This is a genomic window from Amycolatopsis sp. NPDC059235, from assembly GCF_042754125.1.
GTDB classification, from domain to species: domain Bacteria; phylum Actinomycetota; class Actinomycetes; order Mycobacteriales; family Pseudonocardiaceae; genus Amycolatopsis; species Amycolatopsis albidoflava.
Genome location: NZ_JBHZAG010000005.1, coordinates 171,920 through 227,374, shown reverse-complemented (window position 1 = coordinate 227,374; position 55,455 = coordinate 171,920). Strand labels below are relative to the sequence as shown.

General features: G+C 68.7%; 58 protein-coding genes and 1 pseudogene (2 of these 59 only partly in view). 27 read left to right on the top strand and 32 right to left on the bottom strand.

Going from position 1 to position 55,455, the window contains the following annotated elements:
• Both ACFXI3_RS05780 and meaB read left to right on the top strand, forming a co-directional pair.
• Window positions 1-535 carry the 3' portion of an acetyl-CoA C-acetyltransferase gene (locus ACFXI3_RS05780; RefSeq protein WP_378398257.1) on the top strand. It extends 653 nt beyond the left edge of the window, so the window shows 535 of its 1,188 coding nt (coding positions 654-1,188); its start codon lies beyond the left edge, outside the window; its stop codon occupies window positions 533-535.
• 1 nt (window position 536) lies between these two features.
• A complete protein-coding gene (gene meaB, locus ACFXI3_RS05775) occupies window positions 537-1,502 on the top strand; it encodes a methylmalonyl Co-A mutase-associated GTPase MeaB (protein ID WP_344269711.1) in 966 nt (321 codons plus the stop codon).
• A 32-nt stretch (window positions 1,503-1,534) separates the two neighbouring features.
• Here the strand turns inward: meaB and ACFXI3_RS05770 are convergent, their stop codons facing one another.
• Complete coding sequence (locus tag ACFXI3_RS05770; protein ID WP_378398256.1) at window positions 1,535-2,506, bottom strand: trypsin-like serine peptidase; 972 nt, start codon at window positions 2,504-2,506, stop codon at window positions 1,535-1,537.
• A 117-nt stretch (window positions 2,507-2,623) separates the two neighbouring features.
• On the opposite strand from ACFXI3_RS05770, the gene ACFXI3_RS05765 reads away from it, so the two are divergent.
• The 4 genes from ACFXI3_RS05765 to ACFXI3_RS05750 all read left to right on the top strand — a co-directional run bounded on the left by ACFXI3_RS05765 (window position 2,624) and on the right by ACFXI3_RS05750 (window position 5,186).
• A complete protein-coding gene (locus ACFXI3_RS05765) occupies window positions 2,624-3,364 on the top strand; it encodes a peptidylprolyl isomerase (RefSeq protein ID WP_378398254.1) in 741 nt (246 codons plus the stop codon).
• 29 nt (window positions 3,365-3,393) lie between these two features.
• Complete coding sequence (locus ACFXI3_RS05760; protein ID WP_378398253.1) at window positions 3,394-3,924, top strand: DUF6886 family protein; 531 nt, start codon at window positions 3,394-3,396, stop codon at window positions 3,922-3,924.
• Window positions 3,925-3,990: 66 nt separating this feature from the next.
• Window positions 3,991-4,449 carry a carboxymuconolactone decarboxylase family protein gene (locus ACFXI3_RS05755; protein WP_344269723.1) on the top strand — a complete coding sequence of 153 codons (459 nt, stop codon included), beginning with the start codon at window positions 3,991-3,993 and terminating at the stop codon, window positions 4,447-4,449.
• On the top strand, window positions 4,446-5,186 hold the full coding sequence (locus ACFXI3_RS05750; protein ID WP_378398251.1) for an isocitrate lyase/phosphoenolpyruvate mutase family protein: 741 nt from the start codon (window positions 4,446-4,448) through the stop codon (window positions 5,184-5,186). Before ACFXI3_RS05755 ends, ACFXI3_RS05750 begins: the two co-directional genes overlap by 4 nt.
• 56 nt (window positions 5,187-5,242) lie before the next feature.
• Here the strand turns inward: ACFXI3_RS05750 and ACFXI3_RS05745 are convergent, their stop codons facing one another.
• The 11 genes from ACFXI3_RS05745 to ACFXI3_RS05695 form a co-directional block, all read right to left on the bottom strand.
• Window positions 5,243-6,874, bottom strand: a complete 1,632-nt coding sequence (locus ACFXI3_RS05745) for a cation acetate symporter (RefSeq protein ID WP_378398250.1) — start codon at window positions 6,872-6,874, stop codon at window positions 5,243-5,245.
• A complete protein-coding gene (locus ACFXI3_RS05740) occupies window positions 6,871-7,221 on the bottom strand; it encodes a DUF485 domain-containing protein (protein ID WP_344269732.1) in 351 nt (116 codons plus the stop codon). The genes ACFXI3_RS05745 and ACFXI3_RS05740 overlap by 4 nt, the downstream gene beginning before the upstream one ends.
• Before the next feature lie 72 nt (window positions 7,222-7,293).
• The gene (locus ACFXI3_RS05735; RefSeq protein ID WP_344269735.1) at window positions 7,294-9,006 is read right to left on the bottom strand and encodes a cation acetate symporter; all 1,713 of its coding nucleotides are present in this window, start codon (window positions 9,004-9,006) and stop codon (window positions 7,294-7,296) included.
• A gap of 1 nt (window position 9,007) precedes the next feature.
• The gene (locus ACFXI3_RS05730) at window positions 9,008-9,358 is read right to left on the bottom strand and encodes a hypothetical protein (RefSeq protein ID WP_067583425.1); all 351 of its coding nucleotides are present in this window, start codon (window positions 9,356-9,358) and stop codon (window positions 9,008-9,010) included.
• A 79-nt stretch (window positions 9,359-9,437) separates the two neighbouring features.
• Entirely contained in the window at window positions 9,438-10,193 is a 756-nt protein-coding gene (locus ACFXI3_RS05725; RefSeq protein ID WP_344269743.1) for a LytTR family DNA-binding domain-containing protein, read from the bottom strand.
• Complete coding sequence (locus ACFXI3_RS05720) at window positions 10,190-11,239, bottom strand: histidine kinase (protein ID WP_344269747.1); 1,050 nt, start codon at window positions 11,237-11,239, stop codon at window positions 10,190-10,192. Before ACFXI3_RS05720 ends, ACFXI3_RS05725 begins: the two co-directional genes overlap by 4 nt.
• Before the next feature lie 99 nt (window positions 11,240-11,338).
• Complete coding sequence (locus ACFXI3_RS05715) at window positions 11,339-12,334, bottom strand: ABC transporter substrate-binding protein (protein ID WP_344269749.1); 996 nt, start codon at window positions 12,332-12,334, stop codon at window positions 11,339-11,341.
• Between the two features lie 31 nt (window positions 12,335-12,365).
• Window positions 12,366-13,409 (bottom strand): ABC transporter permease, encoded by a 1,044-nt coding sequence (locus ACFXI3_RS05710; RefSeq protein ID WP_344269750.1) that lies wholly within the window; start codon window positions 13,407-13,409, stop codon window positions 12,366-12,368.
• Window positions 13,406-14,170, bottom strand: a complete 765-nt coding sequence (locus tag ACFXI3_RS05705; protein ID WP_344269753.1) for an ATP-binding cassette domain-containing protein — start codon at window positions 14,168-14,170, stop codon at window positions 13,406-13,408. The genes ACFXI3_RS05710 and ACFXI3_RS05705 overlap by 4 nt, the downstream gene beginning before the upstream one ends.
• Before the next feature lie 5 nt (window positions 14,171-14,175).
• Window positions 14,176-15,213 carry a class I mannose-6-phosphate isomerase gene (locus ACFXI3_RS05700; RefSeq protein WP_378398248.1) on the bottom strand — a complete coding sequence of 346 codons (1,038 nt, stop codon included), beginning with the start codon at window positions 15,211-15,213 and terminating at the stop codon, window positions 14,176-14,178.
• Window positions 15,210-16,193 carry a LacI family DNA-binding transcriptional regulator gene (locus ACFXI3_RS05695; protein WP_344269759.1) on the bottom strand — a complete coding sequence of 328 codons (984 nt, stop codon included), beginning with the start codon at window positions 16,191-16,193 and terminating at the stop codon, window positions 15,210-15,212. Before ACFXI3_RS05695 ends, ACFXI3_RS05700 begins: the two co-directional genes overlap by 4 nt.
• Before the next feature lie 321 nt (window positions 16,194-16,514).
• On the opposite strand from ACFXI3_RS05695, the pseudogene ACFXI3_RS05690 reads away from it, so the two are divergent.
• The 3 genes and pseudogenes from ACFXI3_RS05690 (at window position 16,515) to ACFXI3_RS05680 (ending at window position 22,904) form a co-directional block, all read left to right on the top strand.
• A pseudogene (locus ACFXI3_RS05690) lies at window positions 16,515-19,753 on the top strand (GH92 family glycosyl hydrolase).
• 80 nt (window positions 19,754-19,833) lie between these two features.
• Window positions 19,834-22,221: a GH92 family glycosyl hydrolase gene (locus tag ACFXI3_RS05685; RefSeq protein ID WP_378398246.1), complete on the top strand. Its 2,388-nt coding sequence runs from the start codon at window positions 19,834-19,836 to the stop codon at window positions 22,219-22,221.
• A gap of 314 nt (window positions 22,222-22,535) precedes the next feature.
• A complete protein-coding gene (locus ACFXI3_RS05680) occupies window positions 22,536-22,904 on the top strand; it encodes a DUF3817 domain-containing protein (RefSeq protein WP_344269768.1) in 369 nt (122 codons plus the stop codon).
• Window positions 22,905-22,955: 51 nt separating this feature from the next.
• On the opposite strand, the gene ACFXI3_RS05675 is transcribed toward ACFXI3_RS05680, so the two are convergent.
• The gene (locus ACFXI3_RS05675; RefSeq protein WP_344269771.1) at window positions 22,956-23,456 is read right to left on the bottom strand and encodes a MarR family transcriptional regulator; all 501 of its coding nucleotides are present in this window, start codon (window positions 23,454-23,456) and stop codon (window positions 22,956-22,958) included.
• A 70-nt stretch (window positions 23,457-23,526) separates the two neighbouring features.
• Here ACFXI3_RS05675 and ACFXI3_RS05670 point away from each other — a divergent pair, with 70 nt between their 5' ends.
• On the top strand, window positions 23,527-23,829 hold the full coding sequence (locus ACFXI3_RS05670) for a thiamine-binding protein (protein ID WP_344269774.1): 303 nt from the start codon (window positions 23,527-23,529) through the stop codon (window positions 23,827-23,829).
• Window positions 23,830-23,863: 34 nt separating this feature from the next.
• On the opposite strand, the gene ACFXI3_RS05665 is transcribed toward ACFXI3_RS05670, so the two are convergent.
• Entirely contained in the window at window positions 23,864-24,271 is a 408-nt protein-coding gene (locus tag ACFXI3_RS05665; protein WP_344269777.1) for a hypothetical protein, read from the bottom strand.
• 154 nt (window positions 24,272-24,425) lie between these two features.
• Between ACFXI3_RS05665 and ACFXI3_RS05660 the strand changes: the two genes are divergently transcribed.
• Window positions 24,426-25,346 carry a tetratricopeptide repeat protein gene (locus ACFXI3_RS05660; protein WP_344269780.1) on the top strand — a complete coding sequence of 307 codons (921 nt, stop codon included), beginning with the start codon at window positions 24,426-24,428 and terminating at the stop codon, window positions 25,344-25,346.
• Window positions 25,347-25,545: 199 nt separating this feature from the next.
• Here ACFXI3_RS05660 and ACFXI3_RS05655 read toward each other — a convergent pair whose 3' ends face one another.
• Entirely contained in the window at window positions 25,546-26,988 is a 1,443-nt protein-coding gene (locus ACFXI3_RS05655; protein ID WP_378398244.1) for a neutral zinc metallopeptidase, read from the bottom strand.
• A gap of 128 nt (window positions 26,989-27,116) precedes the next feature.
• Here ACFXI3_RS05655 and glgP point away from each other — a divergent pair, with 128 nt between their 5' ends.
• Window positions 27,117-29,660, top strand: a complete 2,544-nt coding sequence (glgP, locus tag ACFXI3_RS05650) for an alpha-glucan family phosphorylase (RefSeq protein ID WP_344269785.1) — start codon at window positions 27,117-27,119, stop codon at window positions 29,658-29,660.
• 97 nt (window positions 29,661-29,757) lie between these two features.
• Here the strand turns inward: glgP and ACFXI3_RS05645 are convergent, their stop codons facing one another.
• Together ACFXI3_RS05645 and ACFXI3_RS05640 are read right to left on the bottom strand one after the other, a co-directional pair.
• Entirely contained in the window at window positions 29,758-30,153 is a 396-nt protein-coding gene (locus tag ACFXI3_RS05645) for a rhodanese-like domain-containing protein (protein WP_378398243.1), read from the bottom strand.
• A complete protein-coding gene (locus ACFXI3_RS05640) occupies window positions 30,150-30,695 on the bottom strand; it encodes a cysteine dioxygenase family protein (RefSeq protein WP_344285394.1) in 546 nt (181 codons plus the stop codon). The genes ACFXI3_RS05645 and ACFXI3_RS05640 overlap by 4 nt, the downstream gene beginning before the upstream one ends.
• A 390-nt stretch (window positions 30,696-31,085) precedes the next feature.
• Between ACFXI3_RS05640 and ACFXI3_RS05635 the strand changes: the two genes are divergently transcribed.
• The 5 genes from ACFXI3_RS05635 (at window position 31,086) to ACFXI3_RS05615 (ending at window position 35,699) form a co-directional block, all read left to right on the top strand.
• A complete protein-coding gene (locus ACFXI3_RS05635) occupies window positions 31,086-31,898 on the top strand; it encodes an ABC transporter ATP-binding protein (RefSeq protein ID WP_101435363.1) in 813 nt (270 codons plus the stop codon).
• Between the two features lie 64 nt (window positions 31,899-31,962).
• Window positions 31,963-32,742, top strand: a complete 780-nt coding sequence (locus ACFXI3_RS05630; RefSeq protein WP_344285400.1) for an enoyl-CoA hydratase-related protein — start codon at window positions 31,963-31,965, stop codon at window positions 32,740-32,742.
• The gene (locus ACFXI3_RS05625) at window positions 32,739-33,704 is read left to right on the top strand and encodes a class I SAM-dependent methyltransferase (RefSeq protein WP_378398240.1); all 966 of its coding nucleotides are present in this window, start codon (window positions 32,739-32,741) and stop codon (window positions 33,702-33,704) included. The genes ACFXI3_RS05630 and ACFXI3_RS05625 overlap by 4 nt, the downstream gene beginning before the upstream one ends.
• Before the next feature lies 1 nt (window position 33,705).
• Window positions 33,706-34,890 carry a class I SAM-dependent methyltransferase gene (locus ACFXI3_RS05620; RefSeq protein WP_378398239.1) on the top strand — a complete coding sequence of 395 codons (1,185 nt, stop codon included), beginning with the start codon at window positions 33,706-33,708 and terminating at the stop codon, window positions 34,888-34,890.
• Window positions 34,891-34,937: 47 nt separating this feature from the next.
• On the top strand, window positions 34,938-35,699 hold the full coding sequence (locus tag ACFXI3_RS05615) for an HAD family acid phosphatase (protein ID WP_378398238.1): 762 nt from the start codon (window positions 34,938-34,940) through the stop codon (window positions 35,697-35,699).
• 57 nt (window positions 35,700-35,756) lie between these two features.
• Here ACFXI3_RS05615 and ACFXI3_RS05610 read toward each other — a convergent pair whose 3' ends face one another.
• From ACFXI3_RS05610 to ACFXI3_RS05595, 4 genes are all read right to left on the bottom strand, one after another.
• Window positions 35,757-36,737 (bottom strand): chitinase, encoded by a 981-nt coding sequence (locus ACFXI3_RS05610; protein ID WP_378398237.1) that lies wholly within the window; start codon window positions 36,735-36,737, stop codon window positions 35,757-35,759.
• A 118-nt stretch (window positions 36,738-36,855) separates the two neighbouring features.
• Window positions 36,856-37,410 carry a dihydrofolate reductase family protein gene (locus ACFXI3_RS05605; protein WP_378398236.1) on the bottom strand — a complete coding sequence of 185 codons (555 nt, stop codon included), beginning with the start codon at window positions 37,408-37,410 and terminating at the stop codon, window positions 36,856-36,858.
• Between the two features lie 51 nt (window positions 37,411-37,461).
• Window positions 37,462-37,902, bottom strand: a complete 441-nt coding sequence (locus ACFXI3_RS05600) for a MarR family winged helix-turn-helix transcriptional regulator (RefSeq protein ID WP_378398235.1) — start codon at window positions 37,900-37,902, stop codon at window positions 37,462-37,464.
• 253 nt (window positions 37,903-38,155) lie between these two features.
• On the bottom strand, window positions 38,156-39,739 hold the full coding sequence (locus ACFXI3_RS05595) for an FAD-dependent oxidoreductase (RefSeq protein WP_378398234.1): 1,584 nt from the start codon (window positions 39,737-39,739) through the stop codon (window positions 38,156-38,158).
• An 89-nt stretch (window positions 39,740-39,828) separates the two neighbouring features.
• Between ACFXI3_RS05595 and ACFXI3_RS05590 the strand changes: the two genes are divergently transcribed.
• From ACFXI3_RS05590 to ACFXI3_RS05580, 3 genes are read left to right on the top strand one after another with little or no spacing between them, the layout of a single operon-like run.
• Complete coding sequence (locus ACFXI3_RS05590; RefSeq protein ID WP_344285418.1) at window positions 39,829-40,419, top strand: XRE family transcriptional regulator; 591 nt, start codon at window positions 39,829-39,831, stop codon at window positions 40,417-40,419.
• A gap of 30 nt (window positions 40,420-40,449) precedes the next feature.
• A complete protein-coding gene (locus ACFXI3_RS05585) occupies window positions 40,450-40,836 on the top strand; it encodes a metalloregulator ArsR/SmtB family transcription factor (RefSeq protein ID WP_344285421.1) in 387 nt (128 codons plus the stop codon).
• The gene (locus tag ACFXI3_RS05580) at window positions 40,790-41,284 is read left to right on the top strand and encodes an SRPBCC family protein (protein WP_378398232.1); all 495 of its coding nucleotides are present in this window, start codon (window positions 40,790-40,792) and stop codon (window positions 41,282-41,284) included. The genes ACFXI3_RS05585 and ACFXI3_RS05580 overlap by 47 nt, the downstream gene beginning before the upstream one ends.
• A gap of 43 nt (window positions 41,285-41,327) precedes the next feature.
• Here the strand turns inward: ACFXI3_RS05580 and ACFXI3_RS05575 are convergent, their stop codons facing one another.
• On the bottom strand, window positions 41,328-42,191 hold the full coding sequence (locus ACFXI3_RS05575) for a 3-hydroxyacyl-CoA dehydrogenase family protein (RefSeq protein ID WP_378398231.1): 864 nt from the start codon (window positions 42,189-42,191) through the stop codon (window positions 41,328-41,330).
• Between the two features lie 100 nt (window positions 42,192-42,291).
• Here ACFXI3_RS05575 and ACFXI3_RS05570 point away from each other — a divergent pair, with 100 nt between their 5' ends.
• Window positions 42,292-42,702 (top strand): hypothetical protein, encoded by a 411-nt coding sequence (locus ACFXI3_RS05570; protein WP_378398229.1) that lies wholly within the window; start codon window positions 42,292-42,294, stop codon window positions 42,700-42,702.
• On the opposite strand, the gene ACFXI3_RS05565 is transcribed toward ACFXI3_RS05570, so the two are convergent.
• The 3 genes from ACFXI3_RS05565 to ACFXI3_RS05555 all read right to left on the bottom strand — a co-directional run bounded on the left by ACFXI3_RS05565 (window position 42,686) and on the right by ACFXI3_RS05555 (window position 45,082).
• Window positions 42,686-43,591, bottom strand: coding sequence for a carboxymuconolactone decarboxylase family protein (locus ACFXI3_RS05565; RefSeq protein WP_378398227.1), 906 nt, complete (start codon window positions 43,589-43,591; stop codon window positions 42,686-42,688). The two genes, ACFXI3_RS05570 and ACFXI3_RS05565, sit on opposite strands and share 17 nt — an antisense overlap.
• A gap of 1 nt (window position 43,592) precedes the next feature.
• A complete protein-coding gene (locus ACFXI3_RS05560; RefSeq protein WP_378398225.1) occupies window positions 43,593-44,237 on the bottom strand; it encodes a TetR/AcrR family transcriptional regulator in 645 nt (214 codons plus the stop codon).
• A gap of 101 nt (window positions 44,238-44,338) precedes the next feature.
• A complete protein-coding gene (locus ACFXI3_RS05555; RefSeq protein ID WP_378398224.1) occupies window positions 44,339-45,082 on the bottom strand; it encodes an SDR family oxidoreductase in 744 nt (247 codons plus the stop codon).
• Window positions 45,083-45,173: 91 nt separating this feature from the next.
• Here ACFXI3_RS05555 and ACFXI3_RS05550 point away from each other — a divergent pair, with 91 nt between their 5' ends.
• Entirely contained in the window at window positions 45,174-45,794 is a 621-nt protein-coding gene (locus ACFXI3_RS05550; RefSeq protein WP_378398223.1) for a TetR/AcrR family transcriptional regulator, read from the top strand.
• Here ACFXI3_RS05550 and ACFXI3_RS05545 read toward each other — a convergent pair.
• Window positions 45,779-46,303: a TetR/AcrR family transcriptional regulator gene (locus ACFXI3_RS05545; RefSeq protein ID WP_378398221.1), complete on the bottom strand. Its 525-nt coding sequence runs from the start codon at window positions 46,301-46,303 to the stop codon at window positions 45,779-45,781. The genes ACFXI3_RS05550 and ACFXI3_RS05545 overlap by 16 nt on opposite strands.
• A 43-nt stretch (window positions 46,304-46,346) precedes the next feature.
• Between ACFXI3_RS05545 and ACFXI3_RS05540 the strand changes: the two genes are divergently transcribed.
• Window positions 46,347-47,873: an SDR family NAD(P)-dependent oxidoreductase gene (locus tag ACFXI3_RS05540; RefSeq protein ID WP_378398220.1), complete on the top strand. Its 1,527-nt coding sequence runs from the start codon at window positions 46,347-46,349 to the stop codon at window positions 47,871-47,873.
• Between the two features lie 42 nt (window positions 47,874-47,915).
• The gene (locus ACFXI3_RS05535) at window positions 47,916-48,059 is read left to right on the top strand and encodes a hypothetical protein (protein WP_344285449.1); all 144 of its coding nucleotides are present in this window, start codon (window positions 47,916-47,918) and stop codon (window positions 48,057-48,059) included.
• Window positions 48,060-48,321: 262 nt separating this feature from the next.
• On the opposite strand, the gene ACFXI3_RS05530 is transcribed toward ACFXI3_RS05535, so the two are convergent.
• Window positions 48,322-49,476, bottom strand: coding sequence for an NlpC/P60 family protein (locus ACFXI3_RS05530; RefSeq protein WP_378398264.1), 1,155 nt, complete (start codon window positions 49,474-49,476; stop codon window positions 48,322-48,324).
• A gap of 593 nt (window positions 49,477-50,069) precedes the next feature.
• The gene (locus tag ACFXI3_RS05525; protein ID WP_378398217.1) at window positions 50,070-51,017 is read right to left on the bottom strand and encodes a nucleoside hydrolase; all 948 of its coding nucleotides are present in this window, start codon (window positions 51,015-51,017) and stop codon (window positions 50,070-50,072) included.
• A 52-nt stretch (window positions 51,018-51,069) separates the two neighbouring features.
• On the opposite strand from ACFXI3_RS05525, the gene ACFXI3_RS05520 reads away from it, so the two are divergent.
• Together ACFXI3_RS05520 and ACFXI3_RS05515 are read left to right on the top strand one after the other, a co-directional pair.
• Entirely contained in the window at window positions 51,070-51,825 is a 756-nt protein-coding gene (locus ACFXI3_RS05520; RefSeq protein ID WP_378398216.1) for an acyltransferase, read from the top strand.
• 66 nt (window positions 51,826-51,891) lie between these two features.
• Window positions 51,892-52,236, top strand: coding sequence for a nuclear transport factor 2 family protein (locus ACFXI3_RS05515; RefSeq protein WP_344285459.1), 345 nt, complete (start codon window positions 51,892-51,894; stop codon window positions 52,234-52,236).
• 95 nt (window positions 52,237-52,331) lie between these two features.
• Here ACFXI3_RS05515 and ACFXI3_RS05510 read toward each other — a convergent pair whose 3' ends face one another.
• On the bottom strand, window positions 52,332-52,634 hold the full coding sequence (locus tag ACFXI3_RS05510; RefSeq protein WP_378398215.1) for a GrpB family protein: 303 nt from the start codon (window positions 52,632-52,634) through the stop codon (window positions 52,332-52,334).
• On the opposite strand from ACFXI3_RS05510, the gene ACFXI3_RS05505 reads away from it, so the two are divergent.
• On the top strand, window positions 52,555-52,782 hold the full coding sequence (locus ACFXI3_RS05505) for a hypothetical protein (protein WP_378398267.1): 228 nt from the start codon (window positions 52,555-52,557) through the stop codon (window positions 52,780-52,782). The two genes, ACFXI3_RS05510 and ACFXI3_RS05505, sit on opposite strands and share 80 nt — an antisense overlap.
• Here ACFXI3_RS05505 and ACFXI3_RS05500 read toward each other — a convergent pair.
• The 3 genes from ACFXI3_RS05500 to ACFXI3_RS05490 form a co-directional block, all read right to left on the bottom strand.
• The gene (locus ACFXI3_RS05500) at window positions 52,680-52,904 is read right to left on the bottom strand and encodes a GrpB family protein (RefSeq protein WP_378398214.1); all 225 of its coding nucleotides are present in this window, start codon (window positions 52,902-52,904) and stop codon (window positions 52,680-52,682) included. The two genes, ACFXI3_RS05505 and ACFXI3_RS05500, sit on opposite strands and share 103 nt — an antisense overlap.
• A 77-nt stretch (window positions 52,905-52,981) precedes the next feature.
• On the bottom strand, window positions 52,982-54,238 hold the full coding sequence (gene ilvA / locus ACFXI3_RS05495) for a threonine ammonia-lyase IlvA (RefSeq protein ID WP_378398213.1): 1,257 nt from the start codon (window positions 54,236-54,238) through the stop codon (window positions 52,982-52,984).
• Between the two features lie 61 nt (window positions 54,239-54,299).
• Window positions 54,300-55,455: the 3' portion of a short-chain fatty acyl-CoA regulator family protein gene (locus tag ACFXI3_RS05490; protein WP_344285467.1), read on the bottom strand. It continues 269 nt past the right edge of the window; only the last 1,156 of its 1,425 coding nucleotides appear in the window; its start codon lies beyond the right edge, outside the window — the gene reads right to left on this strand; the stop codon is at window positions 54,300-54,302.

Genomic DNA, 55,455 nt, shown 5'->3' with positions numbered 1-55,455 from the left:
GGGCGTGCGCGCGGACACCACCGGCGAGAGCCTCGCGAAGCTGCGTCCGGCGTTCGCCTCGGACGGCACCATCACCGCCGGTTCGGCGTCGCAGATTTCCGACGGTGCCGCCGCGGTGATCGTGGCCAGCCCGGAGAAGGCGGCCGAGCTGGGCATCACGCCGCTGGCCGAGATCGGCGCGCACGGCGTGGTCGCCGGTCCGGACGCGAGCCTGCACGAGCAGCCGTCGAACGCGATCCTCGCCGCGCTGAAGAAGGCGAAGCTGGAGGTCGGCGACCTGGACCTGGTGGAGATCAACGAGGCGTTCGCCGCGGTCGGCCTGGTGTCGAGCGAGAAGCTCGGCCTGGACGAGTCGAAGGTGAACGTCAACGGCGGCGCGATCGCGCTCGGCCACCCGATCGGCGCTTCCGGCGCGCGGCTGGCCGTGCACCTGGTGCACGAGCTGCGCCGTCGCGGCGGCGGTCTCGGCGCGGCCGCCCTGTGCGGTGGCGGCGGCCAGGGCGACGCGCTGCTGATCCGCGTCCCGTCGGCGTAAATTGGCCGGCCCGGACCTCGATGAGCTGGTCGGCCGCGCGCGGGAAGGACAACCGCGCGCGGTCGCCCGGCTCATTTCTCTTGTAGAGGATTCCTCGCCGCGCGTGGCGGATATCGCCCGCGCTTTGACGCCTTACACCGGTCGCGCTCGCGTCGTCGGGCTCACCGGCCCGCCCGGGGTCGGGAAGTCGACCTCGACCTCCGCGCTGCTGACTGCGTTGCGCGGCGAGGGTTTACGGGTCGGGGTGCTGGCGATCGACCCGTCGTCGCCGTTCTCCGGCGGTGCGCTGCTCGGCGACCGGATCCGGATGACTGAGCACGCCACCGATCCCGGCGTGTTCATCCGCTCGATGGCCACCCGGGGCCATCTCGGCGGGTTGTCCTGGGCGACCCCGCAAGCGGTGCGGGTGCTGGACGCCGCCGGGTTCGACGTGGTGCTGATCGAGACTGTCGGGGTTGGACAGTCCGAAGTGGACGTTGTGAAACTGGCTGATACCACGGTGGTTTTGCTGGCCCCGGGAATGGGCGACGGCATCCAGGCGGCGAAAGCGGGAGTGCTGGAGATCGCGGATGTGTTCGTGGTCAACAAAGCCGACCGCGACGGCGCCGACGCGACGGTGCACGACCTGAAGCAGATGATCACCTTGGCCCGCCGCGAATTGCGCGGGCCGAGCTGGCGGCAGCCGATCGTCCGCACGGTCGCGGCGAAGGGCGAGGGCGTCGACGAGGTGGTGTCGGCGTTGCGCACGCATCATGAATGGCTTGTCGCGCATGGGGAATTGGACCGCCGCCGCGCCGCTCGCGCCCGCGAGGAAGTAGCCGCGATCGCGTTGCGGAGGTTGCACGCGGAGCTGGCGGATCTTCGGCACGGCGATCGGCTGGGCGAGTTGGCGGCGCGAGTGGTGGCCCGGGAACTGGACCCGTTCGCGGCGGCGGACCGGTTGATCGGGGAACTAAAGGACTCGTGAGCGGCAATCCCGGCTAGAACCGGATTTGCCGCTCACGACGACTGTGCCGCCTCATACAGCGGCTTCGTCACCTTGCCGCTGAACTGCGGTCCCACCAGGTATCGCGTGCAGCCCGCATCCCGCTCGCACGGTTTCCCGTCCGCGGCGAAGAATCCCGCGTGCGTGTTGTCTCCGACGACCGTGCCCAATCCGGTCGCCGGGTTGAAGTCGCGCAACCGGGGGCCGCCGCTGGAACCGCCGCCCATGACGCACGCCGTGCCCCACTGATCGGGAGAGTCCGGGTCGGTGGCGGTGCCGGTCCACTGCCGCGCGGTGCCAGTGCAATACGCCAACTGCGCCCCGGTGTACTCCGGCAGGCCCTCGCGAGCCGGGTCCGAGGCCGCCCGCGGGTAGCCGAACTGGGTCACCTTCGCCGCGCCCGGCCGGTCGAAGCCGATCTGCTGCGCGCCGACCACGTCCTGCACCAGTTGTCCTGATTCGTTCGGCCCGAGAACCGCGAACGCCTGGTCGTAGGTGTCGAATTTCCGCGCGTTCTGCTGATCGTTGGCGAGCCAGGTGCGGTCGGCGACGCCGAGGCGGGCGGCGAACTTCCCGTACGGGGCCTGGCCGTCGTGGTAGCCGGGGACGAACATGATGTGCGCGTTCCAAGCGTTGTGCTCGCCAATGAGATCGGTGTCGTTGACGCAATGCCCGGCGGTGACGACCGTGCTGCGGTTCTTGCTGCGAACGACGGTCGCTGTGCAGCTCGCGTCCTCGCCGTGGTCGGTGTAGAAGAGCCGGCCGACCGTCTTCGGGAGCGGATCCGGCCACGGGGCACCGTCGGGACCGCTCTTCGGCGGATTCTGCGACGACGGTTCGGTCAGCGCGGCGAGCCGTTGCGGGGTCCAGTAGGCGAACACCGCGTGCTGTTCGGCGGCGGAGGACGCGAGCGGCTGCTGCACGGGACCGGCGGGGACGGCCAGGAGCCCGGCGACGGCCAGTCCTGCGACGAGGGGAGTGATCATGAAACCGCACCGTAGGAGGCGGGTGTCAGGAACCGGTCAGGATGCGACTTTCGCCGGAAGCGCGGGCAGTTTCCCGTCCCTATACTGCGATCCTCCGTGCACTGGGAGGGAACCGGAATGAAGAAACTGCTCGTGTCCGTGCTGACCGCGTTGTCGCTGGTCGCCGTTGCGGCACCGGCTTCGGCCGCGGATTCGGCGCCGCCGAAGGTCACGTCGGGGCCGTGCCAGTACACCTCGACGCCGGACGACCCCGCGGTGCGCCCGGTTTCGCTCCCGCGCGATCCGAAGCACACGCCGAACCGCGGCAGCGTCGACGTCGCGGTGTTTTCCAACCAGGGCCTGCTTCCGCTGAAGCTCAACCGCGCGCAGGCGCCGTGCACCGTGCAGAGCTTCCTGCACCTGGCGGCCAACGGCTTCTACAACCAGACGACCTGCCACCGGCTCACCGCGTACCCGACGCTGAAGGTCCTGCAGTGCGGCGACCCGTCCGGCACCGGCGAGGGCGGCCCGGGCTACAAGTTCCGCGACGAACTGCCGACGACGCTCCCGCCCGCGCCGTCCGACCCGACCGGCAAGCGCCGGACGTACGCGCGCGGCCTGCTGGCCATGGCGAACGCCGGACCGGACACGAACGGCTCGCAGTTCTTCGTGGTGTACGGGGATTCCAGCCTGCTGCCGAACTACACGGTCTTCGGCACGGTCGGCTCGGCCGGACTCCGCACCCTGGACCGCGTCGCGGCGGGCGGCATCCAGCCGGACGCGGACACCCCGCCGGGGAAGACGCCGGTGGACGGGAAACCGGTGCGGAAGACGGATCTTGAGCTGGTTTTGCCGCTCTGCCTGTTCTGCGGGCGCTGAGGTCGCGCCTGGCCCGGTAGAACGGAGGCATGCGACCCGAGCCCGGCCAGGTGCTGCATTTCTCCGAAGACCCGGGGATCACGCGCTTCGTACCGCACGTCGCGGCAACCGCGCGGCAGCCGCAGCCGTACGTCTGGGCGGTCGATGCCGCCCGCTGTCCGGACTACTGGTTCCCGCGCGGATGTCCTCGGGCGATGGCTTGGGCCACGCCGTCGACCACTGACGTCGATCGGGAACGGATCCTCGGCGGCGACGAACGGGTTCATGCCGTCGAATACCGCTGGCTGGAGGCGCTCCGGACGGTGAAACTGTTCGCCTACCGGCTTCCCTCGGCCAGTTTCCGGCCGGTCGGCGAGCCTGTCCCGCATGCCCACGTCGCCGCCGAACCGGTCGAGCCGCTGGGCCCAGCAGAACCGGTCGGCGACCTGCTGCGCCTGCACGAGGAGGCCGGAATTCAGCTGCGAGTGCTCGCGAACCTCTGGCCCTTCTGGGACGCGGCGGCCGCCAGTACGGCGGGGTTCAGCGGAATCCGGCTCCGCAACGCTCGTCCGCGGGCCTGACTGGCCCACGCCACCCACCGCGAACTGGACCACCCCGCTAGGCCAATCCCGATTAGCGTGGACGGCATGACGAAGCGAATCCCGCTCGCCACGGGCGGGTTGTATCAAGCGATGTCCCACCTGCAGGGCGAGGTGAAGAAGGCCAGCGCGAACGCCGGGCTCGACGGGAAGCTCATCGAGCTGGTCAAGATGCGCGCGTCGCAGATCAACGGGTGCGCCTACTGTCTCGACATGCACGCGGCGGAGGCCGTCGCGGCTGGGGAAGCGCCGCGGCGGCTTTACGTGCTCGAGGGGTGGCGCGAGACGGAGCTGTTCACCGAGCAGGAACGCGCCGCGCTCGCCTACACCGAGGCGATGACCCTGATCTCGGACCACAAGGACGTCCCCGAAGACGTCTACGCCGAGGCGGTCCGCGTGTTCACCGAGGACCAGTACCGCGCGCTGGCGTGGTGCGTGGTCGCCATCAATACCTGGAACCGGCTCATGGTCGCGAGCCACGCCCCGCTGCCGGAGCGTGCGGAGTGAGCGCCGGGAAGCTGCGGGCGCTGCACGTCCCTGGCAAGCCGTTGATTCTGCCGAACGCTTGGGACGCGGACACTGCGCAGGCGGTGGAAGCGGCCGGATTTCCCATCGTGGCAACGAGTTCCGCGGCGGTCGCGGCGGCGCTCGGGCAGGCGGACCACGAGGGAGCGTCCGCGGATGAGATGCTCGCGGCGGCCAGGCGGATCGTGGACGCGGTGTCGGTGCCGGTGACCGTCGATGCCGAGGCTGGGTATGGCTTGGCACCAGCGGATCTTGCTGCCCGGCTGAAGGAAATCGGTGCGGTCGGCTGCAATATCGAGGACACCGACCACGGCAAGGGCAGTCAGCGACCGGCGGCGGAACAGGCGGAGTGGCTCGCCGGGTTGCGTCGGGCGGCTGGCGACGGGCTCGTGGTCAACGCGCGGGTGGATTCGTTCCTCGGGGCACCGGACGAGCAGGCTGTGCTCGACGACGCGGTGGCTCGCGGGCGCGCGTACCTCGAGGCCGGCGCCGATTGTGTGTACCCGATTCTCGTGCGTTCGCCGGAAGTGCTGGCCGAATTCGTCCGTCAGGTGGGCGGTCCGGTCAACGCTTCGGCGCTTCCCGGCGGTCCGGGTCTGGCCGGGCTTGCCGAACTGGGGGTAGCCCGGATTTCCCTGGGGGCCGGGTTGTGGCGGTATCTGCGCCGCGTTCTGGAAGGCACTCTCGACGGGATCGCGCAGGGGAAGCTGCCGTATTGAAAAACCGCTGGGTGCCGCGGCGAGAGCGGCACCCAGCGGTTTCATCGGGGCAAAAATCAGTGCTGTACGGCCTTTTCCGCACCGGCACCGGTGAGCGCCCGTACTTCCATTTCGGCGTATTTCGCCTTGTCGTGTTCCTTGGACAGGATCGTGCCGAGCCAGCCGAGCACGAACGCGATCGGAATGGACACCAGGCCCGGGTTGTCGAGCGGGAACCAGTGGAAGTCGACGCCCTGCAGCATCGACGCGCTCTTGCCCGTCTTCGGGTCGACCGGCTTCCCGGAAACGGCGGGCGAGAACACGATGAGCACGATCGTCACGATCAGCCCGCCGTAAATGCTCCACAGCGCGCCCTGGGTGTTGAACCGTTTCCAGAACAGCGAGTACAGGATCGTCGGCAGGTTCGCCGAAGCCGCCACCGCGAAGGCCAGCGCCACCAGGAACGCGACGTTCTGCCCATTCGCCAGAATGCCGCCGAGAATCGCGACAATGCCGATCACCACGGCGGTGATCCGGGCGACCCGGACCTCCGAACCGGTGTTGGCCTTGCCCTTCTTCAGCACGTTCGCGTACACGTCGTGCGCGAACGAAGCGGACGCGGTGATCGTCAATCCCGCGACCACGGCGAGGATCGTGGCGAACGCGATCGCCGAGATCAACCCGAGCAGCACCGGACCGCCGAGGTTCAGCGCCAGCAACGGCGCCGCGGAGTTCACGCCGCCCGGAGCCTTCTTGATCGCGTCCGGTCCGACCAGCGCGCCCGCGCCGTAGCCGAGCACCAGCGTGAACAGGTAGAACACGCCGATCAGCACGATCGCCCACACCACCGAACGACGCGCCTCGCGCGCGGTCGGCACGGTGTAGAAGCGCATCAGCACGTGCGGCAGGCCCGCGGTGCCCAGCACCAGCGCGATGCCGAGGGAGAAGAAGTCCAGCTTCGTCGTGCCGTTGGTGCCGTACTGCTTGCCCGGCCCGAGCAGCGCTTCACCGGCGTGGCCGGCCTTGTCGACCGCGCCCTGCAGCAGCGCGGAGAAGTTGAAGCCGTACTTGCCGAGCACCCACAGCGTCATCGCCAGCGCGCCGATGATCAGCAGCGCCGCCTTGATGATCTGGACCCAGGTGGTGCCCTTCATGCCGCCGATGAGGACGTAGGCGATCATGATCACGCCGACCACCGCGATCACCAGCGACTGCGCGGCCTTGCCCTCGATGCCCAGCAGCAGCGCGACCAGTCCGCCCGCGCCGGCCATCTGCGCCAGCAGGTAGAAGAACGACACCACGAGCGTCGAAACCGCCGCCGCGGCGCGCACCGGACGTTGCCGCATCCGGAACGCCAGCACGTCGCCCATCGTGAACTTGCCGGTGTTGCGCAGCAGTTCCGCCACCAGCAGCAGCGCGACCAGCCACGCCACCAGGAAGCCGATCGAGTACAGGAATCCGTCGTAGCCGTACACCGCGATGGCGCCGGCGATGCCGAGGAACGACGCCGCCGACAGGTAGTCGCCGGAGATCGCGATGCCGTTCTGCGGGCCGGTGAACGCGCGGCCGGCCGCGTAGTAGTCGGACGCGGTCTTCGTGTTGCGGCTCGCGCGGAACACGATCACCAAGGTGATGACCACGAACAGCGCGAAAATCGTGATGTTGAGCGTCGGGTTGCTGCCCTCGACGCTCGCGGCGAGCGTGCTCACGCGCCCTCCTTCGCCGGGTTTTCGATGTCGTCCTTGATCCGCTCAGCAAGCGGGTCGAGCTTCTTGTTGGCGTAGCGCACGTACAGCCACGTGATGAGGAACGTGGAGACGAACTGCAGCAGCCCGAAGAGCAGGCCGACGGTGAAGTTGCCGGTGATCTTCGTGCTCATGAAGCCGTGCGCGTAGTCCGCGAGCAGGACGTAGAGCAGGTACCAGGCGAGGAACAGTCCGGCCATCGGGAACACGAACCGGCGCAGCCGGCCGCGGAGTTCGCGGAACTCGGCGCTGTCGTGCGCCTGCTCCCAGATCGTGTCCGGCGGCGCGCCGGACGGGTCGCCTGCGCTCATGGGATCTCCCTTGTGCGACGCTGCGGATGTGGTGCGCGACACAGTAGGGAGGACTCCGAGCCAGCGGAACCGTCAGCGGCTCAAACGCCTCGCCGCACGACGAACGGTTGACGAACGGTCACCGGGCGTGGACGAAGGGCGTTCGTCGAGGTGCAGCCGCAGCATCGCGGCCCCGGCCCAGGACGGTGGGCGCCCGCGCAGTGACACCGTGATCATCACGCCGAACGCGAGCGGTACCGACCAGGGTGCCGGTTGCGAGACCAAGATCGCCACCCAACCATGCATCGTCGGCCCGGCCAGCGCAAACAGGATCGACCCTGACGAGGCGGCCAGGCCGGTCAGCACTCCGGCGATCGCGCCCGACGCGGTGAGCCGCTGCCACCAGATGCCGAGCACGAGCAGCGGGCAGAACGTGGACGCGGCGACGGTGAACCCCCACGTCACGAGCACTCCGGCGTCGAGCCGCGCGGACGGCAGCGCGAACAGCACCATCGCGATCGCGGCGAACACGACCGTGACCCGCAGACGACGCAGGCCGCCGGGCATCAGGTCGTAGGCGAGCGCTCCGGACATCACCAGCAGCAATCCCAGTGACGTCGCCAGAAACGCCGCGAACGCGCCTGCGGTGAGCAACGCGGTGAACAACTGCCCGGCCCAGCTGTGATCGACTTGCGAGGGCAGCGCGACAACGACGGTGTCGGTGTTGCCGGACAGGTACAGCTGCGGCACGAGCACCCGGCCGAGCACGCCGTAGATCCCCGGGAAGAGGTAGAAGACCCCGAGCAGCGCCACGGTGATCGCGGCGGTGCGGCGTGCGGCGCGGCCGTCTGGGCTGGTGTGGAAGCGCATCAGGACGTGCGGGAGGCCCATGGTGCCGAGGACGGTCGCGATGAGGACCGCCCACGTGCCGAGCAGCGGGTACCCCTTGTCGATCTCCAGCAGCGGACGCTGCCACTCCGGCCCGCCGAGCGCGACCTCTCCGCTGACGCCGGGAACCTGCGCACCGGCGGCGAAGGTGAGCTGTTCTCCCTTGTGCACCACCAGTTGTCCCGGTGGGACGGTGCCGCGGTCCTCGATCGCGGTGGGTTCGCGGAAGGTGAGCGTGACGTCGTGGTCGAACTGCACCGGGGTGGCGTGCGAGAAGCGGGTGAACTCGACCGGCGTGAGGCTGGCGTCGCGGGTTTCGGAACCGATGTGGAGCACCAGCCACAGCGCGGGGACGAGGAACAGCACGAGTTTCAGGAAGAACTGGAACGCCTGGACGTACGTCGCCGCGCGCATCCCGCCGAGGGCGAGCGTGACGCTGACCGCGGTGCCCGCGATGACCACGCCGACCCAATACGGCGTTCCGCCGACCGCGGTGAGCACGAGCCCGGCTGTGCGGAATTGCGGGACTACGTAGATGGTCCCGATCACCAGCACGACCACGGCGGCGAGGCGGCGTAAAGCGGGGGAGGCGAGGCGGGCTTCGGCGAAGTCGGGGACGGTGAGTGCGCCGGATCTCCGCATGGGCGCGGCGACGAGGACCAGCATCGCGACGTATCCCGCGGTGAAGCCGACCGGATACCAGAGCGCGCCGACGCCGTCCTTCACCATCAGCCCGGCGACGCCGAGGAACGACGCCGCGGACAGGTATTCGCCGGAGACCGCGGCGGAGTTGACGAAGGGCGAGATCCGCCGGGATGCCACGAGGAAGTCGGACGTGGTGCGCATGGCGGCGACCCCGCGAACGCCGATGAGCAGCGTGACGAGGACGACCGGGGCTACCGCGAGCGCGATGTCCATTTCACCGATCGTCCTCGATCTTCTCCGCGCGGCGCAGCTGCCACCACGAGAGTCCGGCGAGCACCGGGTACGGCAGGACCGCGATCAGCAGCCAGGACAGCGGAATTCCCCACAACCGCACGCTGTCGAGCGACGGGGCGAGCGAAAACAGCACCGGCAAACCCAGCACCAGCACGAACATCGCCACCAGCGCGGGGATTCCGCGACGGCGCTGGATCCGGTACAGGACGGCCGCGCGTTCCGCTTCCGGCGCGCGCAGGCGGGGCATTCGCCAGCGGCCGCGTTCGAGGCGTCGCGAGCGGGCGAGCCTGGTCTGCGGGCTGGTGACGGCGACGCGTTTGGTGCGGCTCATCGGAGGGCCTGCGCAACCGTCGTGAGTGCTGGTGCCGGTTCTAACCGGCGTAAACACTCACGAGCCCTAACCGCGCCCCTCACCGGGTGCTCCCGAGCTGCCCGCGCTGCGCCGCTTCCAGCAGCCGGTCCCGAAGATCCCGCGCATGTCGTCGGCTGACCGGCACATCGCCAGCCTCAGTGTGCGCCAGCAGCCCGCCCGTCGTGTCGCTCCGCAGCTCCAACACCGCACTCACCGCGAGCAGAAATCCCCGATGCACCCGGGTAAACCCAGTTCCTTCCCAATACTCTTCGAGCCGCGAGATCGGCATCCGCACCGGATGCACGCCGCCGCGCGTGTGGAGTCGGACGTAATCGCCGTTGGCTTCGGCGAACAGCACGTCGTCGCGGCGGACGTAACGAGTGCGGCCGCCGGAATCGACTGGCAGCGCGGCCATCGCGTCCGGCGAGGACTTCCGACGGCCACTCGGGACCAAACGGGTCACCTTCGCCAGCGCGGCGGAAAGACGTTCCGTACGCACCGGTTTGAGCAGATAGTCCACCGCGCCAATGCCGTACGCGGCCACCGCGTGTCCGTCGTGTGCGGTGACGAAAACGATCACCGGCGGCTCGGACAGTTTCGCCAGCAGCGTCGCGAGTTCCAGCCCGTCCAAACCCGGCATGGAAATGTCGAGGAAGACCGCGTCGAAATGGTCTGCCTGCAACAGTTTCAGTGCCTTCAACGCATCGCTGGCACCGACGACCTCGCCGACTTCCGGTGCTTCGCGCAGCATCCGGCACAGTTCGTCCAACGCCGGCGCGAGATCGTCGACCGCCAGCACCCGCAGCCCGCTCACGGCAGCACCCCCGGCTGGAACCGCGGTACTCGCAGGACGACCCGGGTGCCTTCGCCGACCGCCGTCTCCACCGTCAGCCCGTACCAGGCCCCGTAGACCGTGCGCAGTCGTCTGTCCACATTGGCCATTCCGAGCCCGGTGCCGTCGCCGCTGCCCGCGAGGATGGCGGCGGCGCGCTCGGGCTCCATGCCGACCCCGTCGTCCTCGACGCTGATCACGCAGTCGTTCCCTTCCGCCTGTCCGTGCACCTGGACGAGCCCGGTGCCCGACCGCGGCTCGATGCCGTGCCGGATCGCGTTTTCCACGAGGGGTTCGAGTACCAGGTAAGGCACCGCCACCGCAAGTACCTCCGGTGCGACCCGCACCTGCACCTTCAGTCGTTCGCCCAGCACCGCCCGCTGCAGCGCGAGATACGTTTCCACCGCGCGGAACTCCTCGGCGACGACGGTGTACTCGCCGTGCCGCGACAGGCTGTAGCGGGTGTAGTCGGCGAAATCCAGCATCAGATCACGCGCGCGGTCCGGTTCCGAGCGGACGAACGAGGCGATGACGGTGAGCGCGTTGTAGACGAAATGCGGCGACATCTCCGCCCGCAGCGCCCGGAGTTCGGCTTGCGCGGCCTGATCCGCCGAAGCTTCGAGCCGACCCCGTTCCAAAGCCTGTACCACGAGGTCGGAAGCCTGCCGGGTCACCGCGCCGGGAACCTCGCCGACCAGCAGCAACGCACCCGCCAGTTCGTCGTGCACGTGGAGGGGAACCGCCGTCACGCCGCCCGCGGTGATCGGTTCTTCCTGGTGCAGCACGTCGTCCAGAATTCGGGACACCGCGTCGTCGGCACCGGGCCGGCCGGACCACATCAAGGTGCCGGACAGATCGGAGAGCCCCAGCCCGGCGACGCCGAACAGCCGCCGCAACCCGTGCGCGGCGCGTCGGGCGCGGACTCCGGACAGACCGTCCTTCAGGTCGTCGGCGACCTTCCGCGCCGCGCCGAGCACGCCGACGGCGTCCGGGCGGGAGCGCCACGGCAGCCGGGCACTCTCGGTCATCGACGGCCTCCCCTCGGGTACCTGGGGGAGTAGATACTAGCCGGGAAGACGGCGAAGGGGACTTTCCGTGCGGAAAGTCCCCTTCGGTCGGACCTTAAGCTAGCACTTCTGCTTGTAGAAGTACTGGGAATTCGCGTCCAGGTCGTCCTTGGTGATCGAGTGCAGCTGCGCGGTCAGGTCTCGCTCGGTCGGCTTGCCCTCCAGCGCGGCCACCGCCTGGTCGACGCCCTTGGTGCCGATCTGCGCCGGGTCCTGCGCGATGAGCGCCTGGTACTCGCCCTTCTTCAGACCGTCCACTTCGGACGGGCTGGCGTCGAAGCCGACCAGGTTGACCTTGCCGATCTTGCCCGCGTTGCGCAGACCGGTCGCCGCGCCCTCGCCGGTGTTGAGGTTGGTGGCGAAGATGCCGACGAGGTCCGGAGTGGAGACCAGCGCCGCGGTCACCTTCGACGCTGCTTGCTCCGGCTCGTTCTGAGTGAACTGAATGCCCGTCGACTTGAGGTTCGGGTGGTTCTTCAGTTCGTCCTCGAAGCCCTTCGCACGGGCGGCAGTGGTGGACGTGCCCGCGATGGTGTCGAGGATCAGCACTGAACCCGGCTTGTCGCCAACGAGCTTCGCCATGGTCTGCGCGGCGAGCTTGCCGCCCTCGGCGTTGTCCGAGGAGACCGACGACACCGCGACGCTCTTGTCCTTGAGCGAAGTGTCGACCTCGACGATCTTCGCGCCGCGATTCTTCACCTGTTGGATCGGTGCGAGCATCGCCTGGTCGTCGGTCGGGGCGACCAGCAGCGCGGCGGGCGGGTTGGAGCCCAGCGAGTTGACGATGGACGTCTGCATGGTGGCGTCGAACTTCTGCGGTGCCTGCACGGTCAGTTCGTAGCCGAGCTTCTTCGCTTCTTCCTGCGCGCCGCACTGCATCGAGATGTAGAACGGCTCCGCCTGCACCCCTGGTACCAGCGCCAGCTTCTTGCTGTTCGCGGAGTTGCCGCCGGACTCGGACCCGCTCTGCCCGATCTGCCCGGCGCCGCACGCGGCCACCAGCATCGCCGCGGACGCGAGTGTCCCCGCGGCGAGGACGGTTTTGCTGAACTTCATCGTAAGCACCTCTTTGTACTCGGGGACCGATTCAGCGGGAGTTGCGCTTGCGGCGCTGGCGCTGGTCGAACCACACCGCCGCGATGAGGACCGCGCCGACCGCGATCTGCTGCCAGTAGTCCTGCACGTGCGTGATGTTGAAGCCCTTCTTCAGCACGGCAGGGATGAACACCCCGATCACCGTGCCGAGCATCGAGCCGACGCCGCCGAAGAGGCTCGTGCCGCCCATCACCGTCGCGGAGATGGAGTTGAGGTTGTCGGTGGCGTGCGCTGAGATCGTGGTCGACGTGTAAAACGCCAGCGACAGGAACCCCGCGAGCCCCGCGAGGAAACCGGTGAGCAGGTACACCTTCAGCAGGTGCGCGGTCACGCCGATGCCTGACCGCCGCGCAGCCTCAGCGTTCGAGCCGACGGCGAACGTGTAGCGGCCGAACCTCGTGGTGTGCAGCAGCCACGCGCCGATCAGCGTGATCACCACGGCCACCAGTACGAGGTTCGGGATCCCGCCGAACGACGTGCCGTATCCGAGCACCTTGTTCAGCTCGGTGGGCACGCTGTGCACGTCCGACCCGTTGTTGAGCAGGTATGCCACGCCGAGCGCCGCGCCCATCGTGCCGAGCGTGACGATCAGCGGCGGGATGCCCGCCACCGCGATGAGGAATCCGTTGATCAAGCCCCAGAGCGTGCCCGCGAGCACCGCCGCGACGAGCCCGGCGGTGATGACGCCCCACCCGGCGTGCGAGGCGTCGCCGCCGCTGAGCGCTTCCATCGTTTTGCCCGCGACCATGCCCGCGAAGATCAGCACCGACCCGACGGACAGGTCGATGCCGGAGGTGATGATCACGAACGTCATGCCGACCGAAAGCACCAGCAGCACGGACGTTTCGTTCAGCAGCATCTGGAAGGTGAACACCGTCGCGAACTGGCCCGGGGCGAGTACGGTGAACACCGCGATCAACGCGACCAGCACCAGCGAGATCCAGAAGGTGTTCGCCCCGACGAGCCGTTTTCCCAGCGGCGGCTTGACGAACTCGCCGTCCACAGTGGTCTGAATGTCCTTCGCCGGAGCGCTCATGCCACCTCCTCCCGCACGAGGGCCCCGGTCATCGCCGCGACCAGATCCTCGAGTTTCGTGTCCGCCCCGGCGAACCGGGCGACGCGCCTGCCCTGCAGCAGCACCTCGACCCGGTCCGACACCGACAGCACCTCGGGCATGTTGTGGCTGATCAGCACCACCGCGATGCCTTTGTCCCGGACCTTCTTGATCACGTCCAGCACGCGCCCACGCTGCCGAACGCCCAGCGCCGCGGTCGGTTCGTCCATGAACACGACCTTCGACGCCCACGCCACCGACCGGGCCACCGCGACGCTTTGCCGCTGCCCGCCGGACAACGAGCCGATCGACACGTCGGTGCTCTGCAGCGTGACGCCGAGCTTTTCGAACTCGACCACCGCCTGGCGGCGCATCTCCGCCTTGTCCAGCATGCCGAGCTTGCCCAGGATGCCCTTGCGCGGGATTTCCCGGCCGAGGAACAGATTCGCCGCCGGATCGAGGTCCGGCGCGACCGCGAGATCCTGGTACACCGTCTCGATGCCTGCCCGGCGCGCGGCCACCGGAGAATCGAGGTGGACCTCTTTCCCGTCGAGCAAGATCCGGCCCGACGTCGGCTGTTCAGCCCCGGACAGGCACTTCACGAGCGTGGATTTGCCCGCGCCGTTGTCGCCGATCAAAGCGGTCACCTCGCCCGCGCGCGCCTGGAAAGACGCGCCGCGCAAGGCTTCCACCGATCCGTAGTGCTTGGTCAGGTCCACCGCGTCGAGCAGGATCTCGCTCATCGGCGCTAACTCCTTTCCGGGGCGGGCGGACGGCAGCGGATGACGGTGAGCGAACCGGACAGCTCGGTCTGGCCCGCGGAGAACGGCACCGCGTAGGTGTCGCCCTTGGCCACCGGGAACTCGCCGCCGTGCTCGGTGCGCAGGGTGCCCTCGCCGTCGAGCGCGACGAGCACGCTGAACGACGGGTCGAGGGAGAACGCGTTGCCGGACAACTGGATCCGGTCGGCGCGGAAGAACTCCGCCGAGTCCGGTGCGAGCAAGTCCACCGCGGTCGCTTCGTCGCCGGAGGTGTGCTTCACGATCGTCTTGAGCCGGTCGTCGTCCCAGCCTGAGGTGTCGAGCGTTTCGATCGCGGTGTCGAAGCCGATCCCGAGGTGGCCCTTTTCCGGCGAGGCGAGGAAATCACGCCATTCCAGGGTCAGCGAGAAGTCTGTCGGCTGCTGCAACTCGACCACGAACACGCCCTCGCCGATCGCGTGCGGCAGCCCGGCCGGGATGTAGACCGTGTCGCCCGCCTGCACCGGGATGCTGTTGAGCGCGCCCAGCATGCTCGGCGCGTCCTGCTCGCGGGTCCATTCGGCGACGGTGTCCTTGCTCAGCGTCGCCCGGAAACCCGGGTACACGCGCGGGTCGTCGCCGTAGGTGCCGACCACGATCCACGCCTCGGTCTTGCCGAAGTGCGAGTCGAAGTGCTTGCGGGCGAAGGAATCCGACGGATGGAAGTGCACCGGCAGCCGCTGTCCGGCGTCGAGCAGCTTGACCAGCAGGCCGGTCGAGTCGCCGAGTTTGGCGACGTGCGCCGCGCCCAGCCACGCGTCCGGGTCGCCGCCGACCGCGTCGCGCAGCCAGATCCCGCTGGGCAGCTTGGTGAGACCGTTGGTCTCCTGGCCGAACATGGTCGTGACGGAACCGACCCAGTCCTCCGGCCCGAATTTCGAGTCGGTGCCGGTCGCGCCGCGCAGCGCGGCGATGGCGTCGCCGCCCCGGTAGAACTGCGGCGGCTGGTTGGCCGGGAGCGCGACCGGCTCGAGGTGCTTGGTCACAGGGCGGCCTCACCGGAACCGCGGGCGACTAGGTGCACGGGCAGAACTACCTTTCTCGGGGCGGACTGGTCTCCCTGGATCCGGGCGAACAGCAGCTCGGCCGCTGCGTGCCCGAGGGCGCTGACGTCGTGGGCGATCACGGTGACCGGCGGGTCGAGCAGGTCCGCCAGCTCGAAATCGTCGAAGCTCACCAGCGCGGGCCTGCGCTCGGAATGCGCGAGCGCGCGCAGCAGGTGCACCGCGACCCGGTTGTTGCCCGCGATCACGGCGGTGGCCGGATTCGGCCCGCCGATCAGCTTGCGCACGGCGTGGCCGACGGTTTCCGGCGTCGGCGTCTGCATCGCCACGAGGCTCTCGTCGTAGGAGATCCCGTTGCGCACACAGCCTTCCCGGAATCCGCGGAGCCGCTCGGCGGCGGTGAAGATGTCCGGGCTGTCGCCGAGGAACGCGATCCGGCGGTGGCCGTGGCGCACGAGGTGGCCGACCGCCTCGATGGTGCCGCCGAGGTTGTCGACGAGCACGGTGTCGGCCACGATGTCGCCCGCCGGGCGGTCGAGGAACACCACCGGCGTGCCCGCGCGCATTTCCGGCACGAGATACCCGTGCTGGAGGCCGGCGGGCACGATCAGCAGCCCGTCCACGCGCCGCGCGCAGAACTCCAGCGACAGCTCGCGCTCGCGGTCGGAGTTCTCGCCGGACGACCCGGTCAGCACGTGTCTGCCGAACGACGTCGCGATCCGTTCCACCGCGCGGTTCAGCTCGGAGTAGAAGGGGTTGCCGACGTCCTCGACGACCAGGCCGATGGTGCCGGTGGTCGAGCCGCGGCGCAGGTTGCGGGCGCCGAGGTTCCGGCGGAACCCCAGCTGTTCGATCGCGGCCACCACGCGCTCGGCGGTGTCCGGATGCACCGCGGGCTCGTCGTTGACGACCCGCGACACCGTTTTGATGCTGACGCCGGCCAGCCGGGCCACATCGCTCATCGTGGCCCGCCTGCTGGCGGGGCGGGGAAGTCCGTCCGCGTCCCGGCCCGAGTGAGACAACGTTGTCATAATGCGGGGGATTGGACACCATCCGGCTTGTCGCTGTCAATGCTTGCCGGTTCGTCTTGCCCGCTTCGACGAATCCGCTGGTGCGGATGGTGGACATCGTTGTCTCGAATCGGACAGGCTCTCACCGCGGTCTTGACGATCCGGTGAGCCATTGCCGAAGGTAGCCCGCATCGACGGTGCGCGACAAGGTTGTCATCGATGCCTCGAGGTCGGTGACGCGGCTCGCGCCGGACAACTGGAGAGGCGATGGCGATGGCGCGAGCGCGCTGGAGAGCCGGACTGATCTTTCTGACATCCGCGGTCGTGGCGACAGGGGCCTCGGTGGTCCCTGCGGCCCCCGCACTGGCCGATCCCGCGAAGACCGCTGACCTGGCGAAGTGGGTGAACCCGTTCGTCGGCACCCGGCCCGGCGGCGCGGACCACGGGACCGGCGGCGGCGCGGGCAACACCTTCCCCGGCGCGGTGGCGCCGTTCGGGATGGTGCAGTGGAGCCCGGACACGAAGAAATCCCAGCCGGGCGGCTATTTCTACGACGACAACACGATCACCGGGTTCAGCCTCACGCACCTTTCCGGCGCGGGCTGCACCACGTATCAGGACCTGCCGTTCATGCCGTACGTCGGCGAGATCAGCACGTCGCCCGCGACCGATCCGGGCCACTACACCTCGACGTTCTCGCATCAGAACGAACACGCGACCGCCGGCGCGTACGACGTCGCCCTCGACAACGGCGCGAAGGTCGAGCTGAGCGCGACGCAGCGCACCGGTTCCGGACGGTTCACCTACCCTGCGGGCGCGGCGTCTACGTTGCTGGTCAACACTTCCGGCTCGGTCAACGGCACGGACGACGCGTCGATCAGCATCGGCAAGGACACTATCAGCGGCTGGGCGACCAGCGGCCGGTTCTGCGGTGCGAAGGACTCGTACCGGGTCTACTTCTCGGCGAAGTTCGACACCCCGTTCGAGTCGGTCGGGACGTGGAAGAACGGCGCGGTGACGCCGGGCAAGACCGCGGAGACCGGCGGTGCCAAGGCGAAAGTCGCGCAGCCCAACGGCATCGGCTCCTCGATGGCGCGTCCGGCGGCGGCGAAACCGCAGGACACGACGGTGAGCGGCCCGGGCAGCGGCGGCTACGTGACGTTCCCGAACCTCAACGGCGCGCAGGTCAACGTCCAGGTAGGACTGTCCTTTGTATCCATCGACGGTGCGAAGGCGAACCTGAAGGCGGAGAACAACGGCAAGAAGTCGTTCGACGCCGTGGCCGCGTCCGCGCGGAAGGCGTGGAACGACCAGCTCGGCAAGATCCAGGTCAGTGGTGGCAGTGACGCCGACACCACGACGTTCTACACCTCGCTGTACCACTCGCTGATCCAGCCGAACGTCTTCTCCGATGTGGACGTCGCTACCCGGGCTTCGACGGCCGGATCCACCAGGCCGAACGCGGGCACGCGACGTACACGAACATCTCCGGCTGGGACATCTACCGCTCCGAGGTCCCGCTGCTGGCCACCATTGCGCCGAAGGAGACTTCGGACCTCGTGCGCTCGATGATGGCGTTCGCCGAACAAGGCGGTTCGTGGGACCGCTGGACGGTGGCGAACGACTACACCGGCGTGATGAACGGGGATCCGTACCACATCATCGTTTCCAGCGCCTACGCGTTCGGCGCGCGTGACTTCGACGCGCAGAAAGCGTTGCTGCTCATGATCAAGGGCGCGACGCAGCCGACGCAGGGCTACACCGAACGCCCCGGTCTCCAGGATTACCAACGACTTGGCTACGTTCCCGGCGCGGCGGCGGACACCCTGGAGTACACGAGCGCGGACTTCGCCATCGCCCAGTTCGCGAAGCGGCTTGGCGACAGCGCCACGTACACCACGTTTATGAAGCGCGCGCAGAACTGGCAGAACCTCTACAACCCGGGCAGCGGACACCTGCAGCCGCGCAACTCGGACGGCTCGTTCTCCGCGAACTACGACCCGGCCAGCTCGCAGGGCTGGGTCGAGGGCAACGGCGCGCAGTACGACTGGATGGTTCCGTACGACCTCGGCGGTCTCGTGACCGCGTTCGGCGGCAGCACCGCCACGCAGTCTCGTTTGGACACTTTCTTCACGAAGCTGAACGCGGGAACCCATGAGCCGTATGCGTTCCTGGGCAACGAGCCGAATTCGAACGCGCCCTACGTGTACTCGTTCGCCGGTGCTCCGGCGAAAACGCAGAACATCGTGCGCCGGGCGATGGACGAGCTGTACAACCCGCGTCCCGAGGGCCTGATCGGCAACGACGACCTCGGGCAGATGTCGTCCTGGTACGTCTGGTCCGCGCTCGGCGTCTACCCGGAGATCCCGGGCCGCGCCGAAACCGTGCTGACCACGCCGCGCTTCGCGCACGCCGAGGTGACCACCGGGGCGGGCAAGAAGATCACCGTCAACGCTCCCGGCACCGGCGAGTACACCAGCAGCCTGAAGGTGAACGGCGGCGCGGCCAACAAGGCATGGCTGTCGGAGGGGCTCATCTCGCAGGGCGGCAAGCTGGACTTCACCCGGTCGGCGACCGCGACCGCGTGGGGTTCCGCTCCGGCTGACGCGCCGCCGTCGTTCCGCGAGCAGGAGAAGCCGAGCCTGTCCTTTGTGGACCCGGCACGCGCGGTGGTGCCCGCTGGCACGACCTCGACCGCTTCGGTGGGCGTGCAGGATCTTTCCGGCACCGCAAAGACCTGGACCTACTCCGCGGGTAGCGCCGACGGCATCACGCTGTCGCCCGCGACCGGTTCCGTTCAGGTCCCGGCGGCCGGCAAGGGCCACGCGCAGGTGACGGTGAGCGTTCCGGCAGGCACTTCCGACGGTCCGCGCCGGATCCCGGTCACCTTCTCCTCGCCGGGCCTCGCGGACGTACAGGCGGTGCTGACCGTCCTGGTGGCGAAGCCGAACAGCTGGCTGGCCACAGTGGACAACACCGGTCTCTCGCCGGACGCGAACTCGGCCGCCGCGAACTTCGACGGCGGCGGCTGGAGCTACTCGGCGGACGCGCTGGCCAAGGCCGGGGCCAAACCGGGCAGCACGGTGTCGAGCGACGGGCTGAACTTCACCTGGCCGTCGTACCCGGTCGGCGACCCGGACAACGTCGTCGCCGCAGGGCAGACGATCACCGTGTCCGGTTCGGGACGGCTCGCGCTGCTCGGCTCCGCCAGCAACGGCAACGCACAGGGCACGCTCACCGTCACCTACACCGACGGCAGCAAGTCCACCGCCGCCGTCGGATTCTCCGACTGGACCCTGGGCGGCGGCGGAGCGCAGCCGGCGTTCGGCAACCGGATCGTCCTGTCCACCCCGTACCGCAACTCCGCGGGCGGCGACCCGCAGCCGATCCGCACGATGGTGTTCGCCACCGCGCCGATCACGCTGGACGCGGGCAAGACCGTCGCGAGCGTAACGCTGCCGAGCGGCGTCAGCGGCGGCTCCATGCACGTGTTCGCCATCGCCGCGGGCTGATCCAGTCGTTCCGTGAAGGGCTCCTTGAAGGAATCTGATTCCCTCAAGGAGCCCTTCACGGACTTTCCCAGAGGAGTCCCATGAGGAGCAGGGTTTTGGCGAGTGCGATGGCGCTCGCTGTCACCGCGGCTGCGCTCACGCCGGTCGCGGCGCAAGCGCGCCCGGCCGACCCGCTGGACGCGGTGAACACGTTCATCGGCACACAGGACGAGGGCAACACTTTCCCCGGTGCGTCCGCGCCGTTCGGCATGGTGCAATCCAGCCCGATCACCACGCATTACGCGGGCTATCTCTACACCGACACCGCGATCCGCGGCTTCGGCCATTTCTTCCTGTCCGGCGCGGGATGCTGGGAACAGGGCGGCCTGGTGTCGATGCTGCCGACCACCGGTGACATCGGCCCGGGCGCGGCGTTCGACACCAGCAAGCCCGCGACCTTCGACCAAGCCAAATACGCCGCGCCGTATACGCACGAAGGAGAAGTCGGGAAGCCCGGCTACTACAAGGTGCACCTCACCGGCTACGGCGGCATCGATGTAGAAACCACCGCCAGCACGCGCAGCGGCGTCGAGCGATACTCTTTCGACAAATCCGGCCCAGCCAACGTTTTCGTGAACGTCGGGCAGGCCAATGCAAAGGAACCGGTCAGCGGCAGCAGCGTCCGGATCGTCGACGACCACACCATCGCAGGCACTGTCGAATCGCAAGCCTTCTGCGGCGGCAAGCCGTACACCACTTACTTCACCACGAAATTCGACCAGCCCTTCTCCTCCTACGGCACCTGGTCACCAGACGGTGGCACGCCCGGAAGCCGCTCGGCACAAGGCGGTGCGGGCCTGCGCGGCGCGTGGCTGACCTTCCCGAAGGGCGGCCAAGTCACTGCCACCACGTCAATTTCCCAAGTGGACGCTCGTGGCGCGGACACCAACCTCGCCGACTCGCGCGTCCGTCCCTTCGACGCGGTGAAGAACGACGTCCATCGCGCCTGGCGCCGTGAGCTGTCCAGTGTGGACATCACCGGCGGCACTCCGGACGACCGCTCGGTCTTCTATACCTCGCTCTACCACGCCTTCCTGCAACCGCTGACCGCGAACGACGCCGACGGCCGGTACTACGGCTTCGACAAGAAGATCCACCGTGCCATCGGCTGGACGTACTACGACTTCTTCTCCCTCTGGGACACCTACCGCTCGCAAAACCAGCTGCTGGCTTTGCTGAAACCGGACCGGGCCAGGGACGTCGCGAAGAGCATCCTCGCGATCCACGATCAAGGCGGCTGGCTCCCGCGCTGGGCGTACGCGAGCCAGGAAACGAACACCATGACTGGAGATCCGGTCACGCCATTCCTGGTCGACCTGTGGCGTTTCGGCGCGTTGAGCGGCGACGAAATGCACGCCTACCAAGCGTTGCTGCAGAACTCCCGCGAAATCCCGCCCGCGTCGTCACCGTTCCAAGGACGCTCCGGCAACGCGAGCTACCAGGCCGACGGATTCGTCCAATACGACCCGAACTTCCCGAAGAAAGGCCAAGACACCGACCCGGCACACGGTGCGTCGGCGACTCTCGAGTACGCCCTCGGCGACTGCTCCCTCTCGGTGATGGCCTCCGCGCTCGGCCGCAAACAGGACGCGAAACAGCTGGCAGCCAAGGGCCGGACATACGCGACGCTGTGGGATCCGTCGGTGACCGACCGCGGCTTCACCGGCTACTTCCGCCCGAAGGTGACCGGCGGCAGCTGGTACACCCCGGCCGACGGCCCGTACAGCCCGCAAGGCCAGGACGGCTTCCACGAGGGCACGGCGTGGCAGTACCAGTGGCTGGTGCAGCAGGACGTACCCGGCCTGGTGGCGAAGATGGGCGGCGCGGCCAACGCGGGCAAGCGGCTCGACGACTTCTTCGCCTACGACGACCTGGTGAAGGACCCGGCGAAGACCGCGCACGAGAAGTGGGTCGTCGGCCCGTACGACTACTACAAGCAGTTCCGCTACAACCCCAACAACGAGCCCGATCTGCATTCGCCGTGGATGTACACGCTCACCGGACAGCCGTGGAAGACCTCCGCGGTGGTGCGGGCCGCGCACACGCTGTTCACGAACGCCCCCAACGGCGTCACCGGAAACGACGACCTCGGCACCATGTCCGCCTGGTACGTCTTCAGCGCGCTCGGCCTCTACCCGGCCGTCCCGGGCACCGGCGACTTCGTGCTCAACGCGCCGCGGTTCGCCAAGTCCGTACTGCATCTGCCCAACGGCCGCGACTTCACCGTCAACGCCCGCGGCGCCAGCGGGGCGCAACTGCAGTACGTCTCCGGGCTTCGCGTCAACGGCACGGCGTCGGACAAAACGTTCGTCAGCCTCGAACAACTGCGCCGCGGGTCCACTCTGGACTTCTCGCTGACCGGCGACGCGCCCAAGGCCACGTGGGGAACGTCACGCTCCTCCGCGCCGGCTTCTCCTTGTGCCGGTTAGTGATCGCTGCGGGACAGTCAGTGAAGGCCGCCTCCCGGATCTTGGGATCGGGAGGCGGTCTTTCCCGTTAACCGGGCATTTCCCGCCCGTTTCCGCCCGCCGTCCGGAATTGGTGCAGACCAATGGCCGGTGCGCTCGTGACCAGAGTCACGGGCCCCGGTGTTCCGGTGAAGCGGGTCACGCCTCACACTGGTCTCATACCCGTTCGACAGCGCTGTTGACGCCAGGCGGTTCCGTCCGCCTTGGACAGTCGCGTCGGACGTGTTTTTTGTGTGTGCAGTCAGCACGCACCAGGTGACGCACAGGAGGATGTCGTGTCCAGCAAGGCCGCTCTCGTGTTCCGCGTGGCCGCAGTCGCCGAGGCCCTGTCCTGGCTCGGCTTGCTGATCGGGATGTTTCTCAAGTACGTCGTCGGCGCCTCTAACGAGGGCGGCGTGCCCGTCCTCGGCATGGTGCACGGCGTCGTCTTCGCCCTGTACGTGATCGTCTCCCTGTCCGTGGCGAAGCCGCTGGGCTGGCGGGGCAAGACCCTGGTGCTGGCGCTGCTCGCGAGTATCCCGCCGCTGTTCACCTGGCTGTTCGAGAAGTGGGCGCTGCGCAACGGCAAGCTCGACGGCCCGCAGCGGCTCACCCACGGCGGCGTCGGCCTCTTCGTCCGCGCGCAGGAGCCGGTCGGCGTCTGATCTTCGCTTTTCCCGAAGGGCCCGTGCGAGCAGCGCGGGCCCTTCGTGCGTTTACGCGGTGAAGTCGCCCGCGGACTTGCGGACCTTGGTGAGCAGTTCGGTCAGCTGCTCCACCTGCCGCTCGGTGAGCCCGGTGAGCCCGAAATCGATGCCGGTCACCGCGGCGGTGGCGGTTTCCCGCAGCGCGCGGCCGTCGTCGGTGATCTCGACGAGCGTGGTGCGCCGGTCGGTCGGATGCGGCACGCGCTTCACGAGCCCGTCGCGCTCGAGCCGGTCCACTATGTTGGTGACGCTGGTGGGATGCAGCTGCAGCCGTTCGCCCATCACCCGCATCGGCAGCCGCGCGTTGCGGGAGAAGGTGAGCAGCACGAGCGCCTCGTAGCGGGCGAAGGTGAGGCCGTGCGGCTTCAGAGCGCCGTCGACCGCCGACTGGATGATCTGCTGCACCCGCATCACACCGGTGACCGCGGCCATGGTTCCGGCCGGGCCGATCCGGTCTTCCCACAGCTGCGCGGCACGGGCGATCGGATCGAACGGCAGCGGACGGTTCATGGCAACCGAAGCTACCAGCGGGTACCCCGGTCGTGGGGGTCGCCCTGCGAGAACAGGGAAGGAAAGCCACATGATCGTCGCGTTCAGCGTGAGCCCCTCGGCGGGAGAGCCGGACGGCGGTGTCAGCGAGGCCGTCTCGCGCGCGGTGAAGGTGGTGCGCGAATCGGGGCTGCCGAACTCGACCAGCTCGATGTTCACCGAGATCGAAGGCGAATGGGACGAGGTCATGGCGGTGGTGAAGAAGGCGGTGGAGGCCGCGGGCGAGGGCTCGGCGCGCGTCGGGCTGGTGCTGAAGGCCGACATCCGCCCCGGCTACTCCGGGCAGCTCGCCGCGAAGGTCGAGCGGGTCGAAGCGCACCTGCGCGAGGACTGAGCCAAGGGCCGCGGGCGGGCTCGGGCTTCTCGGGCTACGGAATCGGCGGCGTGAACGCGATCGTCCAGCGCCCCTTGGAGCTGGTCACCGCGAGCCGGTAGCTGAACTGCTCGCCCGCCCCGGTCTTCCCGTGCACGACGGCCGCGGTGGGGGAGTGCTCGTCCGGCGACAGCTGCACGGAGATGTCGCGCGCGTTGCCGTCCTTGAGGACGCCGACGTAGTCCTTGGCGAGGTCGCCACCGCCCGAGCCGGGGACGTCGAAGAGCCCGGCGAGCGCGTCCGCGTCTCGGCCGCTCAGCGCGGCGGTGAGCTCGGTGCGCAGCTCCGGCGGGGACGCCGCACCGGGCGGGTCCTGGTGCGCGACGGTCACCGTGATGCTGGCGATCCACGCCACCGCGACCACGACGGCGGCGGCCACCGTGGCGTTGCGCCGGCTCAGCATTCTCGGCCTCCCTGTTGTCCTCGCGGAGAGCATGCCTCAGGGGCGCGCGCATGCCAAAAGCGAACCTCGGGCCTGCCGCTGAACTCTCGCGGCGAGGCGTGCCAGGATGGAGGGCGTGACACACCCACGCGGATCTGCAGCGAACTCAGCGGCCATGTCCGCCGCGTTGTCCGGCGCGGTCGACCTGTCCGCGCTCAAGGCAAGGGCGGAAGCGAGCCGGAACCAGCCGCCTTCAGGCGCCGGGCAGCCGGACGGCGCTCCCGCCCCGTCATCGGACGCGGTGCTCGAAGTCACCGAGGCGACCTTCCAATCCGTCGTCGAACTCTCGCTCAACCAGCTCGTGGTCGTCGACCTGTGGGCCGGGTTCTCCGAGCAGTGCCAGCAGCTGACCGCGGTGCTGGAGCGGCTGGCCGGCGAGAGCGGCGGCTCCTGGGTGCTCGCGAAGGTCGACGTCGAGGCGAACCCGCGCATCGCGCAGGCGTTCGGCGCGCAATCGGTCCCGACCGTGGTCGCGATCGCCGGCGGCCAGCCCGTGGACGCCTTCTCCGGCGCGCTGCCGGAGCCGGAGATCCGCAAGTGGCTGGGCTCCCTGCTCGACGCCCTGCGCGACCGCCTGCCCGGCATCCGCGCCGCCGAGGAGGCGCGCGGCCCGGTGGAGGAGCCGGAAGACCCGCGCTTCACCGAGGCGGAGGACGCCTTCGAGCAGGGCGACTACGCCGCCGCGCAGGCCGCGTACGAGCGCATCCTGGACGCCGAACCGGCCAACGAACTGGCGAAGAACGCCCTGGCGCAGGTCAAATTCACCGCCCGCGCCGAAGCGGCCGACCCGAGCGCCCGCGAGAAGGCCGAAGCCGACCCGAAGGACATCGACGCCCAGCTCGCGGCGGCCGACCTGGACGTCGCCGAACAGGACGTGGAAGGCGCGTTCCGCCGCCTGGTCGACGTCGTCCGCCGCACCGCGGGCGACGAGCGCAACCGCGTCCGCGAACACTTGGTGGCGTTGTTCGAACTCTTCGACCCGGCCGACGAGCGCGTCGCGAAGGCTCGCCGCGACCTGGCGAGCGCCCTGTTCTGAGCCCCCGCTTCAAGTCCGTGAAGGGCTCCTTGAGGGAATCAGATTCCCTCAAGGAGCCCTTCACGGCTTTTCAGCCCACCCAGGCCCGGACCCCTTCGCTCGGCCTCGCCCGCGAGACGTCCGTGAGGGCCACCTTCAGGGACTCTGATTCCCTCAGGGTTCCCCTCACGACCCACGCGACCACCTTCGAGCGCAAACCTCAGGGGTATTGCTTGGAGCAGGAGGACGACCCCTCGAGGTACCCGCGCCGCAGCGCCTCGACCCGGTCGAACCCGCTGTCCGGCCGCTCCCCGTTCACGTTCGCCGACACCAGCCCGTCCGGCCGGAGCAGATCCGCGATCGCCTCGTCCAGGTCTCCGGACGACAACTTCAGGTTCACCCCGCCCGTCGGATGATTCGAGAACGCCGCCCAAGCTCCCACCAGGCACGCGGTCCGCAACCCGGCATTAGGCGTATCGATCGACGCCCCCACGCCCTTCTGGACCCCGATCGCGTACCGCGACGCCAACTCGGCGAAGGCGGCGAAGTCGCCCAGCCCGCCCCCGGCCCGGCCGGCCATCTCGGCTTCCTGGTCCACCGGCTCGGCCAGCTTCTCCAACGCCCGCTGATCGAAATTCACCGTGTTGTCGTTCGGGCAGTAAGACGCGGGCGGCGTGCTGGGCCCGCCGGAGCAGCTGCCGGAACCCGCCGTGAACCGAGGCCCCTGCACTCCAGCGCCCTTGAACGCCTCGTCGAGGCTGGCCTTCAAATCCGTCACCGTCTTCTCGCTGAACCGAGCGTCGCCCTTCCCCCGGTCACCAGAATCGAACGGCCGCTCAGTCAACCGCTTCTGCACGTTCTGCGCGTTCATCCCCGCGCATTCCTTCGGCCCCTTCTCGAACCCGGCCTGGAACGCGTACGTCCGGTCGAACGCCGTGCCGTGCGCCTGCCGATCAGTCGCACTCGTCCCGGCCTGGTCGCGGATGAAGAACATCGCCGCCAGGATCTGGTCCAGCCCCTCGGCCGTCGACACGCGGTAGAACTTGCTCTTGTCCTCCGCGACCCACCGGAAATACCCGCCGGCGAAACAGTCCGCCTGCTGTTCCTTCACGACCGTCGGCGTCGACTTCGAAATCCCCGCCGTCGCCCCGAGCCGGTACTGGATCGCGTGGCCGAACTCGTGCGCCAGCACGGTCACCACCGACATCGGCCCGAACCGCTTGCGCAGCATCGGCAGCAGCACGCCGCGGTCCCACGCCACCGAATCGTCGCCCGCGCAGTAGAACGCGTTCACCAGCTGCTTGACGCTGCCGCACGCGGTGTTCTGGGTGTCGCGCTTCGAGTCGTACGACAGCAGCGACTTGACCGGCTCGAACCGCTTGCCGCCGAACTCCGCGGGCAGCGCCTCGCTCCAGTAAGCCTGCACGTCGGCGATCGCGGCGGTGGCGAGCTGGTCGTCCTCGCCGCCGCTGGCGTTCTTCACCGGAAGATCCGGCCGCGGCGCGTCGGCGCGCAGCCCGCTCTCGAAATGCGTGACCGGCAGGCCGGCGACGTTCCCGGCGCCCGGCGTCGCCGGAGGAGTCTTGTCCCCGCACGCGGCTGTCCCCAGCACGGTCGCCGCGACCAGCGCGACCAGCGCGTACCGGCGTCCCCCTCGGCTCATGTTCCCTCGTTCCCCATCCGCGTCCGACAACGAACCGGGACATTACTGACCCGGATGGCGGAACGTGCGGACAATCCCCGAAGTGGGGTGCGAGCGCGCGCGGAGCGGGCCGGATATCGTCGCTGACCATGCGTGCAGTCCGCCGGTTCACCGTCCGCGCCAGCCTGCCCGAGCCGCTCGCCGGGCTCGGAGCCCTCGCGACCAACCTTCGCTGGACCTGGCATCCGCCGACGCGCGACCTGTTCGCCTCGATGGACGCCGAGCTGTTCGACAAGATCCGCGACCCGCTGCGCATGCTCACCGCGCTGCCGCCGGAGCGGCTCGAGGAGCTGGCGAAGGACGAGGACTTCCTGAACCGCACCCGCGAGGCCGCGGCCGGGCTGGAGCGCTACCTCAGCGAACCGCGCTGGTATCAGCGGCGCAGCGACGACGGCCTGCCGCGGGCGGTCGCGTACTTCTCGATGGAGTTCGGGGTCACCGAGGCGCTGCCGAACTACTCCGGCGGCCTCGGCGTGCTCGCCGGCGACCACCTCAAGGCGGCCTCGGACCTCGGAGTGCCGATGGTCGGCGTCGGCCTGCTCTACCGGTCCGGCTACTTCCGCCAGGGCCTGTCGCTCGACGGCTGGCAGGTCGAGCACTACCCGGTGATCGACCCGAACGCGTTCCCGCTGGAGCTGGTCACCGAGGACGGCCGCCCGGTGCTGGTCGAGGTCGCCATGCCGGGCGGGCGCGACCTGCGCGCGCAGATGTGGCGTGCCCGGGTCGGCCGGATCCCGTTGCTGCTGCTCGACACCGACATCGAGGCCAACGACGAGGACCTCCGCTCGGTCACCGACCGGCTGTACGGCGGCGACGCCGACCACCGGATCCGGCAGGAGATCCTGGCCGGCATCGGCGGCTTCCGCGCGGTGCGGAAGTTCTGCGAGCTGACCGGGCATCCGCAGCCGAAGGTGTTCCACACCAACGAGGGCCACGCCGGATTCCTCGGGCTGGAGCGCGCCCGCGAGATCATCCAGTCCGACGGTCTCGCCTTCGACGAGGCGCTGCCCGCGGTCCGCGCCGGCACCGTCTTCACCACGCACACGCCGGTCAGCGCGGGCATCGACCGCTTCCCGGTCGACCTGGTGCAGCGCTACTTCTCCGACGGAAGGCTCGTCCCGGACGTCGACGTGCGCCGCGTGCTGCAACTCGGCGCGGAGGACAACCCCGGCCTGTTCAACATGGCGCACATGGGACTGCGTCTTGCACAACGTGCAAATGGCGTCTCCGAGCTGCACGGCCGCGTCACGCGCCGGATGTTTTCCCGGCTGTGGCCCGGTTTCGACGACGCCGAGGTGCCGATCGCGTCCATCACCAACGGCGTGCACGGGCCGACCTGGGTGGCGCGCGAGCTGAGCGCGCTGCTCGGCGGCAACCACGAGGAGTTCGGCCACGAAGGCCGCACGCCGGACAGTTCGCTGCGCGACGGCGTCAGCGACCAGCAGCTGTGGGAGCTGCGCCGGGAACTGCGGGGAAAGCTCGTCGGCGAGGTCCGGCGGCGGGTGCGGGCGGCGTGGATGCAGCGCGGTGCGTCAGCGCTGGAACTTGGCTGGACCGACCGCGTCTTCGATCCGGACGTGCTGACCGTCGGCTTCGCCCGCCGCGTCCCGACGTACAAGCGGCTCACGCTGATGCTGCGCGACCCGGACCGGCTGCGCGCGCTGCTGCTGGACGAGAAGCGGCCGATCCAGATCGTGATCGGCGGCAAATCGCATCCCGCCGACGAGAACGGCAAGCAGCTGATCCAGCAGATCGTGCGCTTCGTCGACGATCCCGCGGTGCGCCACCGCATCGTCTTCCTGCCGGACTACGACATGTCGATGGCCCGCTACCTCTACCGCGGCTGCGACGTGTGGCTGAACAACCCCGTGCGGACGCTGGAAGCGTGCGGCACGTCCGGGATGAAGTCGGCGCTCAACGGCGGCCTGAACCTGTCCATCAAGGACGGTTGGTGGGACGAGTGCTACGACGGCTCCAACGGCTGGGCCATCCCCACCGCGGACGGCGTCACCGACCCGCTCCGCCGCGACGACCTCGAAGCCGCCGCGCTGTATGACCTGCTGGGCCAGCAGATCGCGCCGCTCTACTACGACACCGGCGCGGACGGCGTCCCGACCGGCTGGCTCGCGATGGTCTGGCACACCTTGGAAACGCTGGGCCCGCGCGTGCAGGCGTCGCGGATGGTGCGCGAGTACGTCGATTCCGGCTACCTGCCCGCGTCGCGCATGGTCGCCGCCGCCACCGACAACAGCCATCAGGGCGCGCTTTCGCTGGCGGACTACCGGACCAAACTGGAAGTCGCGTGGCCGCGCGTGCGGATCTTCGACGCCGAACTCCAGTACGACCACACCGGACGGCTCGTGGTGGGCGCCGAGGTCACCATCCGCGCCCGGATCGACCTCGCCGGGCTTGAACCGTCCGAAGTGGACATTCAAGCCGTGGTGGGCCAGGTCGGCGACGGGGACGAACTCGCGGAGTCGGTGCAGGTCCCGATGACGCCGGACGGAATCGGCGCGTTCGCCGCGACCCTGCGCCTGCCGCGCGCGGGCTCGGTCGGCTACACGGTGCGGGTGCTGCCGAAACACCCGCTGCTGGCCAGCCCGGCGGAGCTGGCACGCGTCGTGCTCGCCTGACGCGAGCGCCCCAATGCCACATTGGGTGCATGCGACGCACCCAATGTGGCATTGGTTGCGTGGGACGCACCCAACGCCACATTGGGGCGCTCCCGGCTCACGGGACCGCGGGCGAACCGCCCTTCTGCACCGGCAGCCCAGCCGCCGCCCAAGCCCGGAACCCGCCCGCCAAATCCGTCGCGTTAGCCAGCCCCAGCCGCTGCAAATCCGCCGCCGCCAGGCTCGACGCGTACCCCTCGTTGCACACCACCACCGCGACGGTCTCCGCCGAAACCCCCGGCAGCCGCCATTCGCTGTCCGGGGCGAGCCGCCACTCCAGGTGGATCCGCTCGACCACCACCGACCCGGGAATCTCGCCCTCGGCGACCCGGTTGGCGTACGGCCGGATGTCGACGATCAGCGCGCCGTCGGCCTGCAGGTCAGCGGCGCGCGCTGGGTCCGCCCGGTCCAGCGCGGACCGGGCGTCGGCGAGAAAGCCGTCAAGAGTGGTCATGACCGCACAATGGCAGGCAGCGGCGGGATCTCGTTCGGCACGTCCGCGAGGCTCGTGTACTCGCGGGTCGGCACCAGCGGCGGCGAGTAGGCGTGCACGCTGGCCGCCGGTTCCTCGCCGACGCCGAGCACCTGGTGCGCGCGTCCGGCCCCGAAGCCGATGCCCTGCCCGGCGGTGTGCGTGCGGCGGCGCACCGGGCCGCCGGGGTAGCGGTACTCCTCGCCGAGTTCGCCCTGCAGCACGGTGAACGAACCCGACGCGCCGCCGTGGTCGTGCGGCTTCGTGTGCTGGCCGGGCAGCCACGACAGCAGCCACAGCTCGACGCCGTCGGTCAGGGCCAGCCGCGCCCACCAGCGCCGGTCTTCGTCGAAGCGCAGGACGTCGCGCAGGCTGGTGGTCAGTTCGGTGGTGACTGTGCGGGTGAGGTCGGCCAGTTCGCGCGGCGTCCACAGCAGCCGCGACGGGTGCAGCAGCTCGGGCAGCAGCGGATCGGTCAGCTGGGGGTGGATCTCGACTTCCGGACGGACGATGGACGTGGTCAACGGAGGCTCCTGAAAACTAGCTCGGATGGTGCCGGACGCGAGGCGACGCGGCACGCCGACGAGGATCAGCGTGCGTGCCGCGCCCGGCTACACCCGCTGGAAGCCACCAGGAGAAGGTCGATCGCACGACGGCGCCACAACACGGGGCGCGCGGACCTGACCATGCCGTGGATGCTGCCACAGCCTCGCGATCACGGCCTGTTGTCCCATCCGCTGGACATCCCGCGCAGCGGCGCTTGTGGTCCGTGAGGGGAACCCCGAGGGAATCAGAGTCCCTCAGGGTTCCCCTCACGGACGTGAAGCTGCGGTCAGCGGGGCTCGAGTTCCCGGCATTGGCTCTTACCCCGGGCGGGTGCGCGCGCGGGACCGGGCGACCGCCACAATGGGCTCGTGAGCGAGCCGATCCTGCCCAGCGATCCCGACGACCTCGTCGTGCGGATGTCCGGTGTCGGCGTCCGCCGTACCGGAAACGACCTCCTCGCGGCCCTCGACTGGGCGGTCGAGCTGGACGAGCGATGGGTGGTGCTCGGGCCCAACGGGGCGGGCAAGACCACCCTGCTGCGCCTGGCCGCCGCCGAACTGCACCCCACCTCCGGCACGGTCGACCTGCTCGGCGACCGCATTGGCAAGGTGAACATCTTCGACCTGCGCCCGCGCATCGGGTTCACCTCCGCCGCGATCGCCCAGCGCGTGCCCGGCGACGAGCGGGTCGCCGACGTCGTGGTCAGCGCCGGGTACGCGGTGATGGGCCGCTGGCGCGAGCAGTACGACCGGATGGACCTCGACCGGGCGACCGAACTGCTCGGCACGCTCGGCATCGCGCACCTGGCCGAGCGCACGTTCGGCACGCTGAGCGAGGGCGAGCGCAAACGCGTGCTGATCGCCCGGTCGCTGATGACCGACCCGGAGCTGCTGCTGCTCGACGAGCCCGCCGCCGGCCTCGACCTCGGCGGCCGCGAGGACCTCGTGGCCCGGCTGTCGGTGCTCGCGATGGATCCGGACGCGCCGGCGATGGTGCTGGTCACCCACCACGTCGAGGAGATCCCGCCGGGCTTCACCCACGCCCTGCTGCTGCGCGAGGGCCGCGCGGTGGTGTCCGGGCTGGTGGACGACGTGATCACGAGCGAGAACCTGTCCAAGACGTTCGACCAGGACCTGGTGCTGGAGCGCTCGGGCGAGCGGTTCTTCGCCCGCCGCCGGTAGGTTGTCTTTACCGGCCGGTAGCCTGCTGCCGGCCGAGTGAACGCCGTTAACAAGGAGGATTCGCGTGGGAGAGTTCGTAACCCTGGAGGTCGAGGGCGGGGTCGGCACGATCCGGCTGGACCGGCCGCCGGTCAACGCGCTGAACAACCAGGTGCAGGCCGAGCTCGCCGAGGCCGCGCGCGAGGCGTCCGACCGCGACGACGTGCGCGCGGTGATCCTCTACGGCGGCGAGAAGACCTTCGCCGGCGGCGCGGACATCAAGGAGATGTCGTCCCGCACGTACCCGGAGATCGCGAAGTTCGGCGCCGAGCTGACCGCGTCGCTGGCCCGGGTCGCGAACATCCCGAAGCCGGTCGTCTGCGCGATCACCGGCTACGCCCTCGGCGGCGGCCTCGAACTGGCGCTGACCGCGGATTGGCGCGTGGCGGGCGACAACGTGAAGGTCGGCCAGCCGGAGATCCAGCTCGGCATCATCCCCGGCGCGGGCGGCACGCAGCGGCTGACCCGGCTGATCGGCCCGAGCAAGGCCAAGGACCTCATCTTCACCGGCCGGTTCGTGAAGGCCGAGGAGGCGCTCAAGCTGGGCATCGTCGACGAGGTCGTGGCTCCGGACGACGTGTACGCGGCGGCGCACAAGTGGGCCTCGCAGTTCGCGAACGGCCCGGCGGTGGCGCTGCGCGCGGCCAAGACGGCGATCGACTCCGGCCTCGACGTCGACCTGGCCACCGGCCTGAAGATCGAGACGCAGCTGTTCACCGCGCTGTGGGCGACCGAGGACCAGAAAAACGGCATGCAGTCGTTCATCGACAACGGCCCCGGCAAAGCCAGTTTCGAGGGGAAGTGACTTCCGTGTCCGACCCGGCGCCGAACCCGCACGCCACCGAAGACGAGGTCAAGGCGGCCTACGCCGACCCGAAGCTCGCGAACGTCCTCTACCACGACTGGGAAGCCGGGACGTACGACGAGAAGTGGTCCATTTCCTACGACGAGCGCTGCATCTCCTACGCCACTGACGTGTTCAACGCGGTCGCGGGCGAGGACGGCCAGCCGTACCAGCACGCGATGGAACTGGGCAGCGGCACCGGGTTCTTCCTGCTGAACCTGATGCAGGGCGGCGTCGCGAAGAAGGGTTCGGTCACCGACCTGTCGCCGGGCATGGTGCAGGTCGCGCTGCGCAACGCCGAGGGCCTCGGTCTCGACGTCGACGGCCGGGTGGCCGACGCGGAGCGGATCCCCTACGACGACAACACGTTCGACCTCGTGGTCGGGCACGCGGTGCTGCACCACATCCCGGACGTGCGCCAGGCGTTCGGCGAGGTGCTGCGCGTGCTCAAGCCGGGCGGGCGGTTCGTGTTCGCCGGCGAGCCGACGAAGATCGGCGACCGTTACGCGCGCCGGCTCGGCCAGTTCACCTGGTACCTCACCACGAACCTCACCAAGCTGCCCGCGCTGAGCGGCTGGCGGCGTCCGCAGTCCGAATTGGACGAATCCTCGCGGGCGGCGGCGCTCGAGGCCGTGGTCGACATCCACACCTTCGACCCGTCGGAGCTGGAAGCGATGGCGCGCGGCGCCGGTGCGCAGGACGTCCGCGCGGTCACCGAGGAGTTCTCGGCGGCGCTGGCCGGATGGCCGATCCGCACCTTCGAGGCCGCGGTGCCGCAGGAGAAGCTCACCGTGCGCTGGCGGCTGTTCGCCTACCACCTGTGGCTGCGACTGTCCGCTTTGGACAAGAAGCTGCTGTCGAAGGTGCTGCCGCGCGAGCTGTTCTACAACGTGATGATCACCGGGACCAAGCGGCCGTCCTGAATTGCCCTACAGTTTCACGCTCGACGACGTCGCCTTCCTGCGCTCGGCCGCGGGACGGGCGGCGCTCGCCGAGTGCTCCACTTTGGACGCCTCGCGCATCGCGGACGTCACCACGGCTCGCCGCCTGGTCGGGGAGCACGCTTCACCGGTGCTGGAAACCGTTGCGCTGCGGCGTAAATCGGTTCTGAAGCTGGCTTCTTCCGCCGAGTGGTTGTTCACTGCTGATGCGTTGCAGCAGGCGAGTGCTGCTCCGGTGGCCCGGCATCGCGCTTCCCGGCTTGCCGGTCTCGCCGTGCACGACGTCACGTGCTCAGTGGGTGCGGACCTGGTCGAGCTGTCGCGGGTCGCTTCGGTGGCGATGGGGTCCGATGTGGACCCGGTACGGCTGGAAATGGCTCAGCACAACGCTTCCGTCGCCGGAGTATCGCCGCTCGTCGCGCGCGCCGACGCCTTGCGGCCGGTTTCCCGGGACACCGCCGTAGTCGCTGATCCGGCCCGCCGCGACTCAGCAGGCCGCCGCGTGTGGCGTCCGGCCGACTTCCTGCCGCCGCTCGACGAACTCGTGGCCGCCTATCCCGGCCGGATCCTGTCGGTGAAATGCGCGCCCGGCATGGATTTCTCCATCGCACCCTGGGCGGACGAGGTGGAACTCGTGTCGCTCGACGGTCAAGTCCGCGAGGCCTGTCTGTGGCGAGGGCTTTCGTCGGGTGTCACGCGCCGGGCGACAGTGTTGCGTTCGGACGGTACACAGTGGACTCTCACCGACGCGGAACCGGACGACATTCCCGTGCTGGCAGCGGGGGAGTGGCTGGTGGACCCAGACGGCGCAGTCGTCCGCGCCGGACTCGTGCGACATTACGCGGCGCGGCACGGGTTGTGGCAGCTGGACGAACGCATCGCCTACCTCACCGGTGACACGCCACCGCCGGGAGTGCGCGCGTTCCGCGTCCTGGAACAGTTGCCGTACCGCGAAAAAACGCTCGGTCAGGTGTTGAAGAAGTTCGACGTCGGACGGCTGGAAATTCTCGTCCGCGGCCTCGACGTAGACCCGGACGCCTTGCGTCGCAAGCTGAAACCGCGCGGTCACGAAGAGTCCGCTGTGGTGCTGACGAGGATCGGCCGGTCGCCGGTGGCGTTCGTGTGCCGGGCCGAACGCATCCCAACGGAGGGTTTTCAAGCCGGGTAACGCGGCGTAAGTTCTGCGGGTTGGCGAATAATCACTGGAGGGTCGCTGTGTCTCGTTTTCCCGCTCTCGTCAAACTGGCCGCCGCCGCGGCCGTCGGCGCCACCGTCGCGGGTGGCGCGACCGCGCTCGCCGGGTCGGATGCCGTCACCGCCGCGCACGGCCGGGAGCCGGCCAACATCGGCCAGGTGAAGAACGATGTCAAGGCGTACTACGGCGACTGGCTCGACGCGTCCGGCAAGCACCACTACTCCGAGGCCAGCCGGTTCGTCACCGACACCAAGCGCGTGGTGGCCGACGCGAAGCGGTACCTGCAGCAGAAGCTGGGCAAGGTGAAGAACCCGGCGATCGTGCTCGACGTGGACGACACGTCCGAGATCACCTACGGCTGGGAAGCCGACAACGACTTCGGCTTCGACCCGGTGAAACAGCAGAAAGCCATCGACGACGGCACTTTCGAGGCCAACAAGCCGGTGCTGGAACTGACGAAGTGGGCCGCCGAACGCGGCGTGCAGGTCTATTTCCTGACCGGCCGCAACGACAAACAAGGCCCGCAGTCGCTCAAGAACCTCGCGAACGAGGGCTACCCGACGCCGACCGGCGCGTACTTCAAGCCGAAGACCACCGCGCCGGACTACCTGCCGTGCGGGCTGAACTGCAACACCGTGCAGTACAAGTCGGGCACCCGCGCGCACATCCAGTCGACCGGAGCGCACATCGTGCTCAACCTCGGCGACCAGTTCAGCGACCTCGAGGGCGGCTACGCCGATCACCCGGTGAAGCTGCCGAACCCGATGTACTACCTGCCCTGATCTCTTGTGCCGGAGTCAGCCCGGGTCCCGCGCCGGGCCCGGGCTGCTCCGTCTTCGTCAGCCGGAATATCCGGCGAAGATCTTCGAGAATTCGTACGGCTGCTGGGAAATGTTGGTGCACCGGTACAGCGCGCCGGTGCACGCGTTCGCGTCGCGGCCGAGTTCCCAAAACGACAGCATTCCCATGTGGACACTCTGCGCGAAGCTGACCACCGCGCTGGCGTCCTTCTGGTAGAAGATCTCGTTCTGCGAATCGTTGACGCCCAGCATCGGCGTGAGGCCGACCTTCTGCCAAGCGTCCGCATCGGACAGTCCGAGCGCCGTTTTCAGTTGCCCCTGCGTGGATTGCGCCGCCTGGATCGCCTTGGCTCCCTGGTCGCCGGCACCCTGGTAATAGTCCATCGCCATGACGTTCACCAGGTCGAGAGCGACGCCCGCGTCCCGCGCCGAGGTCACGACATTCAGCCCGTCCGACGTGAGCCCGGTGGGAAGCACCGGCAGTGTCAGGGAAATCTTGATCCCGGGATTGTCGTCCTGCACCTTTTTCAGTGCTTCGGAACGCAGTTTGATCGAACCGGGGTCGGCGACCGCCGCGCCCTCGATGTCGACGTCGATGTACTTGAGGTCATAGGCTTTGATCACCGCCTCGTACTCGCCGACCAGTGAATTGACGTCACCGCACGCCTGCGCGAGCTCGACGCCGGACGCGCCGCCGAAGGAGACCTTGACGTCCCCGCCCGCCGCGCGGATCTTCGCGATTTCGTCGGACTGCCAGCCCTGCCGAGGGTCGTAGGCAGCGAACCAGCTGGCCTTGCACGCGGCTCCGGTGACGAAGCCGAGCGTGAAACTCTTGATGCCGGCCTGCTCGGACATCGACGACAACACGGGCGACGGCCACGCGCCCATGTCCACATAGGGCGCGAGCGCGATCGACGAATCGCTCGCCGCGGCCGCGGCGCCCGGCGGGACCGCGAGTCCGGCAACGGCCAGCAGCCCGCCGAGCGCGGCCGCCAGTTTCCTGGGGGAGGACAGACGCATGGGTGGAACCTCCACGGTGAGGACCGAGGGGTGGAAAACCCCTGTCCAAGAGGTATAGACCAATAATGCCGCGGAGGCCATGGGCCATTAGTATGCCGATCCGTCCCGATGAGCGGGATCAGCGGTGGGCGGCGGGCCGGAACCGCAGGTCGATCGCGAGCGCGGGATCCCCGTCGTGCACCCGATCCCACCGGACCGGCTTCCCGCCCGGATTGTCGAACAGCCGGATGCCGGACCCGAGCATCACCGGCATCAGATGCACGGTGAACTCGTCGACAATCCCCAGCTCAACGCACTGTCGCGCGATATCTTGGCTGTGCAGCTCAAGATCTTTCCCGTCCGCCGCCGCGAGCGCGATTTCGACCGCCTCCCGGACGTCGCAGCTGAGAAAGGCGACGCCGTCCTCGGCCGGCGCGTCCTCCGGATGATGGGTGAGCACGAAAACCGGCCCGCTCCACGCCCCGCCGTACGGCTGCTTGGCGACCTTTCCGGGCACCCTCGCCGCCAACGCGTCAAACCCGCGCCGCCCGCCCAGAATCGCCCCGATCCGCGCGACGGATTCCTCGTGCACCCCCGGCGTGACGTGCACGCCCGACATCCAGTCCATCGCATGCCCGTCCGCGGCGACGAACCCGTCCAGCGACATCGCGACGTGCCACAACACCTTGCCCATGCGTCCTCCTCGTTCTTTCGATACGAGGCAGACCGGCGGGCCGGCGAAAACTCATCGGTCCTCGGCTGCCAGATTCTCCGCGCAGACGCTCAGCAGTTCAGCCAGTCGCCGCCGCTCGGATTCCGGCATCCCGGCCAGCATCCGCTCCTCGACCTCGGCGACCACCCGCTCCGCCTCTTTCAGCCGGGCCTCGCCGGTCGTGGTGAGCCGCACCGGCCGCGCCCGCCCCGTCGACGCTTCCTCGGCAACCGCGACCAGCCCAGCCGTCTTCAGTCCGGCCAGCACGTCTCGCAACGACTGCCGCGTCACAAAACACCGCCGTGCCAGCTCGGCCGACGACGCCCCCGGCTTCGCTGCCAGTGCCGCCAGCACTGCGTACTGTGACATCGACAATCCGATCGGCCGCAATCGCTCGTCGGACGCCTGCCGAAACGCCTGCTGCACCCGCTTCACCAGATACCCCGGCCGTCGCGTCGTCGCGTCTTGACTCATGACAGGAACCTTACACATAAGGGTCCCTTGTCAGGAATCTGTCACGCCAGAGGCGACGGAAGAGGTGATCGGCCACGCTCCGGAATGCCAAGAGCACCTGTCCGCTGTCTTGGCCTTGGCCGAATGCGAACCGCACCTGCACACCGTGGAATCCGTGCACTACGCCTGACCGGATGGGCTGCCGCCTCGTCCGGTCCGCTCAGCACGGTGGCCCGGTCCGGCCGCCCCCTGACTGGCCGGACCGGAGCCGCCGTCACCCCTTCCGGGCCACCAGCACCGTGTCCCGCACCACCGTCTCCGCCCCGACCGCGGCCCGCTCCCGAACCTCCGCTGCCACCGAAGCCCAAGACTGGTCCAGCGTCTCCGCCACTTCCGCAGCCGTGAACATCATGTCCGGCATGTGCGGCCGCCCAGCGTGCAGGTCGGCGGGGTCGTGCCCCACCACCAGCAACGTCCCGCCGGGAGCCACCGCGTCCGCGAGCCGCGCGAACGCCACCGTCCGGGCCGCCGACGGGATGTGCAGGAAATGCGTCGTCACCAGGTCGAACTTCGACTCCGGCACCCACTCGCCCAAGTCCGCGGCGACCCACGTGATCCGCTCGCCCACGCCGAGTTTCGCCGCCTGCGCCCGCCCGCGTTCGATGGCGGTCGTGGAGAAGTCGACCGCCGTCACGCGCCAGCCCTGCTGCGCGAGCCAAATCGCGTCGCCGCCTTCGCCGCAGCCAGCGTCCAGCGCGTGGCCCGGTTCCAGCCCGGAAGCCTCGGTCACGAGCTGATCGTTCGGCCGCCCGCTCCACATCTCGTCCCGCGAGCGATACCGCTCCTCCCAGGAACCGCGGTCGAACGGCGGATGCTCGTTGGCCCGCGCGACCTCCCGCTCCATCTCGTGCGAGAACGGCGTTTCCCGCTGCCGCACGGCTTCCGCGGCCTCTTCCTCGACCAGTTCGCCGTTGATCGCCGCCCCGGCCATCAACCCCGCCGCGGCCGAAACCACGACCTGCGCGCGCATGTCCGTGACATTTCCCGCCACCCACAAGCCGGGAACGGACGTCCGGCCGGCCGCGTCCGCGGGAACCCTCGTGCCGATCACGAAACCGTTGAACTCCACCGGTTCCGGCTCGATCCCGAGCGGCGCGAGAAAGTCCGCGCGCGTCCTGGCCGGTGCCGCGACAGCCAGCGCCTCGCGCGCCACGACCTCGCCCGACTCAAGCCGTACCCCGGTCAGCTGGTCGTCCTCGGCCTCGATCGCCGCGACGACCCCGTCCACGATCCGGATCCCGCGCGCCAGCAGCGGAGCCTCGTCGAAATCCCCGTGCGTGTGCCTGAAAACGACGACGTCGTCGGTCAGCTGCCGCCACATCAACGCCTGGTGCACGGTCATCGGACCGGTCGACAGCACACCGATCGCCCGGTCGCGCACTTCCCAGCCGTGGCAGTACGGGCAGTGCAGCACGTCCCGGCCCCACCGCGCCGCCAGCCCGGCGACCTCGGGCAGCTCGTCGACGAGACCGGTCGCGACCAGCACCCGCCGCGCGCGCGTGCGCCGCCCGTCGGCCAGCGAGAGCTCGAACCCGTTGTCCCCCTTGGCAATCGACGTCACCGTCTGCGCGACCACCTCGCCGCCGTACCCGGCCAGCTCCGCGCGGCCGAGCGAGAGCAACTCGGCGGGCGGCGTGCTTTCGCGGCCAAGGTAGTTGTGCACGTGCCCGGCCGGCGCGTTGCGCGGTTCGCCGGAATCCACGACCAGCACCGACCGCCGGGACCGCGCGAGCGCCACCGCTCCGCTGAGTCCGGCCGCGCCGCCGCCGACCACCACCACGTCGTACTTCTCGTCCACTGGATCCTCCTGTAGTCCCCGTGCCCCGGACTATCCGGAGAACGCGCCGACTTGACAAAGTTCTTTGCCGAAGTGGCAAATTGAACGGCATGAGCGAAGACGACCAGGGCCTCGGCGAGGTCCTGCACGCGGTCGGCCCGAGGCTGCGCGCCCTGCGAAAGCAGCGCAACGCGACGCTGACCGGTCTCTCGGAAACGACCGGAATCTCGGTGAGCACGCTGTCGCGGCTCGAAGCAGGCCAGCGCAAACCGACCCTGGAACTGCTGCTCGCGCTGGCCCGCGCCTACCAGGTCCCGCTCGACGAACTGGTCGGCGCGCCCCCGACCGGCGACCCGCGCCTGCACCCGAAACCGTTCGTCCGGAGCGGCCGGACCTACCTGCCGCTCACCCGGCGGCCGGGCGGCCTGCGCGCCTACAAGATGATCCTCCCGCCGGAGCGCTCCGCCGAACCGCCGGACCAGCGGGTCCACGAGGGGTACGAGTGGATGTACGTCCTATCCGGACAGTTACGCCTGATGCTCGGCGAGCACGACGTCATCCTTCGGCCGGGGGAAGTCGCCGAGTTCGACACGCACGTTCCGCACTGGTTCGGCAACGCGGGCACCGAGCCCTGCGAGGTCCTGGCCCTTTTCGGCCCGCAAGGGGAGCGCTTCCACGTCCGCGCCCGACCTGCCTCTTGACGCATACCCATATCGGCATATGATTGGCGCATGGCACGGGCAGCGACCACCGCGGACGTCTTCAACGCCGTCGCCGAACCACGGCGCCGGGAGATCCTGGACGTCCTCGCCGACGGCGAGCGTCCGGTGAACGACCTCGTCCGCGTGCTGGGCCTGGGGCAGCCGCAGGTGTCGAAGCATCTGCGGGTGCTGCGCGAGGTCGGCGCGGTCGAGGTGCGAGACGAGGGCAGGCAACGCCTTTACCGGCTGAATGCCCGCGCTCTCAAGCCGATCCACGACTGGGTGCGCCGCTACGAACGGTCCTGGGAGGAACGGTTCGAATCGCTGGACGCCGTGCTGGAAGAGATGGGCTCGACCGAGGAGGACGACTATGACCGACACGACGACCGGCACGGCGAAGGTGACGCTGCCCGCTGACGACCAGATCCTGATCACCCGGGATTTCGCCGCCCCGCGGCAGCACGTCTACCGTGCCTGGACCACGCCGGACCTGGTGAAACGCTGGTGGGCGGGCAAACGAGGCAACGTGACGTCCGTGGACATCGACCTGCGAGTCGGCGGCCAGTGGCGCTATGTGCTGATCGCGAACGGCAACTTCGAGGTGGCCTTCCACGGCGAATATCGCGAGATAGTCCCCGGGGAACGCCTGGTCCACACCGAGGTCTACGAAACCCCGGAGGCCTTGGACATGGAGGCCCCCGTGGTCACCGTGACGTTCGCCGAATCGGGCGACCGCACCACGGTGACCATCCTGACCGAAACGCACACCAAGGAACTCCGCGACACCATTCTGGAATCCGGCATGGAAGGCGGAATGCAGGAGTCGATGGACGCGCTGGAGGAGGTCGCGGCTTCGCTGCCGTGAACCGGCGAGGCGGCCCGGATTCCGCTGTCCGGGCCGCCGCGATTCAGTCGTACGAGTAGAACCCTTCGCCGGTCTTGATCCCGAGCTTGCCCGCCTCGACGTACGTGCGCAGCAGGTCCCGCGGCCCGGCAGGCAGGTGCGGATTCTCGTCCGCGTAATGGGTTTCGATGTCCAGCACCACGTCCAGTCCGACCTGGTCCATCATCTGGAACGGCCCGTACGGCAGATGCCAGTTGATTTTGAACATCCCGTCCACGTCCTCGGGCCGGGCGACGCCCTCCGCGACCACGGCGAGCGATTCCCGTTTGATCGCCGCCCACACGCGGTTGAAAATGAAGCCGACGCTTTCCTTCCGCGCCTCGAACGGATGAATGCCGAATTCCGGCAACACCCCGAGCAGCGTGTCGAGCACGGTCCGGCCGGTTTCGCCGTCGGACATGAGGTCGACCGCGTTCGCCGTCGGCGGCATGTAGAAGTGGATGTTGCACAGCCGCGATTTGTCGCGCACCTTCTCGGCCATCATCCGCGACGGGTACGACGACGAGTTCGTGGCGAAGATCGTGTCGGCGGGCGCGGCCTGGTCGATTTGGCCCCACAGCGGGATTTTGATGTCCAGCCGCTCCGGCACCGCCTCGACGACGAGCCATGCGTCGCGCAGGGCGTCCTCGATCGACGCCGCGTCCTCGACCTGGCCGACCTCGCCGGTGCCGCGCTTTTCGAGCAGGACGGGCAATGTCTCCGCCACGTATTCCGCGGCCGCCGCGACCTGCTCGGCGCTCGGGTCGCTGATCCGCACGGTTCCGCCGCGCGAGGCGAACATCAGCGCGATGCGCCTGCCCAGCGTCCCGGCACCGAACACGGTGACCGGCCGGTCGCGGATCTGGTCGAATGTGTACGCGTACGGCATGGCGGGCTCACCTTTCGATCTTGAGCCAAGAAGACCACCCGTCCTCGCCCGCCGCAATTCCGCGCCCACTGGTGGGGGACCGGCTGCGTAGAATGCGGCGGTGGTCGATGTTCGCGACGTTCGCCGGCTCTGTTACGGCTTCGCTCGTCAAACCGGCGGAACTCTCGCTGAATTCCGTATCCCGGACGTCACGCCGAACTTCTGGCAAGCCGTCGTCCAGTATCCCGACCGCACGATCTCGGTCGTCGCCGCCAACGACGCGCCGGTGCTCGCGCTCGCCCGGCCCCGCTCGCTCGACTTCGCGCCGTCCCGGGAATGGGGTCCGCTGGAGTTCGTCGACGAGCCGGAACTGGCCGCCGTGCTGGCGGAAACGGACCAGTTCCGGGTGCTCACGCCAGCCGACCTCGAACGTTCCTTCAAGGCCGAGGACTGGCCGCACCTCACCCGGTCCGACATCGCGTACTGGAAACCGGCGACGGTCGGCGAAGCGCTGTTCAATTACTGGGACTGACCTCCCGGACCCCGGACAGCGGGAAGGTGCCGCCGCCGGAAATCGTGACGGAGCCGGTGAACTCGTCCCCGTCGACCGTGCCGGTCACGTCCACCTCGAAACGAACCGGGTCGGTCACCAGCGCGGTGAAGGCGATTTCCTGGCCGTCGGCCGTTCCGGACACGATGGGGACCGTGATCTTCAGCTGAGTGTCGAAAATGGAACCGGACACCGCGGCGCCGTCGGTCGCGAGGTCGAGAAGCAGGTCTTTGCTTCCGGCCGGGTGGACGAACGTGATCTTCCAGCGGCCGTCCGCGCCGGTTTTTCCGCTGGCGGGCCGGGAAACCCGCTCCGGGCGGGCGACCGGCACCGGCGGCTCGCCGAGCGCGGGTTGTCCCGGCTTCACCGGAACGCCCGCGGAATTCAGGAACCCCGCCATCATCCGGTAATAGCCGACGAGGAACAGGATCTCGATGATCTCGGCATGGTCGCGGGTCGCGGCGAGAGCCGTCCAGGTTTCGTCGGACACAAAGACATCCGCGCACAGTTCATCGACGGCCCGCAGCACCGCGTCGTCCTCGGTCGACCAGCTGGCGTCCGGGTCGGAGAGAGCCGTGATCTCCGTTTCGGTCGCGCCACCACCGAGCGCGGCGGGCGCGTGGTTGGCCCATTCGTACGGCGCGTCGCACCGGAGCGCGACGCGGAGGATCGCCAGCTCACGGATGCGCGGATGCAGTTTCCCTTGACTCAACAGGAAAGCGCCCAGTTTCCCGGATGCCTCCAGCACCTCCGGCGCGCGGGCGAGGACCTGGATCACCGTGTCCGCCCCGAGTTTCGCCAGCTTTTGCTGCTCGGGATCCATCTCGTCGAGTTCGAGCGGCGGGATGCGGGGAATCGTCGCGTGCGGCATGTCAGTTTCCTTCCGCGGGCAGGCGATCGAGGGCGGCCTGCGCTTCGTCGAGGCTGAGCTGTGGATGCGAGTGGAGGTCGATCAGCGCACGGGCGAGGAGGAGGTCGCCCGCCGGGCTGAGGATGTCGACGCCGGCCGCGCGGGAAATGTGCCGATGCAGCACGGTGATCGACAACGCCATCGCGGCGCCGATCGCGGCCCGGACCTGGGGATCGACCGTCGGCGGGTCCGGCCGTCGCCGATCAGCGGCGACGAGCCGATTCGCGCCGGCGTCGACCATCTCGTCGAACAACGGCGCGGCCCCTCCTTCGACCAGCGCCCGGACGAGGTAATCCCGGTACGGCCCGACGGCGATTCGCGCCGCCGCAACGGGATTCGCGACGGCGCCGGCGTTGGGATTGGTCAGGTCGGCCAGATCAGCCGGGACCTGGTCGTTGAGCTGACGGAGGAGCTTCGCCAAGTGCGCGTCGCACGCCTCGCGGAGCGCCTGCTTGGACCCGAAGTGGTGCCGCACCAACCCCAAAGACACCCCGGCCTCCGCCGCGATGCCCCGGATCGTGGCGCGCTCGAAGCCGTGCTCGCCGAAGTGCCGCATCGCCGCGTCCCGGATCCGGGCACGCGCGGTCAGATCGTCAGGCTCAGTCATGACGCGGCCACTATACGCATGAACAGCACGCTATACCCACGTATAGCCCTAGCGCCAGGTGCCCGAGCGCAAGAACCCCGTTGTCCCCACGCTTCTGCTGGTCAGAACTGCTTCTCGCCGCCGTCGACGTAGATGTTCGCCCCGAGGATGAAGCTGCTCTGCTCCGACGCGAGGAACAGCACGGCGTCGGCAACCTCGCGCGGCGTCCCCATCCGGCCGAGCGGAACCCGCGCCGTGAAACTCGCCCGGGCCTCGTCGACCTTGTCCGCGCCGACCGCCTTCTCGAGCACCGGCGTGTCGATGGTGCCCGGCGAAACCACATTGACCCGGATGCCGCGGCCCTTCAGCTCGTTGGCCCAGGTGCGGGCGTAGGACCGAAGCGCGGCCTTGGACGCCGAATACGTCCCGAACGACTCCAGGCCGTCATCCGCACGGACCGACGAATTCAGGATCACAGACGCGCCCTTGTTGAGCAGTGGCAACGCTTTCTGCACAGTGAAAAGCGTGCCGCGAACGTTGGTGCCGAAGACCTGGTCGAAGTGCTCCGGCGTCGTCTCCTCCAAGCTCGCGAACGACCCAGCCGCCGCGTTGGCGAACACGACGTCGAGCCCCTTGCCGCGAGCGCGAACCGCGTCGTAGAGCCGATCCAGGTCGGCCAGGTCAGCGATGTCACCCGGTACCGCGGCAGCCGCCTTGATGGTCTTCGCAGCCGCGTCCAGTGCTTCCCTGTTCCGCCCGGTAATGAAGACGAACGCCCCCTCGCCCGCGAGCCGTTCGGCAGCGGCCAGGCCGATCCCGCTGCTCCCGCCGGTGACGACCGCCGTCTTGCCCTCAAGCTGTCCCATGTGCTGACCTCCGCATAATTCAGTACCGATCGGTACTTATCGCACCGTAGCACTTCCGGACCGATCGGTACTGAAGAGGTAGACTGACGCGGTGACCACTCAGAACAAGGCGCACGTAGGCCGCCCGCGCGGCTTCGACGCCGACGAAGCACTGCGTCGCGCCATGCTGGTGTTCTGGGAACAGGGCTATGAAGGGGCCAGCCTGGCCGACCTGACCGGTGCCATGGGCATCACGAAAACCAGCATGTACGCGGCTTTCGGCAACAAGGAACAGTTGTTCCGCAAGGCTTTGGCCCTCTACGACGAAGGCCCCGCCTCCTACGGCCCACGAGCCTGGGCGGAGCCGACCGCCGCCAAGGTGGCCGCCGCGATCCTCAACGGCGCCGTCGAAGCAACAACTGACCCCGACTGTCCGCCCGGCTGCCTAGGCGTCCAGGGCTCGCTGGCAGCGGGCGAACTAGGCCTGCCCGCACGCGAATTGCTGGTCGAATGGCGCAACGCCGCACGCCTAGCCCTTGAGAAACGCTTCCAACGCGCCGCGGACGAACACGATCTGCCCCCGTCCGCCAATCCGTCCTGGCTAGCTCGCTACATCATGACGGTCGCCTTCGGCATCGCCGTCGAAGCAGCCAGCGGCGCAAGCCGGGAAGAGTTGCAAGAAGTCGCCGACACGGCCCTGCGCAACTGGCCGGACTTTCAGCGCCCGCAGTAGAGATCAACCGCGACAGTCATCCGCTCCCGGAACTCGTCACGAGTCTCCGCGTCGTACTTGATGCCGATCGCCGTGCTGATCAACGTCCCGGCCACGTCGCTGGCGGAGCGCCCCCCGATCGCCTCGACGACGAGCGCCCGGAACAGCTTCGGATATTCAGCCGGCATGGCACCGAGCAATTCAGGGTTCGAGTCGATCAGGACGCCGATCTCCGCAGCCATCGCCCCGACATAGCGCCCGGCCCAATGATCGAACGCCCCGATCAACCGCTCGCGCAGCGGTTGCCGGGAATCGGCGAGAACACTCCGCGCCGCCGCGATGCTGCCGTCGAGCGAATGCCGCACCGTGGCGCGGAACAGTTCCGGCTTGGAGGAGAAGTAGAAATACAGGCCAGGGCGCGAGATGTCCGCCGCCTTCGCCACATCGTCCATGGACGCCTTGCGATAGCCGTAGCGCGCGAAAACCTCCAACGCCGAGTCCAGCACCTGCGTACGCCGATCGCTGCCCATAGACACACTATACAACTCACGCCTAACTCGTATAGTCGGAAGGGTGTCTCAAACCTCCCCGATCCACGCAGCCTTCGACGCCACCAACACTCCCACCGACGTCGGCCCAGACCAGAACCCCACGGCCTTCGACACCACTAGCGCTGCGGCACCGGTCGGCGCGGACCTGAACCTCGCGGTGTCCCACACCGCCAGCACCCCCGTCGCCTTCGTCGCAGACTTGAGCCTCGCGGCGTCCGACGGCACTAGCGCCGCCGCCGACGTCAACGCAGGCCTCATCCGCACGGCCCTCAACGCCGTTGCCACCGGCACTCCCGCTGGCGTCGTCGCAGACCCGATCCGCACGGCCTTCGACGCCACTAGCACTGCCGCGGCCGTCGTCGCGGACCTGAACCGCGCAGCGTGCGACGCCACTAGCACTCCCGTCGCCGTCGTCGCGGACCTGAACCGCGCAGCGTGCGACGCCACTAGCACTCCCGTCGCCGTCGTCGCAGACTTGAGTCTCGCGGCGTCCGATGCCACCAGCGCCGCCGCCGACGTCAACGCAGGCCTAATCCGCACGGCCTTCAAAGCCGCTGCCGCCAGCACCCCCGTCGCCGTAGGCGCAGACCTGATCCGCACGGCCTTCGACGCCACCAGCACCGCCGCGGCCGTCGTTGCGGACCTGAACCTCACCGGCCTCCGCGCCGTCGTCACCGGTGCCACGTCTGGCCTAGGCCGCGAAACGGCCCGCGCGCTCGCCTCAGCTGGTGCCGACGTCACCCTGGCCGTGCGCAACACCGCCGCCGGCAAGCGCGTCGCCGACGCCATCGCGACGTCCACCGGAAACCGCGCCGTCCGCGCCGCGCACCTGGAGCTGGCCGACCTCGCCACAGTCGCCCGCTTCACCGCCAGCTGGGACGGCCCGCTGCACCTGCTGATCAACAACGCCGGCGTCATGCGCCCGACGCTGGGCCGCACCCCGCAGGGCTGGGAACTGCAGTTCGCGACCAATCACCTAGGCCACTTCGCACTGGCGCTGGGCCTGCACGACGCCCTCACCGCCGGCGCGAACGACCGAGGAACGGCCCGAATCGTCGCAGTGACTTCCGGTGCGCACATGTACTCATCTGTTGTCTTCGATGACATCCACTTTACCCAACGAGCCTATGACCCCCAACTGGCTTACGGACAGTCGAAAACGGCCAACTCGCTGTTTGCGGTGGAAGCGACCCGCCGATGGTCGGCGGACAGAATCGTCGCCAACGCAGTCAACCCCGGCGGAGTTTCCACTGGCCTGCAACGAGATTTCACCCAAGACATGAAGGACCACCTAGACCGGCTGGAAGCCGCCGGCGTCTTCGCCTACAAGACCATCGAACAAGGCGCGGCCACCACGCTCGTCGCCGCGACCGCCCCAGAATTCGCCCATAACGGTGGCCATTACCTGGACGACGGCAACGAAGCTGCGACAGTTCCCGACGACGTCGACTTGGCGGGCAACAGCCACGCCGTCAAACGCTGGGCCCGTGACGGCGCGACCGCACGGAGGTTGTGGGAGGTGTCCCTGGACCTGATCCGTCAACCCTGACCGCGCCCACTGGATATCCGAACACAGTCAGCGCAAAGCAGGTTGTACCGCCGCCTAGGCGACCACCGCGCGGCCCTCCGCGAATACCGCCGCCTCGCCGACGGCGACGGCGCACTGGCAGCCCAGGCGTTCGTCACTGGTACCGCTTTGCTGGAACAACTAGGCATCACCGACTGGCCGACCTAACTATTTCGGTGCCTAGTACTCCGCCCGTGCCCTGGCTCGCGGAGCCTCACACTTTGCCGCAGCTCTCGAATGACAGCCCGGCCGACGACCTCGTCCTGCACTGCTTCACAGATCCCACGCTCAGTGCGCGGCAGCACTCGCCAAGACCCGGCGATCCCGCGCCCCAGGCTTTCGCCGCTGAATGGCGAAAGCGCCGCCAACGCGCTAATCCGATCAATCCACGAGACGGCACAGCTTTACTCTCGAGCTGTCGCAGCGCAGGTCAGGCCGTCGGCCGCCCCGCCCCCGCGTAGTCGTCGCCCGGCTTCCGATACGGATGAACCTGCACCGCCTGTCCAGTCTGCGGCGCGTCGATCATTTGCTGGTTCCCGATATACAGCCCCACATGATGGATCTTCGTGGCGGGCGCACCGTAGAAGATCAAATCCCCCAATTGGGGTTCGCTCACATGGGCAATGCTGCGGAACTGCGTGTCCGCCGTCCGCATCAGCCGGACGTCAGCGCTCGCATAAGCCGCGGTCGTGAGACCGGAACAGTCGAAACCAGGGTCAGCATCGCGAGTTCCGTTGCCACCCCAGACGTACGGCAGCCCAATCTGGTCAATCGCGAAGTCGACCGCCGTGAGCACCGCCGGATTGGGCGGCTGCTCGTTCTGCCCGACTGTGCCGTAGACATTGGTGGTCGCCAGCGTCCGATGCAGAACCACCGGCGCTGGCTCCAACGTGGCGACTCCGTTCCACCAGTCAGTCGCCAGATCCCGGCCATTCGCACAGAGCGCACGACCAGCCGTAAGCGCCGAATCGTCGATGTTCTGAATGTCAGCCTTGCCGCCGGACGCACTCCGCTGCCACTTGCTCCACACCGCGGGGGACAGCTGCATCGGCCCCGCGGCTCCCGGCGTCGAAACGGTCCGGTGATAAAAGTCGAGAACCTCCACCGTGCCAAGCGGTTTCGCGAGAGTCCCGTTTTCCCCGACTTGATTACCCTGCGCCCGCCCGTGATCGCTGGTGATCTTCCCGATCGCAGCGAGAGTGATCCAGGACAGGTGACAATCGGGCTGTTCCTTGCTGAGCGTGACAGTCGCCTGCGCGTACCCGTTCATCGCCCGCAACGGAATGTCGAGCCACTGACTGGTCCGCGACGCCCACGCCCCGAACTCCCCAGCCCGCGGCACCCCAGGCTGAACTGGCACCACCGACGAAGGCGCAGGGGACGCCGCCGTCTTCGAGGTCGCCGGTGCCACCGACGATGTCGCCGCGACGTTCCCAGAATTCGCGTCACTGGCCCCGCCCGGCAAAACCTGCACCGCGACGGCCAACGCCGCAACAACCACCACGACAGCCGCCAACGCGATCACCGCCCGCCGGTTCCGCGCGAGAAAACCCTGCCGCGGGTGCACGGCTCCTTCGCCACTCATTGGCTGTGCCGCCCCGTCGCCACTCAACGGCGAAGCGCTGGCCGGCTGAGATACGTCGCCACCCAGAGGCGAGGCAGCACCCCGCTCAACCGGTTCGCCATTCAACGGCGAATCAGCAGCCGATCCAAATCTTTCGCCATCCGACGGCGATAGAGCCGCCGGTCCGGGAACGTCGCCACCGAGCGGCGACGCGCTGGTCAACTCAGGCGAGTCGCCACTCAACGATGACTCATCAGCCACCCCAGAAGTTTCGCCACTCAGCGGCGACACGCTGGTCGACCCAGGATTCTCGCCGTCCACCGACGACGCCTCGCCCGCGAACGAGCGATTCGAGCCGACCGATTCGCCGCCCACCGACGCCGCCCGCCCCGCCGACGGATCACCCGACTCAACCGATTCGCCACTGACCGGCGACGAACCCGAACCCCCAGGCTCGCCATCGCCCGAACCCGCCGCCGTATCAGGCCCGACCTGCGATTCGCCTCTCACTGGCGACGAACCCGAACCCCCAGGCTCACTCCCGCCCGAACCGGCCGCCGCGTCGCGCTTGACCTGCGATTCGCCATCCAGCGGCGATCTCCCGGCCCCCTCCATCACCGACCCCCGGCGAGTCTCGACAGCACGAACTCGCGCAGCACATCCAGTTCGGTGTCCACCGCCACCTCGACCGGCCTCCCCGTGGGCGCGGTCGGGACCGCCCGGCGGTCGACGATCGTCATCCCGCGGGTCGGGCCGAGGCCGGAGTCGACATCGACCGGGTAAGTCTCCGTGCGCAGGATGCCCGGGCGGATCGCCTCAGCGACGGCCACCGCGTCGTGCAGAACGATGCCTTCGTAGCCGAGTACCTGCCGGTAGTGCGCGAGGTAGTCCGGCGTGAACGAGTCCAGCGCCCGCCCGACCGGTCCGGACGCGGCGAGTTTCGCCAGCCACGCGCTGTCGACCGCGCACCGGTGAGTGAGATCGAGGGGGACCATCACGCACGGGACGTCATCCTCGGCGAGCACCCGACGTGCCGCGTCCGGGTCGGCCCAGATGTTGAATTCGGAGACCGCGGTCGAGTTGCCGAGGGCGAGCGCGCCGCCCATCAGGACGATTCGCGCGATCTTCGAACGCACCCCGGGGTGGGCCGCGAGCAGGGCGGCGATGTTCGTGAGGGGACCGATCGGCGCGATGGTCACCGGTTCGTCCGAGGCTTCGAGCAACGAGACCATCAGGCTGACCGCGTCGGAATCTTCGAGCGGGCGGGTCGCTTCGGGCAGCGAAGCGGCGTGCCCGGAAAGCCCGTCGGAACCGTGGACGGTGCTCGCGCGGTGCAACTCGCGGTAGAGGAGGGGGCGCGAGGCACCCGCGGCGACCGGGACGTCCGGCCGGTCGCACAGCTGCAGCAGCCGGCGCGCGTTCGAGGTTGTCGTGGTCAGCGGCACGTTGCCGAAGACTGTCGTCACGCCCAGCAGGTCCACGTCCGCCGACCTCGCGGCCAACGCGATCGCGAAAGCATCATCGACACCGGGGTCGGTATCGATGATCAGCTTGGTCCCCATCGTGCTCCCCTTGCCTGTGGCTGGCCGTCGTCCACAGGTTACGGTCAACGGCATGACGTCGATGTGGGGTGCGCCCGCGTTGTTGCGCGTGCGTGCCTGGCGGCGGGCCCGGCGGGACCCGCACCAGGCGAAGTTCCTGACGGCCGACTCGCTGCGCTGGGTGCTGCGCAATCGCGCGTACACACCGTGGTACCTCGTGCGCTACTACCGGCTGCTCAAATTCCGCATCGCGAACCCGCACATCATCCTGCGCGGCATGCTGTTCCTCGGCAAGAACGTGGAGATCCATTGCCGGCCCGGATACGGCCGGCTGGAGATCGGCCGCTGGGTGCACATCGGCGACGGCAACGCCATCCGCTGTCACGAGGGGTCCCTTCGCATCGGCGACAAGTCGGTGTTCGGGCGGCAGAACGTGATCAACTGCTACCTCGACATCGAGCTCGGCGCCGCCACGCTCGTCGCCGACTGGGTCTACATCTGCGACTTCGACCACGTGACCACGGACATCCACGTGCCGATCAAGGACCAGGGCATCGTCAAGTCGCCGGTCCGGATCGGCCCGGACACGTGGCTCGGCACGAAGGTCAGCGTCCTCAAGGGCACGCGCATCGGCCGCGGCAGCGTTCTCGGCGCGCACGCGGTCGTGCGCGGTGACATCCCGGACTACTCGATCGCGGTTGGTTCACCGGCCCGGGTGGTCCGCAACCGCGAGGACGACTACGCCGCGGATGCGGCCCGGCGCGAGGCCGTCGCCGACATGGCGCGAAAGGCGAACAAAGCACTGCAGAAGACGCTCGGCGACAGCTGACTTAACGCGGCCGTCCGTCCGGTTCAAGCCGCGAAAATGGCAGGACAGCGTCGATAACCTCACCTTATGAGCGAAGCCCTGCGTCGGCACGTCGCCGCCTTCAACGATCGCGACCTTCAGGCTCTCCTCGACGGCTTCACCGAGGACGCGGTCTGGATCACCGGCAGCAGCGTCGTGCGCGGACGCGAAGAACTCACCGAGCTGTTCAGCAGCGCGATGGAACAACTTCTCCCGACGCTGACGGTCGAGAACGTTCTCGCGGACGGTGACCAGGTCGCCGCCCAATTGACCGAACGCCTCACCCACAACGGCGAGGACCACGTTTTCGCCATCGCCGGCTTCTATCGGCTGGCTGGAGACCGCATCAAGTCGGCGAAGATCTACCGCGAGGGCAGCGCGGAACTCGGCTGACCGGCGTTGCCGTTTTTTGGCGAATCGTGCTGACCTGCGTAAACTCTCGCCTGCGCGGCTCGAATCGCCGGTCGACGGCAGGCAGCGAACTGCCTTCAACCGTCGCCGCGGAGAGACGACTCGGACAGAGCCTTTGCCACGACGTCGTCGATAAAGGTGGTCTTCGCGGCGGTGTAAGCAGCACGGTCAGTACGGAATCGCTGGGCGAGTGATCGCTTCAGAGCCACGTACGAGTGAGCCGCGCAGGAAATCCCGGAGCGCGAGCACCAGTGCGAGATTCCCGTTGTCGGCTGTGCAACGTAGAGGCGGCGCGACGGTGTGCCGGGTGAACGCTTCTCGCCCGGGAATGCCGAGATCGTCTTCGTGCCGGTAACCGATCGCGCGCAGACTGGCGACAACGGCGGACAGATCGTCGCGGCTGGCGATGACGATGGTCAGATCGATCAGACGGTCAGGTCGATGATCGGCTTGGCGGCCAGTCCGGGGACCGCGGTGCTGCCGACGTGCTCGAGAACGCTGCGCGAGTCCACCGCAACGCTGCGGTGACGCGGTCGCAGAAGCCAGCAAATGCCCGAGACCAGCGCGGGTCGAGTCCACCATCTCGACTGGAATATCCACTCGAGTCGCCCTTTCGAAGCGTCCCGTCGCCAGCGCGCGTCGAAAGGCACACGTCACCTAGCCGCAGCTGCTGGGCCTGTTGCCAGCCAGCGGCGAAACCAGAAACACCAGCGACACCGGCGACACCTCAGAGCAGGAAGTGGAACAACGGACTCCCCGGCTCCACCTGCTCCACCTGCAGCGGACTCTTCTCCAGCCGCGCCAGCAGCCCGGGCAGGTCCGCGCGCCGCGGGATCTCGACGCCGATCAGCGCCGGACCGATCTCCCGGTTGTTGCGCTTCACGTACTCGAACCGCGTGATGTCGTCCTCCGGTCCGAGGATTTCGTCAAGGAACCGCCGGAGCGCCCCGGGCTCCTGCGGGAAGCTGACGAGGAAGTAGTGCTTCAACCCCTCGTGCATCAGCGAGCGTTCAAGGATTTCGCTGTACCGGCTGACGTCGTTGTTGCCCCCGGACACGATGCACACCACAGTCTGCCCTGGCTCGACCTGCACGCTGGTCCCGAGCGAAGCGGCCGCCAGCGCACCCGCGGGTTCGGCGATGATGCCGTCCGACTGGTACATCGACAGCATCTCCGTGCACACCGCGCCCTCGGCGACGGACGTCAACTCCGCGCCGCTGTCCCGGATCAGCGGGAACGTCACCTGGCCTGCCTCGCGCACAGCTGCGCCGTCCACGAATGGGTCGACCGCGTCGATCCGCACCGGCTTGCCCGCTTCGATAGCCGCAGCCATACACATCGCCCCCGCCGGTTCGACGCCGACGACCCGGATGTCCGGATGACGCTCGCGGACCCACGTCGCGATCCCGGCCAGCAACCCGCCGCCACCGACCGGCACGACCAGGACATCTGGCACGAAGCCGAGCTGCGAAACCACTTCGAGCGCGACAGTGCCCTGACCGGCGACAGTGCGGACGTCGTCGAACGCCGGCACGAGCGTCGCTCCAGTGCGGTGAGCGTCGTCCTTAGCTGCGGCGAAGGCGTCTTCGTACGTCTCGCCAACGACGATGACCTCGATGTGCGCGCCACCGAGCGCTGCGATTCGCTGACGCTTCTGCCGAGGCGTCGTGCCCGGCACGTACACGCGACCGTTCGCCCCTAAGCGGCGACACGCGTACGCGACGCCCTGCGCGTGGTTGCCGGCACTCGCGCATACGACACCGCGCGCACGCGTCGCAGCGTCGAGCTGCACGATGAAGTTGTACGCGCCGCGGATCTTGTACGAGCGCACAGTCTGCTGGTCTTCGCGCTTAAGCCAGACGCGCGCGTCTACTCGGGACGAGAGACGCGCGTTGGGCTCAAGTGGCGTGCGTGTGACCACGCCCGCGAGCCGTTCGGCGGCCTGTTCGACCAGTTCTGCGTTCACCGTGTCGATGTCGTGCACTCGGGTGAATGTACTTCGCACCCGGTGACCACGTACGGGGCACTCACGTCACCGACCGCGTTCACGTCTTCGGCACCGCCGGGTACGGGACGAAGGTGCTGGTGTTTTCGTCGACCGTGAGCGGTTTGCCGATTGCCGGAAACGCACGTTGCGAGCAAGCGGGCCGGTCGCACACTTTGCAACCCATGCCGATCGGCGTCGCGGCGGCGGGTTCGTCCAGGTCAAGGCCGGTTGAGTAGATCAGCCGGCCCGCGTGCCGAAGCTCGCAGCCGAGGCCGACGGTGAACGTCTTGCCCGGGCTGCCGTAGCCGCCGATATTGCGCGAAACCGTCCGCGCGACCCAGAAGTACCGCTTGCCGTCCGGCAACGCCGCGATCTGCGTGAGGATCTTGCCCGGCGAGGTGAAGGCCTCGTAGATGTTCCACAACGGGCAAGCCCCGCCGACTCGCGAGAAGTGAAAACCCGCCGCGGACTGGCGTTTCGACATGTTCCCGGCCCGATCCACGCGCACGAACGAGAACGGCACCCCGCGCTGTTTCGGCCGCTGAAGAGTCGACAGCCGGTGGCAAGTGGTCTCGAAACCGACGCCGAAGTGGTCGCAAAGCCGCTCGATGTCGTACCGGAACTCCTCCGCCGCAGCCAGGAACGGGCTGTAGGGGAGGATCAGCGCGCCAGCGAAGTAGTTCGCAAGACCGACCCGCGCGAGCGTCCGCGCGGCCGGGCCGGAAAACGCCCACGAATCGGCAAGTTCAGTGATCAGGTCGTCGTATTCCAGCAACGCGATCTGGGATGCCATCCGGAATGCCTGCTGCCCGACCCGCAGGCTCGGCGCCAGCCGCAACACCCGCGTCGCCGGTTCGTACCGGTGCTGTTCACCGGCGGATTCGTTGATGCCCTCGCTCGTCACGTCGACGCCGTAGCGCTGCCACAACCGTTCCTTGAGCGATCCAAGCACCGCTCCGCGCCGCAGCGGGATCTCGGCGGCCATCCGTTCGGCGCGCTCGTCCAGCTCGGCGACGTAGTTCTCCCGTTCGTAGAAGAAGTCGCGGACCTCCTCGTGCGGCAACGGCGCGGCGGCGCTCCCGTGCAGGCCCAGGCCGTTTTCCGTGGTCAGCGCGGCCGTGCTTTCGACCGCGTTGCGGTAGCTGCGGTGCAGTTTGACCAGCGCCTGGGCGATCGACGGCAGGTTGCTGGCCAGGTCGTTCAGCTCGCTTGTG

Coding starts and splice junctions, on each gene's coding strand:
- ACFXI3_RS05770 (WP_378398256.1), bottom strand. CDS start 2,506: ATGATCACTCCCCTCGTCGCAGGACTGGCCGTCGCCGGGCTCCTGGCC.
- ACFXI3_RS05765 (WP_378398254.1), top strand. CDS start 2,624: ATGAAGAAACTGCTCGTGTCCGTGCTGACCGCGTTGTCGCTGGTCGCC.
- ACFXI3_RS05760 (WP_378398253.1), top strand. CDS start 3,394: ATGCGACCCGAGCCCGGCCAGGTGCTGCATTTCTCCGAAGACCCGGGG.
- ACFXI3_RS05755 (WP_344269723.1), top strand. CDS start 3,991: ATGACGAAGCGAATCCCGCTCGCCACGGGCGGGTTGTATCAAGCGATG.
- ACFXI3_RS05740 (WP_344269732.1), bottom strand. CDS start 7,221: ATGAGCGCAGGCGACCCGTCCGGCGCGCCGCCGGACACGATCTGGGAG.
- ACFXI3_RS05735 (WP_344269735.1), bottom strand. CDS start 9,006: ATGGACATCGCGCTCGCGGTAGCCCCGGTCGTCCTCGTCACGCTGCTC.
- ACFXI3_RS05730 (WP_067583425.1), bottom strand. CDS start 9,358: ATGAGCCGCACCAAACGCGTCGCCGTCACCAGCCCGCAGACCAGGCTC.
- ACFXI3_RS05720 (WP_344269747.1), bottom strand. CDS start 11,239: ATGACCGAGAGTGCCCGGCTGCCGTGGCGCTCCCGCCCGGACGCCGTC.
- ACFXI3_RS05715 (WP_344269749.1), bottom strand. CDS start 12,334: ATGAAGTTCAGCAAAACCGTCCTCGCCGCGGGGACACTCGCGTCCGCG.
- ACFXI3_RS05710 (WP_344269750.1), bottom strand. CDS start 13,409: ATGAGCGCTCCGGCGAAGGACATTCAGACCACTGTGGACGGCGAGTTC.
- ACFXI3_RS05705 (WP_344269753.1), bottom strand. CDS start 14,170: ATGAGCGAGATCCTGCTCGACGCGGTGGACCTGACCAAGCACTACGGA.
- ACFXI3_RS05695 (WP_344269759.1), bottom strand. CDS start 16,193: ATGAGCGATGTGGCCCGGCTGGCCGGCGTCAGCATCAAAACGGTGTCG.
- ACFXI3_RS05685 (WP_378398246.1), top strand. CDS start 19,834: ATGAGGAGCAGGGTTTTGGCGAGTGCGATGGCGCTCGCTGTCACCGCG.
- ACFXI3_RS05675 (WP_344269771.1), bottom strand. CDS start 23,456: ATGAACCGTCCGCTGCCGTTCGATCCGATCGCCCGTGCCGCGCAGCTG.
- ACFXI3_RS05670 (WP_344269774.1), top strand. CDS start 23,527: ATGATCGTCGCGTTCAGCGTGAGCCCCTCGGCGGGAGAGCCGGACGGC.
- ACFXI3_RS05665 (WP_344269777.1), bottom strand. CDS start 24,271: ATGCTGAGCCGGCGCAACGCCACGGTGGCCGCCGCCGTCGTGGTCGCG.
- ACFXI3_RS05660 (WP_344269780.1), top strand. CDS start 24,426: ATGTCCGCCGCGTTGTCCGGCGCGGTCGACCTGTCCGCGCTCAAGGCA.
- ACFXI3_RS05655 (WP_378398244.1), bottom strand. CDS start 26,988: ATGAGCCGAGGGGGACGCCGGTACGCGCTGGTCGCGCTGGTCGCGGCG.
- glgP (WP_344269785.1), top strand. CDS start 27,117: ATGCGTGCAGTCCGCCGGTTCACCGTCCGCGCCAGCCTGCCCGAGCCG.
- ACFXI3_RS05645 (WP_378398243.1), bottom strand. CDS start 30,153: ATGACCACTCTTGACGGCTTTCTCGCCGACGCCCGGTCCGCGCTGGAC.
- ACFXI3_RS05610 (WP_378398237.1), bottom strand. CDS start 36,737: ATGCGTCTGTCCTCCCCCAGGAAACTGGCGGCCGCGCTCGGCGGGCTG.
- ACFXI3_RS05605 (WP_378398236.1), bottom strand. CDS start 37,410: ATGGGCAAGGTGTTGTGGCACGTCGCGATGTCGCTGGACGGGTTCGTC.
- ACFXI3_RS05600 (WP_378398235.1), bottom strand. CDS start 37,902: ATGAGTCAAGACGCGACGACGCGACGGCCGGGGTATCTGGTGAAGCGG.
- ACFXI3_RS05590 (WP_344285418.1), top strand. CDS start 39,829: ATGAGCGAAGACGACCAGGGCCTCGGCGAGGTCCTGCACGCGGTCGGC.
- ACFXI3_RS05585 (WP_344285421.1), top strand. CDS start 40,450: ATGGCACGGGCAGCGACCACCGCGGACGTCTTCAACGCCGTCGCCGAA.
- ACFXI3_RS05580 (WP_378398232.1), top strand. CDS start 40,790: ATGACCGACACGACGACCGGCACGGCGAAGGTGACGCTGCCCGCTGAC.
- ACFXI3_RS05575 (WP_378398231.1), bottom strand. CDS start 42,191: ATGCCGTACGCGTACACATTCGACCAGATCCGCGACCGGCCGGTCACC.
- ACFXI3_RS05565 (WP_378398227.1), bottom strand. CDS start 43,591: ATGCCGCACGCGACGATTCCCCGCATCCCGCCGCTCGAACTCGACGAG.
- ACFXI3_RS05560 (WP_378398225.1), bottom strand. CDS start 44,237: ATGACTGAGCCTGACGATCTGACCGCGCGTGCCCGGATCCGGGACGCG.
- ACFXI3_RS05555 (WP_378398224.1), bottom strand. CDS start 45,082: ATGGGACAGCTTGAGGGCAAGACGGCGGTCGTCACCGGCGGGAGCAGC.
- ACFXI3_RS05545 (WP_378398221.1), bottom strand. CDS start 46,303: ATGGGCAGCGATCGGCGTACGCAGGTGCTGGACTCGGCGTTGGAGGTT.
- ACFXI3_RS05530 (WP_378398264.1), bottom strand. CDS start 49,476: ATGAGTGGCGAAGGAGCCGTGCACCCGCGGCAGGGTTTTCTCGCGCGG.
- ACFXI3_RS05525 (WP_378398217.1), bottom strand. CDS start 51,017: ATGGGGACCAAGCTGATCATCGATACCGACCCCGGTGTCGATGATGCT.
- ACFXI3_RS05520 (WP_378398216.1), top strand. CDS start 51,070: ATGACGTCGATGTGGGGTGCGCCCGCGTTGTTGCGCGTGCGTGCCTGG.
- ACFXI3_RS05515 (WP_344285459.1), top strand. CDS start 51,892: ATGAGCGAAGCCCTGCGTCGGCACGTCGCCGCCTTCAACGATCGCGAC.